We start from the raw sequence: 57671 nt of genomic DNA on the forward strand, positions 1-57671 counted from the left end.
GCATCGCAAATTGGTCAAATGTGATCTTACCTGAGTCAAAGGCAGCAACAGAAGGCGAACGAAGCCACTTTAGCCAAACGTCAGATTCTTCACCTTCTGTGTTTAGCATCTCATGCATTTTGTCTACATCACCAAGATCAACCAACACATTGCCTAAATCAAACATCACAACACTGATCTCTGTGTTTTCCATGGACAATCACCTCTCACTTCGCTATACATTTAAAGAATGTGTAAAAATAAATCAAAAACTATCGGTAATTTTGATTTATAAATGAATTATTCTTACGACCTACTGTCTAGAAAGACAATATTGCTATTTTAATTATGAGCCGCTGAGCTAATGATTGTTAGCCATTATTAATAACCAAATACACAAACGGAACAATACCCTGTTCGACTTAATAACAATAAACAATGATGTTCTCACCAAGGAGAAAAATATAATGAAACTGGGATTTTTCACTAAAACAATTCTTACAACAGCGACTGCCGCTACTATTGCGTTAACAGCAACCAGCAGTATCGCTGCCGATAATAGAAACTACATCCTTGCTACGGCGTCCACCGGCGGTACTTACTACCCAGTGGGCGTTGCTATCGCCACCTTAAGTAAAGTGAAGCTCGAACCTAAGTTTGGTATGTCACTTTCAGCAATCAGCTCTGCAGGGTCTGGCGAAAACATCAAACTGCTTAAAGAAAATCAAGCTCAATTTGCCATATTACAAGGCTTATACGGTGCTTGGGCATGGAATGGCGAAGGCCCATTAACACAATCAGGTAAACAAACTGAACTGCGTTCAGTATCTATGTTGTGGCAAAATGTTGAGCACTTCTCTCTTCGAAGCAACCTGGTTAAAACAGGTACTATCTCCGACCTTAAAAACATCGAAGGTACCGACCACAAGTTTTCCATTGGACCAAAGAATTCTGGAACCGAAGGTTCTGGTCGTCAGATTTTCAAAGGCTTAGGAATTCAACCTGATAATTTCAGCCTTGCTTACTTGGGTTACGGCTCCAGTGCCGATGCGATGCAAAACGGTAATATCGATGGCATGAACACACCAGCAGGTGTGCCAGTCAGTGCTGTCACTCGTTTATATGCTTCGCTAGGCGGTGACAATGTAGCTGTGCTTGATTTCACTGACAAGCAGATGAAAGAAGCAAATGGAAGCTACAACCTTTGGACTCGCTATGTAATCCCTGCGAACACTTATCCTGGCCAAACTAAACCAATTAACACCATTGCTCAGCCTAATTTCTTAGCAACCCGTGCTGATGTATCTGATGAAGATGTTTATCAGCTAACAAAAGCATTGTATGAAAACTTAGGCTACTTGAGCGCGATTCACAAAGCGACTGCCGTAATGAAACTTGAAAAAGCCATTGCTGGCTTGCCAGTGCCGCTTCACCCAGGTGCTGCTCGCTATTACCGTGAGCAAGGAATCAAAATTCCTGCTGACCTAATCGCAGACTAATCAAAACGTTTGTAAGTACCGCCTCATAAGAGGCGGTACTATTTTTACATTATCCTGTTTGTACAAAGGTAACTGCCCTATGACTGCTTCAACTGAGTCGATCAAATCGCCTGAAAAAGAAATCAGTTTGGAAGATTTTGAAACCAAACACAGAGAAGGAAGATGGATCACTCGAGTGGTCTTTGCATTGTCGATTTTCCTTGCTGTTGCACATATTTACATCAACACCATAGGCACTCTGCCAGAACTCAGAATATCTGCGTTCCACTTTGCAGGTTTCGGCGCACTTTGCGCGCTATTAATACCCGCAAATCCAAAATGGCGTGATAGTAAGATAGCCCTATTTTTTGACATTCTGATCGTGCTTGCACTCATTGGAATGGTACTTTATATCGTCTTTTTTGAAGACGCCTTATACGCTCGAGGTGTCACCTTTGATACCGGTGACTGGATTGTTTCCAGTATTGCCGTGCTGTTATCCTTAGAGTTAATCCGTCGCACAAGTGGCTGGTTTATTCCTTTTCTAATTCTTGTTGCGCTTACCTATGTTGTTTTGTGGGGAAAATGGATTAGCGGCCCTTTCTCGTTCCCAGGATTAAGCGTTGAAACACTTCTCTACCGAAGCTTTTTCAGTACCGATGGCATGTTTGGATCCATTTCTCGAATTTCATGGAGCTTTGTCTTCATGTTTATTTTGTTTGGGGCATTTTTAGTCAAATCTGGTGCTGGCGATTTTATTATTTCTTTAGCCCGCTCTCTTGCCAGTAAAATGATTGGTGGTCCGGGTTTTGTTGCCGTCTTAGGCTCTGGCTTGATGGGATCAGTCTCTGGCTCTTCCGTTGCCAATACGGTTTCAACTGGGGTTATTACTATTCCTTTAATGCGTAAAGCAGGATTCCCAGCTCGATTTGCCGCAGGCATTGAAGCCGCAGCGTCTACAGGTGGCCAATTAATGCCTCCTATTATGGGTGCTGGCGCATTCATCATGGCGTCATACACTCAAGTGTCTTATGTAACCATCATTGGTGTTGCCACTATTCCTGCTATTTTATACTTTTTATCTGTAGGCTTTTTTGTTCGGGTAGAAGCAAAGCGCACGAGAGTAACGGCAGTCGATGAAGACGATGGCATTCCTATGTCACAAGTATTAAAAGAAGGTTGGCATAATATTCTGCCGTTGGCGGTGCTTGTGACACTTTTAGTAAAAGGCTTCACACCGACTTACGCTGCAGGCTTGGGTATTATTGCAGTAATTGTGTCTTCTTGGTTATCTAAAAACCATAAGATGGGACCAATAGCGATTCTAGACGCGATGGCACAGGGTGCCAAAAATATGTCTACGACCGCCGTTCTACTGATCGGAATTGGCTTAGTTGTTAACGTCATCAGCACCACTGGCGTTGGTAATACCTTCTCTATTATGATTTCAGATTGGGCTGGCGGCAGTTTATTCTTAACTATTGTTCTGGTGGCTATCGCATCATTAGTCTTAGGTATGGGGCTCCCTGTAACGGCGTCTTACATTGTATTAGGTACACTTTCTGCTCCCGCCATTTTTAATCTAATGGCTGAAAGTCAATTATTAGAAATGATGAGTAACGGTAGTCTACCGCAAGCAGCAACCGCGGTATTTATGCTAGTTGATCCTGGATCCATTGCTAAACTTGCCCAAGGCATGCCGATGGATCAAGCCACTGCGTTATTGGCGCAAGTCCCTGCAGACTTCAAAAGTATGTTGATGGACCAAGCGCTTGGTGCAAACAGTGTTGCTATGATTTTAGTAACAGCGCATATGATCATCTTCTGGCTCTCACAAGACAGTAACGTCACACCGCCGGTTTGTTTAACGGCCTTTGCTGCGGCTGCAATTGCGAAAACACCACCGATGCGAACAGGCCTAACTGCGTGGAAATTGGCAAAAGGGCTCTACATAGTCCCATTATTAATGGCTTACACGCCATTGATTGGTGGTGATACAGAAACACTGATTCGCCTTACTATCTTTGCTGTCTTTGGCATGTACGCTTTGGTTGCCGCGATGGAAGGTTATTTGGAAGATAAATTGTCCATTCCATCAAGAATATTAGTACTCGCGTCCTCTATATTCATGCTTTGGCCACACTTTGATATCTGGTTACAACTGATTGGTTTAGCTATTTTCTTAGTCTTATTCATCACGGGCAACAGAAAATATTCGAGAGAAAGCGCTCTAACCTAACAATATAAAACAGCACAACAGAAACCGATATTGGCTTCAGCCAATATCGGTTTTTTTTATTTTTAAGCATCTAGCTAAAACTCATATTGGACCGTAAAATAATGAGAAAATTGACTTTATCATCGATTTAAATTATTCATATCGTCATATGAATAATTTAAAGTACGGTTTACTGGTTATGATAATAAACCTTACGCTGCCTAAGGCAGGCTTTCCCATTCAGTAAAAGGACGCTAGATATGATCAAGACAAGCAATATAACAAGACTGAAATACACCTGTATTTTCCTCATGAGTTTAATAGGATTTTCCACTGGTGCCTCAGCAAAAAGCCTTAGTATGGATGTTTTCGCGATTCCTTCTCAACCCATCAGCGACTTGGTAAAACACACAAGTGATTCTCTTAAAAAAGAAGGCATCAACACCTTTTATGAGAAAGGTTTTCCAGTTCACGCAACTCTGTATCTAACAGATTTTCCTGAAGGGTCAGAAGCAGCAATCAAGCAAGCAGTAGAGAAAATAGCCCAGAACTTTAAAGCCTTCCCGATTGACGCAAAAGGTCTCACCGTTACCCAAAGTAACTGGGCTTTCATCAACTTAGAGCCATCTAATTCCTTACAAAGACTCGCAGACGAAGTCACTTTAGCCATTGAACCACTCCGTGATCGCAATGCAGTGTTACCAGGGTGGGTAAAAAGCTATCCGAATAAACTAGCCGCCTTCCAGCGCTACGGAAGCCCAAATGTTTTCCAAAACTTTCAACCTCATTTGACGTTATTGGCAAACGAAAAAAGCTCAAAGCTTGCTAGCTTCAACGTAAAGATGAAAGCAAATCCACCTCAAGCGAAAGGGAAAATCATTGGCATTGGTATTGGCATTGCTGATGAATGGGGACAACAAAAAGAAGTTATCGCCCGCTATCTATTTAAATGACAGCCACTGATTTAAGTGTTGGCAAAGTATAGAAACGAACTAGATACCGATTTGTTAATCGGTATCTAGTAAAGTCTGGGGGACTCAGACCTGTTAATTAACTATTCTAAATAATTAAACTTGAAATATGATTTCACACGCTATACTGAACACACACCCTTCTGCTTTGAAAAACGCTTAAAAAAACATCCATATCATATTGTTTTATCAAAACAAACGCTCTTTTTACCAAGAACGGCTGATTTTCTTTTTCATTTTCTTTTTTCGTGCTAGATTCCTGTCGCCCTCGTTTTTAGTAAGCCAATTAACTACTGTTAGTTCCTCTCTGTTGGTTTATCAATAACAGGGGTTAGGATTATTAGCACCTAATAATCTCAAAAAAAATATAACAATGCTTACAAAGCAATCACTTTGGAGACTTACATATGCAAGCATTCATTGACTTTCTAAACGGAGTCATTTGGAGCCCAGTATTAATCTATTTGTGTCTAGGCGCAGGATTATTCTATTCCGTACTCACTCGTTTTGCTCAGGTTAGACATTTCAAAGAAATGTGCAATTTATTGCTCAGCTCTAACGAATCAGACAAAGGCATTTCGTCTTTTCAGGCCCTAGCGGTTTCTTTATCTGGTCGTGTTGGTGTTGGTAATATCGCAGGTGTTGCTGCTGCCATTGGTTTTGGTGGCCCTGGCGCCGTATTCTGGATGTGGGTAGTGGCTTTCTTAGGCGCAAGTACCGCTTATGCAGAATCCACACTTGGACAGCTATATAAAGTAAGTGAAGATGGTCAATACCGTGGTGGACCCGCTTACTACTTTGACCGCTGTCTTGGATGGCGTTGGTTAGGCGTTTTATTCGCACTCGCTTCTATTATCGCTTGTGGCATTTTTCTACCAGGCATTCAAGCCAATGCTGTTGGTAATGCCGTAGTAGAAATATTTGGACCGGGTTCTATTGTATCCAGTTCATTTGGTGATGTTAGCTCAACTAAATTGGTGGCTTTGGCGGTCATCTTGTTGGTCTTAGCCTTCATTATCTTCGGTGGCATCAAGCGAATTGCGAACTTCACTCAAATCATCGTCCCTTTCATGGCATTGGGTTACATTGTCATGGCGTTGATCGTTGTTTTTCTAAATATTCACCAAGTACCTGACATTTTCAAATTGATTTTCTCTGATGCCTTTACTGCTCAAGCAGGCTTTGGCGCAGCGATTGGTTGGGGTGTAAAACGTGGTATTTATTCTAACGAAGCAGGTCAAGGTACTGGTCCTCATGCGGCCGCTGCTGCAGAAGTAGAACATCCAGCACAGCAAGGACTTGTTCAAGCATTTTCTGTTTATGTTGATACATTATTCATTTGTACTGCGACAGCTCTGATGATTTTGATCACGCAACAGTACAATGTGCAAGGTAGCCTACCTGATGGCCAGTTCATCGTTCAACACGTTGATCCAGCAACTATCATCGCCTCTCCTGCGTTCACTCAAATGGCGCTGGCAAATGTCTTTGGTGGTGTAGGACCTATATTTGTTGGTATCGCACTGTTCTTTTTCGCCTTCACTACGATCTTGGCGTATTACTACATTGCAGAAACCAACGTGGCGTATCTACGTCGTGCTTTGAAGTTCAATATTCCACTAACCTTGGTTAAATTATTGATTATGTTCATGGTCGCTTACGGTACGGTCAACACCGCAGGTTACATCTGGAACCTAGGTGATGTTGGCGTTGGCTTAATGGCATGGATAAACATTGTTGGCATCTTGGTTATCTTCTTCCTAGCGAAGCCAACGATAAAAACCCTTCGCGACTACGAACGTCAAAAAGCCGAAGGCGTCAAAAAATACACGTTTAACCCAAAAGCCCTTGGTATTAAAGGCGCCGACTTCTGGGAAGAGCGTTATGAAAAACAACAAGCAGAAGAAGCAGCAGCAGCAGAAGCAAAAAACAAATAACGTTTGTTGCTAATACTGTTTATTGATCTTCTATCTTGGTAATAAAAAAGGGGGCCATCATTATTGATAGCCCCCTTTTTTTACCTCTTATTATTTATAAGGTAATTTATTTAGCTAGCCACTCAGCCACTTGTTTCGCGTAGTAAGTCACAATCAAAGAAGCCCCTGCTCGTTTAAATCCTACTAACGTTTCGAACACGACTTGTTGCTCATCGAGCGCGCCAGCCAATGCTGCAAACTTAATTCCAGCGTATTCACCACCTACTTGGTAAGACGCCAGTGGAAGATGAGTCTCTTTGCGTAAATTGGCCAATACATCCAAATATGGGGTGCCAGGCTTAACCATCAAAATATCAGCGCCTTCTTGCTCATCTAGCAAGGCTTCTTGCATCGCCTGACGACCATTAGCACAATCCAGCTGATAGGATTTTCTGTCTCCATCTAACTCACTTTCAACCGCTTCACGAAACGGTCCATAGAAAGAAGAAGCAAACTTCGCAGAATGCGCCAGAATACCGACCTGTTTAAAACCCGCCTTATCAAGCCCCTGACGAATAGCTAATACTTGTCCATCCATCATCGCTGATGGCGCCAACATATCAGCCCCAGCCTTGGCTGCCGTAATACATTGCTTCACTAGATTGTTAACACTTTCATCGTTTTCAACATCGCCGTTATGAACCACACCACAATGACCATGATCGGTATATTCACAGAAACAAATATCAGGAATCACTACCATCTCAGGGCATGCTTCTTTAATGGTCATAATCATTCGTGCTAATAAACCATCATCTTTCCAAGTGTCGCTACCAAGGGCATCTTTGTGATGACTAATGCCAAACGGCATCACATAACGAATCCCCAAGGCAAACAAATCTCTTGTCTCTTGTGCTAGATCGTTTTCTGGCAAACGAAAGATGCCCGGCAACTTGGTTAGAGGGATCGCCTTATCAATACCTTCTTCAATAAAAAGTGGGTAAATTAAATCGTTCAGAGAAAAATCATTTTCTCGAACTAAATCACGCATGGCTGGCGTGCCACGAAGACGACGTAAACGTTTGAGAGGACCAACAGAAGCTGACATGTGTATTCCTTACGAGTAACCGCGTTAATACGCGAATTCAACAATTTGTTGAAACGAAGGGTACACCTGAGCGAAGGTAGTAAGCTATGGCAAGCAAAAAGGATTCATAGAATAAACACATTTCTATGGTATACATCAGAAAAACGCAAAACAACGAGCTTAACATTTCCTCGTTTCAGAAGTGTATTCGCTGTTTCGCTTCAATATCCAACTCAAATTAAAGTACTGTTACACCAGCGACTTCCGTCACACTTTTTGCATCGGCTCTTTCAATAATTTTAACGAGCACCGATTGAATGGTTTCATCTTCACGCACATCTGTTTCAGCGGAGAACCTCTGCTCTTGTGGCTCATCGCCCTCTTCCATCGTGAAGCTAATCGCGACTTCTGTTGCTAGCTCTTTTGATGCACCAAAGTACTCTAGTGAAATCGCAGGGTATCCTTTGAAGCCCTTTTTTACTTGTTTAGCGATACGTTTTTTCGCTTTATCCACGTGCATGTTGAACCCTTATGGTGAAAATTTAAAATAACTTTTGGCAAGTTAACATTTTGTCTGCCCTAAACAACAAACACTTTTCTCAAATACTTCTCTTGAACCATCAAGACAGTTTAATCTTCTCGATTCAATCACTGAATAGCAACAAAATTTAGGATGAATTGCGTATTAAATAAAACGCACTGCCTTTAATATAAAAAAAAGAGTATTTTCATTTGAATCTAACCTATTAGGGAACGCCAATGTTTGATCAGATAACCCACTGGTGGGAAGACAAGAAAATTGAAAAAATCGACATAACTCCTGCGCAATGGGAGGCCGCTATAGACGGCTGGCACGTAATGGAACGCTATCAAGGAAAAGAGCGCGACGCCTTACGGCAATTAACCATGCGTTTTCTAGTCCATAAATCCATCTCTCCCGGAGGGGATGCTGAAATAACCGATGAGATGTGTTTGCGCCTTGCAACAATGGCGTGCGTGCCTATCCTAAATTTAGGGCTAAACTGGTACGATCATTGGAGTACGATTATTCTTTATAAGGGTGATTTTGTCCCTAATAGACCCTATCAAAGCGAAGATGGTGTCGTACATAGCCAAGCACCAGGATTAAGCGGTGAAGCATGGTTACGCGGGCCCCTAATACTGTCATGGGAATCGATTTGTGAAACAGGCGCACACGCCAGACATGGCCACGCAAGTAACGTGGTTATCCATGAATTTGCCCATAAACTGGACATGCTACGCGATGGTGCTAACGGAGCACCACCAATGCATCCAGACATGCGCCCTGGAGAATGGCATGATGCTTTCACGAATGCTTGGGAACGCCTATCAATTGATTGGCAACACCATCGGCCATTACCACTAGACGAATATGCTCTTACCAATCCCGCAGAGTTTTTCGCAGTGTGCAGCGAAACTTTCTTCGAAGCACCTCATAGAATGAAAAAACATATGCCTGAAGTCTACCGACTACTGTGTCAATTTTACCGACAGACCCCAGACCTAAAAGAGTCAAAAGAAAATACTTAACCTAGCGAATACCATTACAATAAAGCAGCCAGTAGCTGGATAAAATGATTAGAGATAGTTACTGGCCTAATACTGGCTAAGCTTGCGTTGCTCTCAACATCCACGCAGTTTTCTCATGTATACGCATACGATCAGAGACCAATGACGCAGAAGATTCATCCTCTGCTTCTTGGGCAATTTTCAACACACTCCGAGCCGTTCTAATGACTTGCTCATGACCTTTCGTTAAAATTTTCACCATATCAGAAGACGCTGGTACACCGTCTACTTCTTTAATAGAAGCAAGCTTTGCAAATTCTTTGTAGGTACCTGGTGCAGGAACATCTAAGGTACGAATACGCTCGGCGATATCATCCACCGCAGTCGCCAATTCTTGATATTGCTCTTCAAACATTAAGTGCAACTCACGGAACTGAAGACCCGTCACGTTCCAATGAAAATTATGAGTCTGTAAATACAAGGTATAGGAATCTGCCAAAAGGCGTTTTAATCCCTCTGAAATTTCAGATCGGTTTTCTTTATTAATACCAATATTAATATCTGTCATGTTATTACCTCATTGTTAACATTGTGAGATAGCGTTTATTCAATACGTGAATTAAAAACAATCTTCCGTTTTTAGAAACAACGCATTCCACGATAAAATATATTTGTTAAAATGACGCATGAACCCTATCTCTCTTTTGATTCAATTGGCGATTACAAGATCAAAACCTACTCCATTTTTGCTCAGTCTATCAACAAAAAGACCAAACACAATTTGAACCGCCCTAAGGCTTCATACGCGATACGACACAGTCAATCCGTGTGGCATGTCTATATTATTACAGGAACAAAGGGGGCTTCGAAATGGGTTAACTTGTAGCAAATGAGGAGATAACAGCAAATAAACTGACAGCATGACTTAAGACAATTACCAAGCATAACTACGTCATAACCAAGCCATGAAAGCACTAAAGTCATCTGGCATCACTGGTCTGATACAACAATTCAAAACCCCGCCGAAATACGAAGCAAGCAATATCTTAAAAAAACATTCGCTTCTAGCTCTTATACAATTGATACTTTACCGCTAGAATGAGCGAAAATTGATATCATTGCTATTTATTAAGAGGGCAAACAAGCAACCCATATGAAAATACTTATTAGTCTAATTCGTAACCTGCTAGGTGCCATCATCGCGACCATTGACCTGATAACGCGTGGAACAAAGCTAAAACGCACACCTGAAAAGCAACAGCAAGTTAACGAAGAAGTGCAGCACCTAACCCTTTACCAGTTTTTTGCCTGTCCTTTCTGCATCAAAACTCGCCGAGCTATGTACAAGCTAAACTTACCAATCAAAACTCGCAGCGCGTCAGAAGGCTCTCCTTACCGTAAAGAGCTTCAAGAAGGCGGCGGCACAATAAAAGTACCTTGTTTGCGCATTGAGAAAGAAGGGCAAGTAGAATGGATGTACGAATCTTCAGAGATCATTCGCTACTTAGAAAAACGTTTCGCCTAGCACTAGCTTAAAAGGCATAACACGAAAGACTCCGAACAATGATCAAATAAAAATGGCCTGTAAACCTCTGGCTTCCAGTAGACATAGGCCATTTTTTTCTCTCGTAGATCTAACAAATCAAGAAATGATTCGCGCGAAATTGCAGCAACTCATCGCAAAGCATTCATCATCTATTACATTCATTTTTTAGAGCGCTCAACGTAAACATGGCAACGCTTTCTTAGCGCTATGATTTAACGATGTTCAAACAATGAGAAAGTCGCGTTTTTTATCATATTCGAGCAACGGTCGATGGCTTTTACGTTATACTGCGCGCTACTCTCCTTATGACAATCTGTCCGAGCCTCTATGCCATTTTCAAAACTAGGGTTATCCAGCCCTCTTGTAAAAGCCACCAAAGCACTGGGTTACCGCACCCCTACCGAAATTCAGCGACAAGCCATTCCGGTTATCCTTGCCGGTAAAGATCTGGTCGCTACGTCTCAAACCGGTACCGGTAAAACAGCGGCGTTTGTTCTACCGATTCTAGAAAAGCTGAATAAAGAACGCACCCTACGCGGCAAACGCGTACACGCACTTATCCTGACACCAACACGCGAATTATCCGTGCAGGTAGAAGCCAATATTGCGCTGTACAGCAAAAATTTAAAACTCACCTCCATGGCCGTTTATGGTGGTGTGGATATCGAGCCACAAAAGCAACGCCTGATTGAAGGCGTTGATATTCTGGTCGCGACACCTGGTCGATTACTTGATTTGGCGCATCAACGCGCTATTCACTTTGATGAACTTGAAGTATTAGTGTTGGATGAAGCCGATCGAATGATCGATATGGGCTTCTCAGATGACCTGTATAAAATACTAGATCGCCTACCTCAACATCGTCAAAACCTATTCTTCTCTGCGACAATAACAGACAGTGTGCGCTCACTTTCTTATGATTTTGCTGACAGCAAAGTCAGTGAAGCTGCGACAGAAATAAAGATTTCGCCACGAACAAAGACAGCACCAACGATCAAACAATGGTTAATCACGGTTGATAAAGACACTAAATCAGCATTGCTTAGCCATTTGATCAAAGAATACGAATGGGATCAGGCGCTGATTTTCATCGAGAAAAAACACGGTGCTGCCAAACTAGTGGCCCAACTTGCCAAGCGTGGCATAGTAGCAGACTCCATTCATGGTGATAGAAGCCAAGCAATGCGTGAAAAAATTCTGGCTGACTTCAAATCTGGTAAATTAAAATACTTAGTCGCAACTGGCGTTGCCGCTCGTGGTATCGACATTGGCGATCTAAGCCGTGTGGTTAACTACGATTTGCCGTTTAAACCAGAAGAGTACGTTCACCGTATTGGACGAACGGGCCGTGCTGGCGCCGAAGGTGAAGCAATTTCTTTTGTTGCTATGGGTGACTTTAAAAATCTATGCGCAATCGAAAGCCGTTTGAAACACATTATTGAACGTGAAGAAATTGACGAATTCCCTGTCCGCAAAACAGTGCCTGTTTCTGTATTGAATTTTGTTCGTAAGAGCAAAGCACCTGAACGTAAAGGTCCATCAAAACCAAGAAACAATACCAAACCGAAAGACGCATCAAAAATCAAACACGAAGCGCCTCGAAAATCATCAGTTAAGAAAAATACTGACAAGTAATACATAAAAGAAGAGGCGGAGTTTAAGAAAGCAAATTTCTTAAACTCCAAATCAGACTGCGCAATGAAAAGATGTACTATCCTCTTATTGAATATAAAATACTCTCTTTCACATAACGTCTAAATCAGCATAAGGTGTGGTTTATGCAAATAGTTGGATCATTAGTTGAATGGGTTTGTATCCATTGGGTTACCATCGTTGTTTTTTTGCATATCAGTTTCTCTTTCATCACATCGATACATGTTCTTTTATTCAAAGAAAATGAACGTACATCCCTAGCTTGGATCGGTCTTGTAATCTTCTCCCCTTTCGTGGGTAGCCTATTTTATTGGCTATTTGGAATAAATCGAATCAAGCGCTTAGCGCAAAAAAAGCACCCTCAAACGCTTAAACAAGATTTTTTTCACCAAAAAAAATGCATTAAATTTCATCAGATACCAAAATACTGGCATTCGTCCATCATCGCAGGACATGCCATCCACCCTGTCAATTTTGTTGAAGGTAACAATGTTGAGCCGCTCATCAATGGTGATATAGCCTACCCTGCGATGATCGAATCCATTCATTCTGCAAAACATTACGTTGTTCTATCGAGTTATATATTTGATTACGATTCCCTTGGCCAACAATTTGTTGATGCGTTAGCAAAAGCGCATCAACGAGGTGTCATTGTGAAGGTATTACTAGATGGTATTGGTGTTGGGTATAGCTGGCACAAATCAGACAGAGCCTTAAAAAAACGCGGCGTCACAACGGCCCGTTTTTTACCCGCCATTTCACTTACTGGCTTTCGTTTTATCAATTTAAGGAACCACAGAAAAATACTCTGTATTGATGGTGAAGAAGCTTATATTGGTGGAATGAATGTCAGTAAAGACAATGTAGTTAAATCTTCTGCACACCCTATTGATGACGTTCAATTTAAAGTCACTGGCCCCGCGATTGACCAAATTAGTCAGGTCTTTATAGAAGATTGGTTCTTTGCTACCGGTGAACTGATTAAATTCCCTCACTTTGACCCAAAGACATCAAAACAAATAAACGGTCATAACGTGGTTGCTCGTGTCGTTCAAGATGGCCCTGATGAACACCATAATAGAATACGCTGGACACTAATTAACGCCTTAGTTTGCGCCCAACATAGCGTAAAAATAATGACGCCTTATTTTATTCCTGATCAAACATTGATGACCTCTCTGCATGCGGCGGCATTGCGTGGCGTATCCGTCGAAATCATTGTTCCTGAGCACAGCAATATTCCCTTTGTAGACTGGGTGATGGAAGCAAATTTCCCAAGAATAGCAGAGCACGGTATAAAAATTTACAAAAACAAAAGACCGTTTGATCACAGTAAAATTGTCATTATTGATGATGTTTGGTCATTCATAGGTTCTACCAACTGGGATGCCAGAAGCCTAGAATTCAATTTTGAAATCAATCTAGAATGCTTTGATACCAAGCTCAATGCGCAGCTAACAGAAATGTTTACCTCAAAAAAACACAATGCTGATTTAGTTATTAGGGATGAAATGAATAATTTACCAACCTACAAAAAAATTCGTAATAACTTGTTTCGTTTATTTTCGCCCTATCTGTAATATAAGGGATAGCATCATGCCGTCAAACGCTTTATTAAAGACTGATATTTAATGATAAAAAAACGTTATAGCAAAGTTGAATCGCTAAAGTTTATGGGCAGTGCCTCAAAACAGGTGCTCGGACCCAATATCGAAATATTGTTGTGGAATGTATTCAAATGCAAAAAAAAGGGATGGTTGAAAGATTTTACCTCTCTCATTCAAGATAAAGATTTGATTCTTTTACAAGAAGCCATTTTAAACTCGCCCTTTGATAACCTTTTCCACAAATCGTCACAACATCAGTGGATTATGGCGAGTAGTTTTAGAAACGTAAAAACCAACATCGAGACCGGAGTCAAAACGGGATCAACCGTGGCTGCAAAACAGCAGTACTTTTCAGTATCAACCCATGGCGAACCTATTACACAAACCAAAAAAATGCTGCTGGCGGCCGAGTATCCACTGTTTAGTTTTGAAACACTGACTCCAGGACAAACCTTGCTCGTGGTCAATGCTCATGTTATCAACTTTGTTTCTATCGAGAAGTTCAGAGCGCATCTCGACCAAGTATTTCAGACACTGAAGCATCATGCTGGGCCGGTATTATTGGCAGGAGATTTTAATACATGGAATGGTAAAAGATTAAAATATTTTAATAAGCTCGCCGTATCATTTTCATTAGAAAAAGTAGACATGATTCGCCAGCCAAGACTCAATCATTTATTTCGACACCTTGACCATATTTACTATCGTGGATTAGAAGTAACTGATTCGTTCGTACATACAGAGATTCACTCTTCAGACCACTATCCAATCAGTTTATCAATACGCACATTAGCACCGCCACTTATGACATAAACCTGTTTTTCCTGTGCATGAAAAACAAACAATCAACTCATAGCAGCATCAAAAGCAAAGCCTACTAAGGCTGTTACTGACATCGCCAATGCCCCCCAAAAACTCACTCTAGCGATTCCAATCACCATTTTTGCACCACTCAAATACGTTGATATAGCGCCTAAGATGGCGAGGTGTGGAGTTTGCTGCCGCGCGGCCCTACTAATAAGACTTGAGGTGGAGACTATTCCATCATTAGCCCCAAGTACTGCGGCCCTTAACCAACCAACGCGATTTTGTCGATGGGGCTGCAAATGAGGCATTTGATTAGATTCCTTTTTATCGTTCTAGCGTTACATCGCCACCAAGCATCGTATATCGTAAAATACTTGGTGGCATTACCTCCATGAATCAATGCTCCCACACAATATGATTCACTTCTAAAGGTGTCGAAAAACCCTCTCGATGAGGAATTATTCGCAAAGTGTATTCAGATAATGTTTGCCGTTCAGGCACTGTGAGTCGATACAAATGAGCCCCCATTTTGTCATCAGGCACATCCATACATTCCATTAATTCTCGTATTTCATCACCGCCGTCAATACCATTGGCATAAAGTTCAACGCTCACATCGTGCGGTGCTAAACCATTGAGCAGTACAGTGGCGGCAAATATAAACTGTTCGCCCTCCTGTCTTGCAGTAATTCCGTCCACACGTAACCCAGCCCACTGCTGTTCAATAGTTTGCTGCCAGTCTGCAATCTGTTCTGCCACTTTGCCATTATCAGCTGAGCGGGTTTTAAAAGCCTCAGCGGCCGGAAGGTAGCGTTGTTCGGTATATTCACGTACGACACGGTTAGTTGAAAACTGTGGCGTTAGACGGGCCATACTTTCACGCATTCGTGTTGTCCATTCAACGGGGACTCCATTGCTATCTCGCTGGTAAAATTCCGGTATGACTTCCTGCTCAAGCAAGTCATAAAGTGCTTCTGCCTCCTGCGCATCCCAGGCAGGATCATTACCGTGCTCTTGACCATCCCCCAATGCCCAGCCGATATCTGGACTGTAGGCTTCAGCCCACCAGCCATCGAGCTCAGACAAATTAATAGCGCCGTTTACTAACACTTTCATACCGCTCGTTCCACTTGCTTCCCAAGGACGCTGCGGGGTGTTTAACCATACATCAACCCCTGCCACCAAATGTCCACTTAATAGCATGTCGTAGTCACTAAGAAAGATGACATGCTGACGAACTTGAGGCTGGCGAATGAATTGCACCCACTGCTTGATTAACGCCTGACCTGCCAGATCTGCTGGGTGAGCTTTCCCAGCCATAATAAGCTGCACAGGACGCTCTGGATTAGTCAATATTTTCAGTAACCGAGCAGGATCGTGTAACAATAAGTTAGGACGTTTATAAGTGGCAAAACGCCTAGCAAAGCCTAACGTTAGAACCTTGGGATCAAACAGATGTTGCGCCTCTTCTATTTCTGTCTGCGGTGCCCCTGATGCTGCCATCTGACGAACTAGATGTTCTCGTACATAAGTAACAAACGTCTGACTAGCAGCGGTTCGGAAGTTCCATAGTTCTGTATTTGAGATCGCTCTAATGGATTTTTCAAGATGATCCGTGGCGCCAAGCCATCGATCTTTACCACAAAATTTAGTCCAGAGTTCATCCGCGCTAGCAGAATCCCAACTCGGTGTATGTACACCGTTAGTGACATGGCCAATAGGAATTTCGTTTAACGGCCAACGCGGAAATAATGGTGCAAATAATCGTCGACTAACCTCGCCATGGAGTGCACTCACGCCATTCACGGCCCCACTACCTCGAACCGCCAGATAGGCCATATTGAAATCGTCGGTCAAATGGTTTGGCGCTTCCTGCCCTAGCGCTAACAAATCATTCGTTGATATACCTAACTCTACGTTGGCGTATTTGCCTAACCACTGTTCGATTAGAGCAGGTGGAAAACGGTCGAAACCGGCCTCTACCGCAGTATGAGTTGTAAAAACATTTCCGGCTCGGGTTGCTATAAGCGCTGCCGCAAAAGGTAACCCTGTTTTATGCATAAAACAGCGAGCTCGTTCTAAGATGGCAAATGCCGCATGCCCTTCATTCAAATGGCAAACTTCTGGCTCAATTCCAAGCGCTTCAAGCAAGCGCCAACCACCAATCCCCAACACTAACTCTTGCATTAATCGTAAATCTGCACTGCCGCCATAAAGCTCACTGGTGATAGCACGAAACGGTGCATAGTTTGCGGTGTCATTACTGTCTAGCAAGTACAGTTTTGTTCTGCCCACCTGAACTTGCCAGGCTCGCAGCCAAATCGGATGCCCAGGTAGATCAAGCTTTATGCGTAACCATTCTCCATTAGCGTGACGCAAAGGTGACACAGGTAATTGTCCCGGATCATTGTAAGGATACACCGCCTTTTGACTGCCATCGTTATCAATGAGTTGACGAAAATACCCTTGCTGATAAAGCAAACCGACACCAACGACTGGTACACCTAAATCATTGGCGGCTTTCAGCTGATCTCCCGCTACATTACCTAAACCGCCTGAGTAGATTGGCAGAGCATCGCTCAGCATAAACTCCATACTGAAGTAAGCCACCGTGTTAAGAGCTGATTTCGGATGATTTTTCTGAAACCAACCCGGTGTCTTTGCAGATTCTCGCTTCTTTTTAATCAATTCATCAAGTTGTGTACGATAAGCAGAGTCAGCCAACAGAGTACTAATTTGGTCACGCGATACGGTTTGCAATAACCCCCACGGATTATGCGTTAATTCCCAAAGTTCAGGATCAAGCTGTCTCCAGATATCATCGGTAGCATGATTCCATGAACAACGTAAATCGAGCGCCAGCTCTGCCAACAAATCAAATCCTTCAAGATCTCTTGGAAAAAGGGCCGTAAGGGGCGAGCTGCTAGGGGTTTGTTTGTCCATATTATTTCCTATTAAAATCTGTTGAAGACATTGTCTATCTAGGCTCGCACCTAAAGGGATGACGTTTTTTCAAGTTCAACGACTTGTCGAATCGTTTTAAGTACCGTATCCGGACTGAGACTGATTGAATCGATATCAATTTTCACCAAGTACTTTGCGATATGCCTCAGCTGTAACAGCAAATCCATTGGGTACTCGTACACCTTGTGCAGTAAGTTGTTGATACATTTCACCAAGTGAAGCGTTTTTTCCGCCCACCTGAGCCACATCGTCTATACCAATTTCTTCGAACCAGCGAATGTATTTATTTGACATGTAATCACCTATTAATGAATTGAATTAGCGATTTTTTTGCAAGCATTACCATAAAAATATTCACTGAGCATAAACTCAGAAATTGAAGTTTTCAGTGCTCTAACGAACAGATAAAAACAAAACATTTATTTTTACAAAAACCTGTGTCATAGACCAAACAGCCTCATCTCTTTTCTTTAGCAATGATGACCAAGGAGATAAAAGAGTCTGAGTCGACAATGAAAATAGAATCGTCGATAACTGTGTCAAATATGATAAGAGCGTTATTAGGCGAGACAGCAATTTTTGGGTAAATAAGGAAGTGTGGTTATTGAACTATTAGGAGAGAAACGTCGAAAAAGACAATCATGGCGTTGTAAAATGCCCTGTTATAATCAGGCGGGAGATTGAAATAATGCATGGGATACTATTATAGCGGTGGATCAAAACAAACACTCAGTTTCTTAGTCCACCGCTATTACTTACGTTGGCGTGAAAGCCTTTAATAACTCAGCATTAGTAGGATATTCTTCTAATAGATCAACTAATTTCTGAGCACCATCCACAGGTTGAAGGTGTGTAAGTGATCGACGTAAAGCTATGACTTTTCCTATTTCTTTTGAGTCAATAAGAAGCTCTTCACGACGCGTACTGCTTTTGGCAATGTCTATTGCAGGGAATATACGATGGCTTGCAACTTCCCTTGATAATACAATTTCCATATTACCAGTGCCTTTGAATTCCTCAAAAATCACCTGATCCATACGACTGCCAGTATCTACAAGAATAGTTGCTAAAATCGTCAAGGATCCACCATTCTCGATTTTTCTAGCCGCACCAAACAGTTTTCGTGGTATTTCTAATGCCCTTGCATCCACGCCACCCGACATCGTTCGACCACTACTCTTTCTCTCTGCATTATGCACTCGTGACAGCCTAGTCAAAGAGTCAATCACTATCATCACATCGTGACCTTCGCCGGCTTGTGCACGAGCAATATCAAGAAGATTATCGGCCACACGAACATGCTGAGTATAACTGTCATCCGAAGAAGACGCGTGTACCTCTGCAGGCACACTACGCTTAAAATCTGTTACCTCTTCTGGACGCTCATCAATCAGTAAGGCATAGAGTTTTATCTCTGGATAAGCTTTTCCCACTGCCTGACAAATATGTTTTAGTATCGTCGTTTTACCTGACCCCGGTGGTGCGACAATCAAGCCACGCTGCCCCATCCCGATGGGAGCAATTAAATCCATCGCACGAACAGAACGCTCATTAGAGCCGGACTCCAAACAAATTCTTGGAGAAGGATGAATAACAACACCGTTTAAAAATCGCTTCTGTGGGTCATTAGGAAACAAGTCCTCAACCACCTCTTCTACAGGATTGAGATCTTTGGCTCGCTTTCCTTTCAAACTTAGTATTTTTCTCGTCATAATATTATTTAAGGCTCTATAAAATTAAATATCTTATTTATTTATGATCGTTTGATGAGCACTGAAGAATAACCCCTCTTCCGTTAAACATAGGAAATGAATTAAAAGATTTACTGCTCTTTAAAAAAATATAGTCTCTTTATTGCTCCTTCAATTTCTAACAATAAAGAAAGTTACTGACTAAAAGACTGCACTTCATCATTGGTCAAATAGCGCCATTGACCCACTTCAACATCAAGTGAAATGCTTCCGATCTGCTCTCGATGAAGTGACATCACGCGATTCCCTACGGCGGCGAACATGCGCTTTACCTGATGAAACCTACCTTCTGTGATGGTCAATAACACTTCTGTTGGTGTAATCACCTCCAATATCGCAGGTAGCGTTAATTGCGATTCACCTTGCAGCTGAACCCCTTGCTTAAAGCGATATGTAATCTCTTCGACTCGCTCTGTAGATAACGCTTGAGAAAGCGTCACTCGATACAGCTTACGGCACTCTTTAGCAGGTAAGGTGAGATTAAAAGACCAACGACCATCATCGGTAACCAAAACCAACCCAGTAGTATCAGCGTCTAAACGCCCTGCTATATGTAACTCTGAAACGTTATCAAGCTCTAAATAATTGAATAGAGACGGATAGACTTCATCAATATTCGAACAGACAGTACCGGCTGGTTTATGCATCATAATATAGCAAAAATCACGAGTTTTCAGCTTAACACCGTTTAATATTATCGCATTATTCTCATGCACCTGGGTCGCTTCATTCGTTCTAACCTTACTATTAACACTCACTTGACCGAGCTGAATGCGTTGGATTGCTTCACTTTTTGTTAACTCAGTACTTTTACAAACGAACTTATCAAGGCGCATGATGAATAATATTCAGAATATGAGGAAATATGACAGGCATTATTCTAACCGATAACGATGAGTGATTTGATGATAATAGCCTTAACATTGCTTATGTCGCTTTAAGATACTGAACAGCCTGCCCTTGCTCTTCAAGAGTAAAGCATTTCATTTGAATGCTACTGAAAATCTTGCCTTCAAAATTCACAATCTGCTCTATCCACTTTTTATCCGTTAAAATTGCCACTTTTAGTATATTAGACATACCAACGTCAAAAATGTATTTGAACTCATCCATCATCGCTGCGATTTCAACGCCCTCGAAAGAGTTAATTTTTTCATAAATAACAATTTGTCCATGGCGTTCAATTTTGTCTTTCGCTTCACTAAGGACGATATTCATATCACTTTCTGTTATTTTTCCTGACATTTGAAATGCAAGGGCGTTATCAATTCCGATCTCTATTATTTCTAGCATCATTTCCCCTACTACTCGTTATGAAAAGGCCCTTATAAGTAAGGCTAAAATTCTGCGTTTACGTCTCTACACGAGTACTTGTCGTGTGGTCGCGATGTAGTGATGAACCTGATCTTCTATCTTTGGATCCACCATTTCTTCTGGACGACGGTCATTTGGGCAAGCCATACGAGGTGTTGTGCCAAATAATCGACAAATCAACGGACGCTCATCATACACAGTACAGCCATTAGGCCCTAAGTGTACGCAAGTCAGCTCTTCTAATGCAGCATCGTGTTCAGCGTCCGTTTTTACTGGTAGACAAGACATTTCTTCCGAAGACGTTGTTACTGGACCACAGCAATCATGACAGCCATCTACACATTTAAACGATGGAATATTCTCTCGCAGTCGTACAATGATGTCTCGGTTACTATTCATTCATATCTACCTTTTCCACAATTCATTAGCCTTACTTTATACCTAATTGACGATAAATTAATCACCTTTACACACTCTCGGATTACGATGCAGTCAACATTCGATACTCTATGTTTATTTTTCTCATAATTGTTGGCTTACTTCTCAAACAAATCTTTACTCATTATTAGTACCTATTTTTTGAATTATTTACCAAGAATAGAGTCTCTTCTTTAGCAGATATGTGTATCTATGCCATAAAGCAAGTCTATTCTATCATGCTATAATAAAACCTATATTTCATTGGATGAAACCGATTGTCAGCATATTCACTGGCATTATTAGTCAGATTAGACTTAGCTTTTTAGTTTAGCCATTTGGCTATTAAGGAATGTAAATGAGTGCAAAAGTAAAAATTGTATCCTCAATAGGTGCGATGTTTTTGATGGTCATTTTAATAGTGACATTAACCAGCTTTTTTAACTTCAAATCCGCATCTACGAATAATTATAAAGCATCGTTGAATGATAATTCATTCTTAATTGGCAACGCCATCGAACAGAAAATGAGTCGGTATTTTGATTCTCTTAATATCGTTTCTGATAAAATATCTATCAATGCTGATGGTAGTGTTAACCTAGAAAGTTTAAAAAACGAATTAGGAGATATTGAAAATAAATTAGGTGTTCTAGCCGTCTATGTTGGTCTAAAAAGTGGTGTCACCTATTTGCCAAGTGGTGAGATTTCAAATTTTAATGCAAAATCATTAGATAGAGAATGGTACAAAAGAATCTTTTCTGGTGAGAAAAATATCATTACAAAGCCCTATACCAGTAGTGCCGGAAACCTAGTAATGGCCTTGGCGATTCCAGTCATAAGAAATAATGAAATCGTCGCGGTATTGGCTGCGAACCTAGCCGTTGATGATCTAACCAAATACATTGCAACGCTTTCTGATAACAATCAGCTATGGGTAACAAGAGAAGATGGCTTTATTTTAGCGGGTAAAGATCCTAAATACATAGGAAAGAACCTTTTTGAATTAAGACCTAGCTACTCTCAATACAAAGACGAAATATCTACCCATCACACCTATGATCTTGAAGGTGAACAATATTTTGTAGCCCACTCTAAAATCCCATCGAACAACTGGTCAGTATGGTCTTGGGATAGCATGGCGAATATTAATCAAGCTTCTAATGACAATTTAGTAGAAAGCTTAATTACTGCAATTGTACTAATACTCATTTCTCTTTATGTCTCGTATTTTCTGATTATGAAATTAATTTATCGTCCAATTGGGGGAGAACCAACAGAAATTGAAGATATTGTAAAACGCATTTCTGATGGTGATTTATCCATTCAACGATCATCAGATGGAACGGAAACTGGCATCTATTCCTCTGTGCTCACAATGGTTGATAATCTCAAAGCCAGCATGTTAAATATTAATGAAGCGGCAGAACAGCTACATTCATCTTCTAGAGAAATAAGTACTGCCGCTCAATCTATTAGTGCTAGCTCTAGTGAACAGATGAATCAGCTAGAAAATTCAAGTACCAGCATGGAAGAAATGACAACAACGGTTGAAGATGTTGCTCGTAATGCTTTAGACGCATCAGTGGCGGCTCGTGAAGCTCATGATTCATCTGGGTTGGGATTAACCATTGTTACTGAAATGAATAACAATATTCAGGTTCTTGTTCAAGGCATCCAAGACGTTGTTGTCGTTACCAATAAACTCGAGGCTGAGACTCAAAGTATTGGCAGCATTTTAGAGGTTATTAATAGTATTTCTGAACAGACTAATTTACTTGCTTTAAACGCAGCAATAGAAGCAGCAAGAGCAGGCGAACATGGCCGTGGTTTTGCCGTTGTCGCAGATGAAGTTCGAAACTTAGCAAACAGAACGAAAGAAAGTACCGGCGAGATTCAAAACATGATTCATCGCCTTCAGGAAGAAGCGAAGAGATCAGTTTCCATGATGGAGCAGAATGTTATTGATGCTCAAAATACATCAGAGAAATCATCGAGTGCCGCCAACGCTTTAGATTCGATACAAACTTCTATTGTTTCGATACAAAACCAAAATGATCAGATCGCGACAGCAGCAGAAGAACAAACTCACGTATCCACTGACATCAGTCAAAGTGTGTTTGAAATCTACAATAAAGCAAAAGAAAACTTTAATAATTCAAAAGAGAATGATGGAAGATCTAAAAGGTTAGCTGAAATAGCCGCTAGCTTGAAAAAAACGGTAGAGTTTTTCAAGCTATAACTACGTTAAGATAAACGATTTAGGCTCAGGTAAAGATGAAACAAGATATTTCATCCTGAGCCTAAATTTATACTTGAGAACTACTTCCAATAATACAAAGCATCTTCCCCAAGCTCTTGTTCAATTTCTAATAAACGATTGTATTTTGCGATTCGTTCACTGCGGCTTGCAGAACCACTTTTTAAATGTCCGCCATCCATAGCAACAGCAAAGTCTGCCAAGAAAGTGTCCTCTGTTTCACCAGAACGATGGGAGATAAAATAGCGCCACCCAGCATCTCGGCACATGCGCACCGCTTCAATAGATTCTGTCACTGTGCCTATTTGATTCAATTTGATTAACGCTGAATTTGCTTCTCGCTGCTCTATCCCACGACGAATGTACTTAGTATTAGTAACAAATAGATCATCACCAACCACTTCTATCTTATCTCCAAGGCGGGCAGTGAAGCGTTTAAACCCTTCAAAGTCACGTTCAGCTAGAGGGTCTTCCCACAATATAATGGGATACTTTTTCACCCACTCTTCCGCCATTGCAATAAGGCCTTCACTATTCATTTGGCCTTTGCCAGACCACTTAAGGTCATAGGAGCCACTCATATCGGTAGAAAACGAATTAGCCGCACTGTCTACCGCAATAGCGATATCAACTCCAGGCTTGTAACCCGCCTTCTCAATCGCTTGAATTATGGTCTCGATTGCATCTTCATTACTATCTAGATCTGGTGCAAAACCCCCTTCATCACCCACACTAGTTGCCAAACCACGGTCTTTTAGAATGCCCTTAAGAACATGAAAGGTCTCTGCCACATAACGCATACCTTCTCGAAAATTAGGCGCGCCAATGGGAACCGCCATAAATTCTTGAATATCAACATTGTTGTCAGAATGCTCTCCGCCATTAATAATATTCATACAAGGAACAACTAAACGCCTCGCCCCCGTGCCACCTAAATATTGATAAAGAGGAATGTTAGATGATAGAGCCGCCGCCCGAGCGACCGCCATAGAAATGCCCAAAATCGCATTAGCACCAAGATTAGACTTATTAGGCGTACCGTCCAGTGCGATCATTGTACGATCCACTAAAGCTTGTTTAAACGGATCCATACCGAGTAAAGCAGGGGCAAGTTTATCATTTACATTCGCAACAGCTTGCAAAACACCTTTACCTGCGTAACGTGCTTTATCGCCATCGCGTAGTTCGATGGCTTCATTTTCGCCCGTACTTGCACCAGAGGGAACGGATGCGACCGACGTTGTACCATCACTCAGCTCAACAAATACACGAACGGTTGGATTGCCGCGTGAATCTAGTATTTCCATGGCTTGTATATTAGATATGGTAACTGACTTCATTTCTTACCCCTATTGTAGCTTTAAGCTACCGGTATAACGCCTTGTTGAGCGCCATAAAATAGTTGGCAAAATGTACAAAAAACGAAGCGCAGCCAACTGTTATGCCCCCGTTTAGGTAACTTACTATGTGTTATTTTCAATGTTTCTTTTTGATAGTCGAAATGACAAAAGGATTGCTTAACGCTGATTACTGGCTGACAGGCTATGACATAATTGATAGCCATACGTGCGAAGAGGTAAGTTTTTCATAGAAATGCGGTTGTCTATATACGCGTTAAAATAACCACTGGTCACCTCTTAACCACCAACACTTTATAATAGTGCCATGGTTTAAAAAGTGACTTATATCAACGCTAGACTTTAAAACTGTTTATTTACACTTTTCTTTCGATGATTTTATCAACAATATCACCCATCGTTGTCGCCATGATATCTGGCTGTCTATATAACGGGTGATAAATAGCCTGTGATCGAGCGATATAGGCCGCTTTCATGCCAACAGACAGTGCTCCATGAGTGTCCCAATCGTGAGTAGCGACTAACCGCAATGATTCAAGCGGTTGGTTTAATTGCTGTGCAGCAAACTGATAGGTAGCAGGATCTGGCTTAAAACTGCCAGTTTTCTCGACAGATATAATCTCGTCGAAATACTCAGACAAGCCTGAATTTTTCATTTGAGTCGAAATCAGACCGAGTGAAGAATTTGAAAAGGCGACCGTACGATAACCAGCAGAACGTAATCGACTAAGAGCTGGCTTGATATCATCATGAGCAGGAAGACTAGCAAAGCCACTCAGAATATCTTCACGGACCGCCCTAGATAATGCGATCCCCCTACGAGCAGCAATGGATTCAAGCATAATTCCAGCCAATGCTGCAAAGTCCGTTTTGACACCAGTCACAACACAGACCGTTGAAGAATGTAAAAGCATAGAAAACCACACAGCCATCGCACTTTGATCACCAAAGGCTGCTATAAACTTAGACTTTAACGTACTGAGATCCAGTACTGTTTCATTGATATCGAATAGTATTGTCTGTTTGTTCATTGTCTTTTTATTCATCGTTATTTCTCGTCGCATTATTTAGTAAACGATACATTTATTGGCTATACCAACGATTGTGGACTCTTTCCTAAAAAATACACCCTCGCTATATGAATCTTCGCCATATGAATCAAAGTCAGACTCATTAATACTGTAATATTGGTTGTCTTTACCCTCTACAAAACCATGTCGCCGCTAACTTAAAAAGTGGGCAATTGGACGTTAAAGCCCTTCAATGAAGAACCTTCTAAATAACGTGAGAAATAGTGAACAAACTCTTGATCTACAACTTTTCCCATTATTAAGCTCGCGTTTCGAATATACAGGCGACCATGCTTACGAATTGCGATGGCTTGATGCGTAATGTTCATATTGGTTCCTATCCATCGTTTCACATTGTAATTCGGCCTTACCATGCTAATAACGCTGCCTGTTGGAATACGGTTCAATAAGGCTTGATTGATCATTGAATGGGTTAGACCCTGCTGTAATACAGAAGAACGAGCAACTTGGCCTTGCAGAAAGATAGCCGACAATGGAATATACGGTGTGCTCACCGACTCAGGTTTAAGGCTTCTGCCTTCTTTTTTTAAGGCGATAAGCAGCGTTTTTTTAGATTCTGGCGCCGCTGTTATATTCTGTATCCGATTCAGCGCCATACGCTGATACCAAGCCTTTTTATCGATAATGGTGTTTGCTAAGGCTGTCTGTGTGCCGCCTATTTGCTGGGTAATGTCTTTCAACATCCAATGATTATTCGGAATCCAGTCGACACTGGGGAAGTGATTACGAGTAACAAAAGACACCTGACCATGGTCATAACGAATTTTTAGCAGGTTAGGAACAAAATCATTGGCTGATTGAGACATTGCACCAGCCAGCACCGTCTCTACGTAAGTTGTACAATCAAATTCATTAAAACGCCATAAAGGGTCTTTATCATATTTACCATTAATACCTTCCCCTAGATTACCATCCACATAGGGGGCGCCTAGCAAGGTAGCACTAAGGCGTTCGATCTTTTGTGCCGTGCTTATTGAATGCGCTTGGTTGGCTTCTATCACCCTATCAAAACTTGCTTGACGATTTTCTGAAGGCACTGTCATGTTCGCTTGAGACGGTGCCGACATCGTCGTAAGCAAGCAGTAACACCCTATGAGATTGATCTTTTTAAACATACGTCCACTACGATAGGATTGGAGTTCCAAGCCTATCGTAAAAAGTCTTTCATGGGAGCCAGCTTTACAGTTTTTTCTAAACCTGAACGTTCTAAACCTGAACGTTCTAAACCTGAACGTTCTAAACCTGAATGATACTAATACTCGACACCTTCTCTGTATTTATGATTCTTTACGCGAGTTTATTTACATCAAATTAAACATTGCAGCACAACAAAAAAAGACCGATCAAAGATCGGCCTTTCTATGCATTTTTAAGAAGTGTTATGGGATTATTTTTTTGGTTGCCAAGCATGAAGATGAGCTTTACGCATAGCATCTTTTTCCGCAGCAGACGCACCCCAGTTATTATTATAAACTTTTCCTTCCCAATCACCGTAGGCTGGGTTTGGTAACAGGATAAATTTAGTACCAAATAATGCCTTATCTTTTTCGACTGCAGCATAACTTTCTTTTAGACTCTTAGTTTTAAAGTCTTTAGAAAAATCATTCAGGTTGTCGCCCATGAATAATGCAATATCATAATGCTCTGCTACTTTTAGGCGACGAGGTTCTTTATCGCTCGTCGTTGTTTTCAGCATCAAATGCGCATCATCAACATCAGGAAAACCAAGTTCTTTTAGGTTTTTGCGCGTACCTTCCAAACCACTCATTTTACGGTTAGTAATATAGAATACTTCCGCACCATGTTTCACCGCATAATTTAAGAAATCAACAGCACCCGGCAAAGCGGTTGCTTCTGCAGAAGCCATCCACTCTCCCCATGTTTTACTGGAGTAGCTTTCATTTCTGCCCACTAACCAAGATTCATAAGCGCTGTTGCTAATGATTGTTTCATCAGCATCGACCACGATTGCAATTTTTTTATCGCCTTTATGAGTGCTTGCATAACTATCAAAACGCATTTTCGCTAAATTAAATGCTTGATAAGACATTCCTCTAAATTCAGCGGAAGCTTGCATCCATAAGTTGGACATGACCAACTGTTCATTCAAATTTTTCGTAGTGTACGAAGCGTCATCTGCCCATGCTGGTAAAGAAACACTTCCCACCAATATAGCGGTAGAGACAAGTAGTGTACGTAATCTAGTCGGAACCATTTCCAAACTCCTTTAAGTGAATAAGCTAAAACAAGGACTTACTAAGCAACCTAATCCCATTTCTTAATTGTCCATGTGTCATTATCATTACAAGATTTTAACCACTAGGTCAAAAATTTTACGATAACTTTAAACTTCAATATGACATTCATCCCTACTACGAGAAAGTTACTCGATTGCGGCCCGAGCTTTTAGAAAGATAAAGCGCACTGTCGGCCAATCTTAATGCATGATCAACGCCCTCTTTGTCGCTTGTGTGAGCGCAACCAATAGAGGTCGTAATATGACCATGTTTTTCTGTATAGTTTGGTACTACGATTTCTTCAACTGCTCTACGAATACTGTCCGCAACTATTGAGGCTTCTTCTTTGGTCATTTCACTTAAATAAAGTGAAAACTCTTCACCCCCTAAGCGACAGATCAAATCCTCTTCACGGACAAATTTATTCAATATTCGAGCAAATTCGATTAATATCTTGTCACCCATTTCGTGACCAGCTGTGTCATTCACTTTCTTAAAATGATCAATGTCTATCATTAGCAGCCAAGACGTCAAAGGCGCGACTAACTCACGGTCTTCTTCCAGTTTCTGAGCCGCCACCTCCATAAAGAAGCGCCTATTAGGTAACTGAGTCAATTCATCCGTCATTGCAGAATGATGCAACATTTGTTCCATTTCGCGGCGCTTACTGTCTACTTTTTCTTGCATAATGGCACTCACCACCACAAGCAGAGCAATAAACCAGCAAATTGATACAACGTAAATACCAAAGATACTGTTTTGACTAGAGTTCACTAACGAACGGATCACCATATAACCGATCAACAAAGGCACAAAATACCCAAGTAATATTTGGATACGGGCAATCTTACCGCCTATATAAGGTGACAATAATGCCCTCAATCCGCCTTTATCGGCTGTTACCGCCAATGTACCAATACAAAGCAAAACACCGAGAGTAGTAGAAAGGAGTGACATGGAGCCATAAAACGCGGTTAAACCATAAGCATACCCAGTTATGGATATTAGCGGGAAACATAACGCGGTAAAGGAAAGCAACTGGGAAATAAGAGGAAACTTAAAAATATAAGACAAATGAGACAGTGCTAAAAGCAGCAACATAAACGCAGTATTAACGCCAACTGAATTGCTTTTACCAAGTAATAAGTCGCGGTCTACTATTGATTGGAATGGCACTAGGGTCGTGGTGAATGGAATGCCACTGGCACCCTCTACAATATATAAAGTGCAGAGAACAGTCGCAACTAGACCCAATAGTACAGGCATTTTTTTGCTGATGACTCGGTTACTCATTTCAATACTTAACGCCACCAGCACAACTATCGTGGCAGTCAATGGATTGGTAGCAGGTCCGTTAACAATAGGCCGATATAAATACTCAAGGTTAAAGGCATAACCAACCAGAACTAACAGTCCTAATAACATAGTAATTAGCCCAATCGGTTGGCCTATTCCTATAATAAAACGACTCAAATTTGAATGCTTGATTTGCTCGCCATTCAGGTAATCATTGGCATCTGAAAGTGGCATTACAATGGCCTCTTTATACTATTTGACGTTAATTTTATTTTACGAATTTCTTTTTTATAGCCTGTGAAATTGATGATGTTCACCTTAATTATAGAAGCATTAATTCAACTTCTTTATTAAATTTAAAATAGAATTTCATGAGTCCCACGCAGGAATTCATTATTCTCTTAAAATATCTATACCTTAATGAAGCTCAAGCCGTTTAAAACGCCTATTCCAGTTTCCTTCATCGCTTCTTTCGCACGCTTCTTGCGTATCAAAAAACACATACTGGTGACTATTTTTAATAGAAACATTGGCACGAACTAACTCATCCTGAATGAGGCAACAAAAAAGCTCATCTTGTTTCGTTTCCAATACCCTTTTTAGCTCTTCATCTTGTCGAAATACGCACACAATTCTGAGCGATTTAGGATATGAATTAAAATCAACCAAGTGCGTTAACCAAATAAATCCTTCAATATCGTATAACATTCGATCACAGACTTTTGTTAACGCTTTTCTTAATTCATTTTCGAGTTTTTTGTCTGACTTTTTCATTCGTCAACTTAAGTGAACATTCAGGTTAGTTTGTAGAAGAAAGGCTATCATATCAACCTATTACATCCGCTGGTAAATATTTTATTCTATTAGAGCAATGTCCAGTTCGATCGACAACAAAGAAGCTGTAATAAATTTAAAAACGCTTAGCATTAATCACTGTTGACACTTCGCAATCACAACCCAAAAATTCAAATCAGCTGCGACGACCAGTAAGCAATATCGATAATTTTTGAAGCATTCAGACCAGATTTTTATCTTAAAATGGCTTATTATTCCCTTCCCGGCTCGTTAATAGCCTCACTATTTCAAGATCAATTTTTTTTCTATGATTAGACTTACGAATATACAGCTACCTTTGGATCATAATGACACCGCATTAGAGCAAGTTATTTTGTCCACTTTGGGCATTAAAGCAGATCAACTTGTTCGATTTTCAGTTTTTCGACGCGGCTATGACGCAAGAAAGAAAGCTTCTATTCTTCTGACCTATACTTTGGATGTTGAAACCTTAAACAACCAAGCTTTGTTGAATAAATTTTCCGATAGCCAGCAAATTAAAGCAACGCCAGACCTCAACTACCACCCAGTTGCACAAGCGCCAGCGACATTAGCAGAACGCCCGATTATTATTGGCTTTGGCCCTTGTGGCTTATTAGCAGGCCTAGTGCTTGCTCAAATGGGTTACAAGCCTATTATTCTAGAACGTGGCAAAGAAGTACGAGAACGCACCAAGGACACATTTGGTTTTTGGCGCAAAAAAATACTCAATACAGAATCCAATGTACAATTTGGTGAAGGCGGCGCGGGGACCTTCTCAGACGGCAAACTGTACAGCCAAGTCAAAGACCCAAAACAATACAGCCGAAAAGTACTCAATGAATTTGTTGCCGCCGGCGCACCTGAAGAAATTCTTTTTGTCAGCAAGCCACATATCGGCACATTCAAATTGGTGGCTATGGTCGAGAAAATGCGTGCTCAAATTATTGAGCTCGGTGGTGAAATTCGCTTTAGCGCACGTGTTGATGACATCCATATCGAAGACAACCAAATCACTGGTGTCACGCTTTCAGATGGAGAGCGACTTGAGTCCAAACATATTGCTCTCGCTATTGGACACAGTGCCCGAGACACTTTCGAAATGCTTCATGACAAAGGGGTTTATATCGAAGCTAAACCTTTTTCTGTTGGTTTTAGAATCGAACATGAACAATCCGCTATTGATAAAGCCCGCTTTGGTCCAAATGCTGGTAATGACATTCTGGGGGCCGCGGATTATAAGCTGGTTCATCACTGTAAAAATGGGCGTTCTGTATACAGCTTTTGTATGTGCCCAGGCGGTACTGTTGTCGCTGCGACTTCCGAAGAAAACCGCGTTGTTACTAACGGCATGAGCCAATATTCTCGTAACGAGCGCAACGCAAACAGCGCCGTAGTGGTTGGAATAAACCCATCAGATTACCCGGGTGGACCTTTAGCAGGTATCGAGTTCCAACGTCAGTTAGAAAGCCATGCATTTGTTATGGGAGGCAGCAATTACGACGCTCCTGCGCAAACAGTCGGCTCTTTCTTACGCAATGAAACACCCGAAGAAGTGGGCTCTGTAATTCCTTCATTCAAACCCGGTATCAAACTAACCAACCTTGCTGACGCCTTGCCAGATTTTTGCATTGACGCAATCCGCGAAGCCATTCCTGCATTCAATAGGAAAATTAATGGCTTCTCCTTTGAAGACGCTCTCTTAACGGGTGTTGAAACACGCACATCAGCGCCGATCAATATTAAACGTGATGAGAGCTTCCAGAGCATAAACACGAAAGGTTTGTATCCGGCAGGAGAAGGCGCCGGTTACGCTGGCGGTATTATGTCTGCCGCTATTGATGGTATAAAAATCGCTGAAGCAATGGCGCTAAGTATCAATCAAACCGTTAAAAGCTAAGCATTCTTGCTCATACCAGAGGCCTTTGCCTCTGGTATTTCCTGCTCGTACTACCTTCTAAAGAACATTAAAACTAATCAGTGTCTCATCGTGATTCGTCAGTGAATTAAACCCAATAGAATCCGCCACTGAGACAAGCCCATTTAGTGTTCCCGTAATAAAAAAATAGTCTTTTCCTGCATATCCACGGCGAATACACTCAAGAACCCCCTGTTTCAGTATGCTTCTTTTTCGCTCAGCGGCCTGTTCAATTGAAAAAGCAAACTCATACCCTTGATGCTCACCATTAAAAACCAAATCACCAGAAAGCGTTTTTTGTGAAATCAAAACGCCGTAGTTAAAAAAGAAATCACAGGCTGGATGATTCAATGTATTTATAGCTGGACGGATTAGCTCAACGGCAGCATAAGTATCCAGACTGGCCACCAATTCACTGATTGATTCATTGGACGTAGGAACGTTTAACTGAAAGCAAACTTCCATTTCTGTGCCACGCAGTACTTCGCGGGACACAGTTTCACCCGTTGTAGGCACAACCTGAAAATCAAAGATCGGTGAAATAATAACACCGTCATTTCTATCGACAATTTTCCAGCCAGCAATCACAGCACCTTGCTCAAGCAAGGATGCAATCAAATGGGCTTGATCATCCAACAACGCATCCAACTCGGGCAAGGTTATATTGGCAAGATCCAAATCAGAAAAGCCTTGATCGCGAAAAGCTTGTAACGTCGTTTTATACGCTTCAAAATGCATACGTTTTGCCTATAAATTGTTGGGGAGTCATCGTTAAACTAAATTGTTTTAGAGCAAGAAATATTAAGGGATTGAATAGCCTTTCAGCGTCTACCACAGCTTGCTCTAACTCAAGCAACTTGGGTAAATCTGTTAAATTTTCACACCTAACGATCAAAACAAATGCCCTCTTTAATAATCAGGAATAGTGGTCAAAAACACGATAAAAAAACGCGCCAATTGGCGCGTTTTCTACACAGAGAATAGTGTCTATAGATACAATTGCCGTTATAGAGGCTTTCCATCGTATTTATTAACCAAACAATCTTGGCCTTTTTGTTTCAACATATTACAAAAATCTGCGCCGTAAGCTCGGTCCAAAAATGGCCCAACTTTCAATTGATACATAGTACGTCCGTTTATTTGTTTTTCATTCACATGAGGAACAAGATTTACATACGTATCTGGCGACGCATTACTAAGAACTTGCCAACCACGTACTGCTTCATTGTGAGAACCGTAAGCGGCTAGCTGAACACCATAGCTATTGTCTTTTTCTTTGTATTTAGTCGGGGCAGCTACCGGTGTAATCACCGTCGCCTGAGCCGCTTTAGGCTTCATCTTAGTAGACTGACTTTCAACGATTGGTGCAACCGTAATGGCTGGAACCACATCAGACGCAGCCATTGCCTTACCGTCCGCAAGATTATTTTCATCAGAAGCCACAGTAGAAATCATTGGCTGGCTTGAATCTGTCACACCTTTGGATTTTTTGAGTTCAGCAACTTCGGTTTGCAACTCATCAATTCGATTCAATTTTGCTTTCATATCTTGCAATTCAGTATCGTGTGTTTTGACTTTATCTTGCAGATCTTGATACGTCATGAAAGTATTTTTACCTTCAAACATAGAACAAGCACTTAGCGACAACGCCACAGACACTAACAAGAGTTTTTTTAGTATACCCATATCTATTCAATCCTCCGTGTATAGCTATAATACAGAGCTTGGTTAACCATTAAGTAACCAGCTTTGTCCCCATAAAAGTAATGCATATCTTGCCGCCTTACCGATAAAAACGAAAGGTAAAAAATACCTTATTGGCGTATGAAATACACCAGCAACCAATGAAATAGCATCGCCAATGATAGGAAGCCAAGTAAACAGTAATGTCCAGATCCCATATCGATTAAAAAAGTGTTCCGCTTTCTGCCGACTTTTTATACTAACAGGAAACCACTTACTGTGTTCGTATTGAGCCAAATATCGCCCCAAATACCAATTTGTTAACGCCCCAAGCGTGTTACCTATACTAGCCCAAAACCATAACCAAACAATCGCTGAATTTGCTTCACTCACATAATAAAGCAACACCCCTTCTGAACCCAAAGGTAAAACTGTCGCCGATAAGAATGAAACAGCAAAAACAATAAGATAATTCAATAAAGTCTCTAAGTTAGATAATAAAATAGGCCATTAAGTTTACCTCGTTTCACATTTAGAAAGGTAGTTCTAAAGAGCCCAATTGCTTTCTCTTCGCTTCATCTTGGTGCATAGGATGAAATAACGCCTATTGATGTCTTATTCTGTGATATAGATCAACGTTTTACATTCGAGTTCCGAACATCACAGCCGTAGAATGAGTGTGATGTATTCTAGGGGAAGTCTATGTTAAATCGTATTAACAATATAAAAATACGCTATAAGTTGTGGGCTATTATTGGGCTCATGTCGATGGGAACCGCTGCGTTAATTCTGGTATCACTCACAACACTTTTTCAAAGTAGTATTCACGACAGAGAAGATCACACTCAAGATATTCTTAATATCGCTAACTCAATTATTGCCCCTATTTATCAATCACAAAAAGACGGTCAAATAACCGAACAACAAGCCAAACAACACGCAGTACAAGCATTATCAACGATTCGTTACGGCGATCGACAAGGATTATGGATTTTAGACCAATCCAACAAACTGCTCGCTTCCTCCCATGATTATACTGGTCACATAGCACCAGCTTCGCTGCTTTCCGCGCTGCCACCTCGTAATGGCCTAGCTGGAACTCGCCCTGACATTCACTCATTACGTTTTGAGTATCAAGGAGACCAGCAAAGAACACATAGAATGATTGCGAGCGTCTCCTCTTTTCAACCTTGGCAGCTCACTTTTATTGCGACTGATTCTATGGATACAGTGTGGAATGTTTTCCTAGACGCCGTTATTAATTACGCCATTTTAGTTGGTGTGTTAACAATACTCGTAGGCGGGACTGCGCTGTATATTATCCACTTAGTAACAGCGCGCGTGACTAGTCTATGTAACACAATGACATCAGTGAAAGAGTCTGGGGATTTGACTCGTCGAGTAGATTTCAATGGTAATGACGAAATGGGGGAAATGGCCGATGCGTTCAATACCATGATGGGGGATTTTCAATCTATTGTTCGAGAAGTCAGTCATTCCAGTGAAATGCTAGACAATATTGTTGATCAAACCAATCAATCGACTCAAAAAACAGCCACCAGCGTAGCAACGCAACTCAATGACACTGAGCAAGCTACATCGCTAATGCAAAGTGTATTGATCTCCGTCGATGAAACGCTTGGTATTGCAGAGCGTGCTAGCAATACAGCACAAACACTCGGCCTGCATTCTAAGCAAGGCCTTGGTGTCATGGACAAAGCGAAGAAAGAAATCCAACAGCTCTCTATCGAGGTAGGAAATGCCACCAAAAACATTCATCAACTAAGAGAGGATGTCACTAATATTAACGACCGCTTAAGTATTATTTCTGAGGTAGCGAACCAAACAAACTTACTAGCATTAAATGCTGCTATTGAAGCCGCCAGAGCAGGTGAGCAAGGTCGTGGTTTTGCTGTTGTCGCAGACGAAGTAAGACAATTAGCACAGCGCTCTCAATTAGCGGCAACAGAAATTGGCAAACTGATTGATGGACTCACTCAACAAACGCTGGTCTCTGTGAATGTCATGGAGACGGTACAGCATACTGCTAATGAAGGCGTACAAAAAACAGAAGAAGCGGGTCAAGCCTTTAACGACATAGCCAATGGGGTATTATCCATTTCTGAATTAAACGGTAATATAACGCAAGCAGCGAATCGTCAACATGACGCATCCAATACGGTAAATTCGACTTTGGAAAGCATTGCTCATATCTGCGAAACAACAACGCGAAACTCAAGTGATATTCAGACCTCTGTCGAGCGTCTGCAACACTGCGCCACACAACTTCGCGGATTAATTAAACAATTCAGTGTTTGAAATACAGTTACGTATTAGATGGTTTCGCAATGCTTTGCTTAAGCACACTCGCCCTACTTTTGTTCAAAAAGGTCAAGTGAGTGTGTCTTTAGCCATGCGCTTCGGCATTATTCTTGCTTTACTTCATAGGTTGTTCAGGGTGAGGCCGCTTTCGTCCCTAATTGCCAGCGACAGTAAAAACCTTGAAAGAAAAGAAGAAGTTATTTTACTACTTTATCTTCACGGCCAGTCACCATATGCTTACAAGAGAAAAATATGGTTGCTTCTTTTCAATTTATTACTCGCTGTTAACGTCACCATTCAATCAGGGTGACTGTTTTAAAGCGTTTTCGCTTCAGAGGAATCGAATATGGCGTTTGATATACAAGAAAAGCTAGATTCTCTTTATCAACACATCCAGTCCGTCATTTTAGTTCGCCAGCATCCTGTTACTGGTCTCTTTCCAGCCAGTACTAGCATTAACAATCACGGTAATTATACCGATGCTTGGGTACGAGATAATGTTTATAGCATTCAGGCCGTTTGGGCCTTGCACCTTGCTTATAAACGAGCGTCTAACCCTGACAAACGGACCCACGAATTAGAGTACGCCTGCATCAAAATGATGCGTGGCTTATTGTTTGCAATGATGCGTCAGTCACATAAAGTCGAAGCCTTTAAACATAGCCTCGATCCAAAAGATGCTCTGCACGCTAAATACGATACAAAAACAGGACTAGAAGCGGTTGCTGATGATGCTTGGGGGCATTTGCAAATAGATGCCACTAGCTTTTATTTATTGATGCTGGCTCAAATGTCCAAGGCAGGCAGCAAAGTCATTTTTGCTCGCGCCGAAGTTAACTTCATACAAAATTTAATTTATTACATATCTCGAACCTATCGCACCCCAGATTACGGCATTTGGGAGCGAGGCAATAAAGTTAATAACGGTAAAGCTGAAATTAATGCCAGCTCCGTTGGTATGGCAAAAGCCGCCATGGAAGCGCTAGATGGTTTGAATTTATTTGGTGAAGATGGGCCTGAGTGGTCGGTTATTCACTCGTTCGCCGATGCCGTGGCCCGAGCAGGTTCCGTCCTGCAATCATTGCTTCCTAAAGAATCGCGCTCCAAAGAAGTAGATAGCGCGTTGCTGAGCATTATCAGCTTTCCTGCTTTTGCAGTGAACGATGAAAAACTGGCTCGCCGAACGCGTAAAGAAATTATCAATAAATTAGGCGGCGAATATGGCTGTAAACGTTTTCTACTAGATGGGCATCAGTCCTTATTAGAAGATCAAAGCCGAATTTATTATGAATACGATGAATTGATTAACTTCGAACACATCGAGTCAGAATGGCCTCTTTTCTTTACCTATCTATATATTGATCGGCTCTTTGCTCGTGACTGGGAAAGCGCAAACTTTTATCGCTATAAATTAGAAACCTTAATGGTTGAAAAAGACGGTCACATGCTGCTTCCTGAGCTCTATTATGTGCCACAAGAAAACATTCTGGCAGAGAAAGAAAATCCAGGATCACAAAAGCGTGTACCAAACGACAACCTACCTCTTGTTTGGGCTCAAAGCCTCTATCTTGTGGGTAAAATGCTTGATGACGAGTTGATTAAAACGGATGATTTAGACCCGCTAGGCCTCCATAAAATCCAGTACCGTCCTAACAAAGCCACCACATCAATGGTGATATTGGCGCAGAATGCAGAGGTTAAAAAGAAATTACTAGACGCAGGTTGTTTGTGCCAAACCATCGAAGAAATAGCCCCACTAAAAGCAATCAGCGCAAAACAACTGGTTGAAACCTATCAATACTTAGGGGCCTCTGAGAGTCTGGGATTAACAGGCAGACCTAATCGGGCATTAAACAGTTTAGCGACATCTCAACCATTTTATATCAATGAAGATAACTACCTTTGTTTGTCATGGATTCAAAACGAAGACAAAGACTATCGGAAAATCGACCCTGCACTGCTTCAAACTCATATTCGGAATGAATTAAGCATTATTGCGCAACACTGGTATTATCCAGCCAATGCCGTTTTTACCATTCTGATTGATGAAGGAATGAGTGAGATGAATAATGTGGATGAGTTATTTGAATTCATACGCATGCTACAGAATCATGAAGTAGAAGAGTTTCGTGTTACAGCACAATCCGCAAAAAATGCGTTCAAATCTGGCAACAGAAGAACCATCACAATCACCTCACCAGAAGAGCAAAATTTATGCACTACCTTACCAGTGCATCAAACACCATGGCCGATCGCCACCGAATCACAAGATTACAACAATAGCCAAATTCATACGGTCGACACAGACACCCTACTCGCTCGTTTAAATGAAACACCTTCTCTTGAAGAGGCTATTGATAGTTTAATCGAGCTCGGTGCAAGACGCTCGCTGATGAATACAATACCGGGTTCAACACCAGCAGTGACGGCCTACAAAGTATTAAATTCGGTGTACACACAAGCTCTATTAAACAGTAACTGGCATGCTGCTCGCTTATTGTTTTCATTGATGCTTAAACCCTCTTCTGATCTAGCCACTTATATTGCAGATATTACCGTTCGTCAGCGTTTTTTAGTGCTTGGCGAAACCCCAGAAGACGAAATAGACATTTCTCTGCCTTTGCATCAGGATGAAATTTTAGAGCTGTTACGATCCACATCGTCTTCAGCACTTGATATGGTTCTCAGTCATGAACTAATCGCGATTGCCGGCACCCTAATCAAAATCCACCCTGAGTACTTTTCTGGGGTTCGAACGTTACGAATCCACAGTTTGGCGATGCTATGTGCACGACGTTTTGAACCAGAAGAAAATGCGCCTGTTTTTGAAACCTTGTCCTATGTTTCACCGAGTGAGTTATATGACGCACTTAGTGAAGTGCTTCAACAAAAACACGTTGAATTCACTCAGGTTGCTAATACGGTTCACTACCACCACAATGTCGATGCGAATGACATAAAAATGAAGGATGTAGATTGGTTTGATTGGCGTGTAGAACAAGGCATTATTACAAAACTGCCTGACTCTATGTTATTGCAACTCTGGGAAAGTTTAAGTCATGTAGACTCTATTATTTTTGGTGACCTGAAAAGTAATACGACTCTAGACTGTAAGCGCACACTCAGTTCAATGACACCAGGCGAGGATACCTTTGCCGTACTGATCGAGTCGTTAACGTCAGACATTCATCCAAGTTGGTATAAGAGTTTGATTTTTGAAGGTTTATACGCCTATATTCAATTTTGTCAGCAACATAAAAACTGTCGTTTCGAACAAGAAATCAACTTACCCGTTCTCGTATCACACGCGGCAGTAGATCATGTAAAACAATACCGCGTAGACCACCCTGAAAACGATTTAGCGGAAGCGGCATTGGATGAGTTCGCACAATTAACACCTAATAAAGTAAATCAATACTTACGTTGGGCGGTCAGTAAACTTCATAGCCGCCAACGTCAATTATTATTAGATAACAAAACCAACCCCTAGTTGGAGAAGTAAATGGATCTGCTTGAAAATGCTTTAATAAATGATGTTCTTAATGCCTGCTGCGCCGACCCTTTTGGCTGCTTAGGCCTACATCAAGAAGGTAAGAAGAAAGGACTTTCTCTCACAGTATGGCGTCCCGGAGCGACGGCAATCAGTGTACTAGACATCACCAAGAACGAAGTATTGGGTGAGATGAAACAAATTGCCAAAGACGGTTTGTTTTATCTGAATTTCCCTAAACAAAAGCAACATTTCCACTATCGTATTCGAGTTGCTTATGGCGATAATGTTTTCACGATTGTCGATCCTTATCAATTCGCCGAAACTACATTTTCGGACCCTGAACACCATCAAGCCAGCCTTTATAAAAGCCAAGGGGCGATTAAAGTTGGTGCAAAAATAGGTAACAATCTCACCATAAATGGCACTCGCTTTGCGGTCTATGCCCCTGCGGCCAGATCAATGTCGGTCGTCGGTGATTTTAATGGTTGGGATGGTCGTGCTCACCCTATGTCGAGTAATGGCGATGGCATCTGGCGTTTATTTGTTCCCGATGTAAACCATGGTACCCGTTACAAATATGAGATTCGCGCTCATAACGGCGATTTACTTCCTCATCGTACAGACCCTTATGCACAACGCATTGAGCAATTCCCCTCTTTTGCAAGTGTGACCTGTTTCGATAATAAACATCAGTGGAAAGACACTAAGTGGACGGGGCGCCCTGTCGAAGACTTGTACGAAAAACCCATGAGTATCTATGAATTACATGTGGGTTCATGGCGCCGCAAAGAAGACAATCAACCACTGACATACCTAGAGCTAATTGATGAATTAGTACCTTATATCGTCAAAATGGGCTATACCCACGTAGAGCTACTTCCTATTACTGAGTACCCATTTGATGGATCTTGGGGTTATCAACCCGTTGGCTTATATGCTGTAACGTCGCGTTTTGGCACACCAGAGGAGTTTAAAGCTTTAGTAGATGCTCTTCATCAAGCCGACATCAGCGTTATTATGGATTGGGTACCAGCGCACTTTCCTGCCGATAGCCATGGCCTAGCGAACTTTGATGGCTCTAAACAGTATGAATATCCAGACCCTAAAAAAGGCTGGCATCCTGAATGGAACTCTCTAATTTACGATTTCGGCAAAGAACATGTTGTCAATTATTTGATCAGCAACGCGGTTTATTGGTTACAAGAATTTCATATCGACGGCTTACGTGTTGATGCGGTTGCCTCCATGTTATATCTGGATTATTCACGCAAAGAAGGTGAATGGGTACCGAACAAAGATGGCGGAAATCACAACTACGAGGCGATTAATTTTATACGTCGTTTAAACGAGACCGTTTATCTTAATCACCCACGCTGCTTCACCGTAGCCGAAGAATCCACCGCTTTTCCGGGAGTATCAAAACCAACCTATATGGATGGCCTTGGCTTTGGCTTCAAATGGAATATGGGCTGGATGAATGATTCTCTTGATTACATAGAAAAAGACTCAGTGCATCGTAAGTATCATCAGGGTGAACTTACTTTTAGCATGGTCTATGCCTATGACGAACAGTTTGTTCTGCCACTTTCTCATGATGAAGTCGTCCATGGCAAAGGCTCCATGATCGAGAAAATGCCAGGAGATCCATGGCAGAAATTTGCGAACCTACGTGTATTCACCGCCTATATGTACTTTCATCCGGGTAAAAAACTGAATTTCATGGGCAATGAGTTTGCTCAAGGTCGAGAGTGGAGCCATGAACGCTCATTGGATTGGCATTTACTCGACATTGATTACCACCAAGGCCAACAAAACCTTAGCAAAGATCTAAACCATTTATACAAAGATGAGTCTGCACTGCATCTCGATCACTCAGGATTAGGTTTTGAATGGATCAGTTATGACGACAGTGCTAACAGTATCTTAGTGTTTGTTCGTAAAGCGAAAAACTATGACACTCACGGTATTGCTATTACTAACTTCACACCCGTACCACAAGGTAACTATCGGATCGGAGTGCCAGAACCAGGTCATTATCAAGTGGTTCTAAATACCGATGAAGGTAAATATAAAGGCAGTGATTACCTACTTCACGAAGGCTTGGAAACGGGCCATATTTACTCAACCGAAGCAATTCCTAGTCACGGAAAGGCACACAGCATTATTGTTAAAATCCCTCCTCTATCAGGGATCTTTCTTAAATGGCTAGAGCATTAATTGAGATCGCTTCAATTTATCGTTCTTTGATTCAGACACGACGGCCGTTTCACACGGTCGTTGGCTTTTTTAACTCATTGAGGAGTCATAATGAGCACTTATACCGTTAACAATGGACAACCTTTCCCGTTAGGTTCAAGTGTTACAGAGAATGGCGTTAACTTTGCGGTCGTTTCAGAGGATGCCCACGCCTTAATACTGTGTTTATTTGATGAAGAAGATAATGAACTTCAGCGCCTACCCTTTATTGCTAAGCAACGTGGTATTTGGCATATGGAAGTGTTGGGGCTAAAAGAAAATCAGCGCTATGGTTTACGTGCAGAAGGGCCATTTGAGCCCGAGAAACAATGGTTGTTCAATAAAAACAAACTTCTGATTGACCCTTACGCCCGAGCCTTAACAGAAAAGCTTGTATGGCATGCAGACCAAGCGGCCATGACAGAGGAAGGCGAACTTCATCTCGTAGACTCTGCCTACTGCGTTCCTAAATCCATTGTTAAAACAGTTTTGCCCGCAGAAAATAGACCAAAACGAGTGAACGTTCTGCCGTCACATAGGGCGCTTTATGAGCTCCATGTAAAAGGTTTTAGCCAACAGCTTCCCATTGATGATGCGCTAAAAGGCACATACTTAGGCGTTATTTCAAAAGAAGGCTTAGCACACCTTACCTCACTGGGTGTTACGACTATCCAGCTAATGCCTTGCTTTAGTTTTGCGAATGAAAGGCACTTAGAAGAACTCAATTTGAAAAATTATTGGGGCTACAATCCTATTAGTTTTTTTGCGGCAGAGCCCTCTTATGCTCAACAAGATGCCACTGTAGAATTTCAAAAAATGGTCGATGGACTACGCGAGGCAGGCTTTGAAGTTATTTTAGATGTCGTCTACAACCACACCGCTGAGAGTGATATGGATCAATCTAGCGTATGCTATCGTGGCTTAGACAATGCTCATTACTACCGCAGTGCTGATGGTCACTATCTTAACTTCACAGGTTGCGGCAATTGTGTTGACACTTACCACTCAGCGTCCATTCGACTCATTTGTGACAGTATGCGTTACTGGGTAGAGGTCATGGGGGTTGATGGCTTCCGTTTTGATTTGGGTGTTGATATGGGCCGAACTGATCATGATTTTTCCCCTAAAGCCCCTTTGTTACAAGCCATTTTACAAGATCCCACTTTGAGCCATACTTGCTTAGTCATGGAGCCTTGGGATATTGGTCCTGGTGGCTATCAAGTTGGTCAATTTCCACGTGGTTTTTTAGAATGCAATGATCAATATCGCGACACTATTAGACGCTTCTGGCGTGGCGATGAGGGTATCATTCCACTGTTCGCGACTCGCATTATGGGCTCAAGAGACTACTTCCATAAAGGCCAACGCAGTGCGCTTCATTCAGTCAACTGCATTACCTATCACGATGGCTATACCCTAAACGATTTAGTGTCTTATCACCGACGTCATAATTTAGCCAACATGGAAAATAATCGTGATGGTCATGGTGACAACATCAGCCAGAATTTCGGCATAGAGGGCGAAACAGACAACACAGAGATTCAAAGTAAACGTCTTAATCAGCAACTGTGTTTTATTGCGACCTTATTACTAAGCCAAGGTACACCCCACTTTTTAGGTGGTGATGAGCTTTCTCATAGCCAAAAAGGCAACAACAACGCGTATTGCCAAGACAATGAAACAACATGGTTATCATGGCAAGAAAACGACGCTAGGAAAGCGCTCCAAACGGCACTATCAAGCCTAATGACAATTCGCAAAGCCTACCCTATTTTGGCAGAAATCTACCTAGAAGATGATCCGCTTTATCAGCACATGGACGCGGACCATATTGAATGGCTGAATCAGTTCAGTCAGCCAATGTCAGAAGGCGAGTGGTCTGAAAGCGAACGCGATTATCTGGCGTTAACACTAACGTCTGCGGACATATCTAATCGCCTATGGATCGTATTCTATCGAGAAGATCACCCTCTTAACGTACCGTTGCCGAAAAACTCAGAGAATATCGAAGTGCTATTCCAAACGCCCGGCATGAGCATCAAGAACGATACACTACAGTGTGATTATCGTGGTGTGCTCTTAGCTAAACTGGCCTAATAACACTAACCGTTCAAACCAGCCTATAAGGCTGGTTTGAACCCCATACGAAAACCGCCCCAATGCTGTCCATTCACAAAAATGGGCACAGATAGGTCATGTAAGACTTCTCCGGTATCTCGCTTGTACGTTTGCAATAAAAAGCTTTCGTTATGGGCTCCACAACGGCGCCCTGTTGGATCGTCAAAAATACGACGACTACGATTGTTCGCTAAATCAGTATCATAGTCACCCGTCAACGGTTGACTGAATTTCTTATTATGGGTTGGAAAATACCCATTCACATCCACCGCACCAGCGAAAATAACCTCGCCGTGCTGCTCTAGAATCGCTTCTTGAAATTGAGGAAATGTACGATCAGTAAACGCATTATATGGTGTGCAGAATTTTTGTGGATTCGTGTTCTCAATGGGTTGGTATTGTTTAGAAAAAACATCCTCCTGTGAAAGTTTTCCTTCCGCGATGGCACTTTCAAAAAGTTGTCCAATTCCTTTAGCGGCCTGTTTTGCCGCGGCGACTAACTCAGAGAAAAAGAGCGATTGGTCGACTTTATCCAACTCTCTAAAAACCACCTCAGCGCCATCACTGAGCCCTGACGCCTCTTTTGATAAGTGCTCACTACGTTGATAAATATTTCTTAAAGCGTTACTAATACGCGAAATTGACTCATTAATTTGCAAGCTGGTTGATCCCAATATCTCCCCTGTATTTTCTACTTCTGACAATATTAAAGAGGCACTCTGCACTTCTTCCGTTACTGAAATAAAACGTTCAGTTTCTCCTAACAAGGTTTCAGATAACGACTCCGATAACACCTTCAAAGAGGTCATTTCAGTGTTGGTTAACTCACTATTGTGTCGTACTTCAATTAGCAGCGCTGAAATTTGCTCAGTGGCATCCGCCGTTTTGCCAGCCAAGGCTCGCACTTCATCGGCCACTACCGCAAAACCTCGCCCTTGCTCGCCTGCTCTAGCGGCTTCAATAGCTGCATTTAAAGCCAACAGATTGGTTTGATCGGATACCCCTTTAATCACATTAGTAATGCCATCAATAGCGTCCGCACTTTGTGTTAATTGACTAAGCTGCTCGCTGGCTGCTTGAACCTTTTGAGTCAGCTCACCTATTTGTTCTGAGCTCTGTTTCAAGGCAGTTTGGGCAACTTGGCTGGAGCTAGCCGTGTCACTCATGGTGTGCGCAACCTGGGTCAAGTTTTTTGACAAGGTAACGCTGGTTTCAGAAAGGATTGTCGCGGCTTCAGAAATTTGTGAACTATCATCGCTCGTGAAACGAATGTCTTTATTAAGGATATCGACAAAATGAGAGACTTCCGCGGCTCCCATCGCCATCTTAGAAGTGGCACTGGTCACACTTTTGCTAATTTTCCCATATTCAGCGCTAAGTGCAGTCTCTTCTTGATTTTCGATACCATTAGATGAGGGTAACTTTATTCGAGATAACAGCACTAAAACACAAATAATCCCTCCGACAATACTGTAGGCAAGTGGTATGGAGTTTTGTACATAGCCAATAATAAATAAAATAAAAAGAGAACATACGCCACCAAACTGCACATAAACCATGAATATTTCCTACTGCTTTTTATTAGAATGTTGCTTTATCCTAACGCTAGATCATCGTGAAATTCAAAGACTAATACTAAAGTAGTAATAGATTCGGCTTATAGTCTTTATATGCCATAAAAAGTCTGCCAAACCTGTGACTATTCTTTACTCTTTTCTGTCTTTCTCCTCTTCCCTCTCACTATCTAAGACATGCCTTCTAATGATTTTTTAAGAGTCTCCAATATTTAAATACTTAATACAGGATTTGGCATGATTAGATGTTAAATCTAAATAATACTAATTATATGAATAATATATTTCGTAAAGTATTAAATCAGTGCATAAAAAGCAAAATAACTTTCCTTGTTAATCGCTACACTAGATGCCAGCCAACAAGGCCGCCAATTCATTAAAATAACAACAAACGTCATTGTGCATGAGATGCCAATGCGCTGACGGAGGATTCCATTATGATTACTAATAAATCAACTCAAGACGACTTCTATCTTGAACTAGGTCAACTCACTGCAAACAGCGTTAATCATTTAGTTTCTTCATTTAATGATTTACCAGCGAGTCCTTATGCCGATGGCGCCTATCGTTTACGTCGCTATTCTCGCTTTACCATGAATAACCACAGCCTGTCTCGCTTGGCCTCCCAAGCATTCGTACAAGATGAAAGCATCAACCACTTTCAAGGTAATGTTGTCCGTGTTTACCCTGAAATCGAAGATCAAACATTTGAAGATCCTGCCTTTATTGAGCTGTTTAATCACTTCCAAAGAATGGCCAATGTACAAGATGACACACCAATAGAAGTGCATCAAATGCGTATTTTAGCCAATAATAAAAGAGCCGAAGTCGCACCAGAAGGGGTCCATCAAGATGGCTTTGACCGTGTCGGTATTTATGTCATCCAACGCCATAATATCCAAGGCGGCAATATCAACATTCACTCTAGCAAAAACAGCCCAGCAATCATTAGCCACGATTTTGATCAGGGTGAATTTGTTGTCTTAAACGATCGTAAGTTCTTCCATAGCGCGTACCCTATCAAGCCTGTTGATGGTGAGTTCGGCTACATGGATACTTTTATTCTTACTGCCAATTTAATACGCCAATAAAACAATTCATTTACCAAGCCGACTTACAATGGAGAAAAACATGCGTAACCTAGAACAATGCCGACACCTTTTTCCGGCTTTAAATAGAACTCATAACAATCAATTACCTATTTTTCTAGATGGGCCTGGTGGTTCACAAGTGAGCCGCGGTGTGTTGGATGCAATGCAAGACTATCTTGGTCATTTCAATGCCAATTTAGGAGGCGCTTACTTTTCTAGTAAAGAAACAGAAAACGTTATGCATCAAGCTCGCTTGGCAGCCAAAGATTTATACAACGCACCCAGCGAGCAACAAATCATTTTTGGCGCCAATGCCACCAGCATTAATTTTCATGTCAGCCGAGCGATTGCTAGAGATTGGCAGTCAGGTGATGAAATCATTGTGACCAACTTAGACCATTATTCCAATGTGTCTCCTTGGGTTTTATTGGCGGAAGAAAAAGGCGTCATTGTTCATTATGTGAGAGTCAACGAAATCGATTGCACGTTGGATATGAACCACCTAAAAAGCCTATTGAACGAAAAGACACGACTCGTCGCATTTACTTGTGCATCCAATGTCACGGGCTCCATCGCCCCATTGTCAGAGATCATGAGTTTGGTTAAACAACAAACCAACGCCATCACCTATTTAGATGCAGTGCACTATGCGCCACACCATGCCATTGACGTACAAGCATTGGATTGTGATTTCTTAGTATCTTCTGCTTATAAGTATTTTGGACCACATTTAGGCGTTTTATACGCCAAAGAAAGTACGCTAGCCAAACTGACTCCATACAAGGTCGCACCTGCTAAAGATATTGACCCAAACCGCTGGGAAACAGGCACCCAAAATTACGAAGCCATGGCGGGTTACATCGCTTGTGTGAATTATCTTGCCTCCTTAGGCGGACAAGATGGAGATAGAAGAGCACGATTACTCATGGCGTTTGATAATATCAAAGCCCACGAAGAAGCCTTGAGTCAGACACTTATTAGCGAACTACTGAAAGTAAATGGCCTAACTTTCTATGGTATTACAGATTTGGAGCGCGTGTCAGAACGTACGCCAACGATTGCTTTTCGAATTAAAGGCTTCAAACCGCGTGCTATTTCTGAGTATTTTGGGGATCAAGCCATTTGCCTATGGGATGGTAATTTCTATGCGCAAGGCCTTTACGATCAACTCGATTTATCAGACAAAGGCGGCGTCGTTCGCGTGGGTTGCTTGCACTACAATACCAAAGAAGAAGTGATGACTTTTTGTCAAAAGTTACAAGAATTGATCGCATAATTTATATCACTGCAACCCGTATCGCCAATCCCTGCCGATTTTTCTAGACAGAGACTGGCGATGCGTTATGTACTGAGAAAAGTGCTTCGAGCACGTTATTCGCTATGCTCTAGTTTTAATTGCCAATAACCAACAGAGACCCATTGTTCAAACTTAAATCCTACGTCAGAAAACTCACCCACTTTTTCAAAACCGTGTGCTTCATGCATCGCCACGCTCGCCTCATTAGGCAAAGCAATAACACCCAATACATTCCTAATTTCACTTTGACGTAGTAGCAGTAATAACGCATCGAATAATATCGTGCCATATCCTTGGCCTTTGACTTCAGGTAACAAGTAGACAGATGGTTCTACAGTAAATCGATAAGAACGACGTGTATGCCATGAGTCCGCATAGGCATACCCTAAAATATCGCCTTCCTCATTCTCTATAACCAGCCATGGCAAGTGTTGCTGTATGACTTTTTCTACACGAGAATGCATCTCTTCTGCGGTGATCGCCTCTTCTTCAAAAGTGACCAATGTATGCTCTATATAGAAATTATAAATCGCTGTCATTTGCTCAACATCAGAGAACTTTACTTTACGAATTTCCATCATGCCTCCTACAAACCATTCAGAAATAAAGCCAAGTTAAACATAGTACTACTTTGTAGATAAATTTAGCTTAGCATTTATGTCATTGGTATTTTCCGAAAAATTGACATATATCTTCAAGAACCGACGCCTTGCCCCTTAAAAACCAAGTAAAGCTCGATACCATTCCAACATGATCAACATTGGGATAAATTTTGGTTTCTACGACCCCCTGTTGCTGGCGAATTTTATCTGCCAATAAATCCATATTACTTCTGCCAACTAAGGTATCCTTCTCTCCCCAAAGCAATAGCATTGGCGGCTCACGACCATCTATAAAGGTGGTTACCTGCATTTGTGGGTAATTTTCTGGTGGACCGAAAATGGCTTTATAGGTCTCTTCTTTAGGCACAAAATCATAAGGACCAGACATACCCGCAAACGCCTTAATAACTGATGTATTCAGTCCTTCTTTCTGCAAATACCTATGATCAGCAGCAATCAACGCGGCAATATGCGCGCCAGCGGAATGACCTGAAAGAAATAAATCATTTGGATTTCCAGAATACTTTTCAATATTTCGATACACCCAGGCAACGGCCTTAGCGCCATCGTTAACAAACTGAGGAAAGACCACTTGAGGGTATTTACTGTAATCTACAATGACGGCAATGTATTTTTTCTGAGCAAATGCATCACCAACAAAAGCGTACATGTCTTTTGAGCCATCTTGCCAGCTACCACCGTAAAAAAAGACAACAACAGGTAAGGTTTCACCTTTGGCATGTTTAGGAATATAAATATCAAGCTTTTGCCAAGCATCGTGCCCATACGCAACATTTCTTATAATGTCTGTATCACTAAACTTTGACGGTAAATTAGCAAGTTCCAACCCAGTCCGAGCACAACCTAATAGAAGCAGAGAGCTAAGCGCTACAAGCAATTTTTTCATTGAGGAAAGTTACCTTTTTTGACCCTTTTCAATCGATGTCAATTACGATCATCAATACTGCGAATTAAATAGTACGAAAGAGGATCAATTACAGATCAAAAAAAACATACTTTCAGCTCCTTTTCATCCTCCAATGGCATAGAAATATAGTGATGGATAAAATTGAACTTAACCACTACTATTTGCCCAAGAAATACGATTTTTTAGAAAAAGAAAGTAAAGCAAGTTCTTATTATATAGGCAAAAAAAAGCAGTTTTGCTATAGTTATTAGTTAAGATAAAACAAAGGTAGCCCTCTGGTATCATGCCCATTAGACCCCAATTTGATTCATTGCCCACTTTCTCTGTTCAGGCTGATCAATTTCAAATATTGCATTCTGCCCATTGTTTTAGTGATTTTTTACTTGATGCGATTAAAAATGCCAAACAACGCATCTATTTAACCTCCCTTTATCTAGAAAACGATGAAGCAGGTCAGGAAGTTCTTACGGCAGTTTATCAAGCTAAGCAGCGTAATCCGCAGCTCGATGTAGCGATTTGTGTCGATTGGCATCGAGCACAACGTGGCCTCATTGGTGCGAATAAAAGCAAAGGCAATGCTGCTTTTTATCAAGAGTTTGCACAACAACATGAACACAAAATCCCTGTTTATGGGATACCGGTGCGTAACCGTGAAGTGTTTGGCGTGCTGCATCTTAAAGGCTTTATCATTGATGATACGGTTCTTTACAGCGGTGCGAGCATTAACAACATCTATCTTCACCATAAAGATCGCTACCGATTTGATCGCTATCATGTCATTAATAATCGATCTCTTGCCAACAGCATGGTTGATTTCATTTGTCAGAACATGATCAACAACCCAGCAGTACATGACCTATCTAAAGTGGATTTACCAACCACAAAAGAACTCAAGTCGGCCATTAAACGATTCCGTATTTCATTATCAAAAGCCACTTACCACGTTACCAACGAAGAGATAAAAAAAGACCAAGTCGCCATCACGCCATTGGTCGGTGTTGGTAAACGAAACAATAAACTTAACCAACAAATTGTCTCCTTACTTGCTTCTGCGAAAAACGAGATATTCCTTTGTACTCCTTACTTCAACCCGCCTAACATCGTTATTCGAGAAATTAAACGCGCGATGAAACGCAATATAAGAGTGCATATCATTGTTGGAGATAAAACGGCAAATGACTTTTATATTCCACCAGAGCAACCTTTTCGAGCCATTGGCGGCCTTCCCTACCTTTATGAAATGACATTACGACGCTTTGCTCGAGCTAACGAAAATCATATTGAATCTGGCCTTTTATCCATTCATTTATGGAAACACGACAGCAACAGCTACCACTTAAAAGGCATCTGGGTGGATCGTCATTACATGCTACTCACAGGCAATAACATAAACCCAAGAGCTTGGGCACTAGACCTAGAAAATGGCCTGTTGATTCAAGATTCTAACGGTCAACTTGAAGAAAAATTCTCTGCTGAATTCGATAATATCTTCGCACACACTCAACGTGTTGCAAGCTACCGCCAACTTGAGTCCATTAGAGACTATCCATATAAAATAAAGCGGCTATTAAAAAAGATCATTCGAACCAGAGCCGATCGATTGCTCAAGCGAATTCTTTAAATCATTAAAATATAGATATAAAAAGGGACCAAAATTTGGTCCCTTTTTATATCTATCCATCACAACAACCAAATTCTCTAACAAAATTTAAAAAAATAGACAATGTGCTAAACGTAATTTAAATACCAAATAAATAGTGCATTTGCACAGAAATAAATCAAATAAAGCAATATATATAGACATCAATATTATTTTTATATATTTATAACACAAGATTTTTAATTAAAATCATAAATACCGCATGTTGAGTTTTACCTTGGTTGTACATTCGACGTAAATTGACTTTTAAATGGTAGGTAAAAAATATGCTGAATTTTCAGCTGAGCTTTAAATCCAAACTTCGTGTTGCTATCACGTTAGCGTTATTAGGCTTCATTATTTTATCTTTCATATCCTTTAATGCGCTGACAACTTTAAAAAACACCTCTCAAAAAGTGGACTTAATCAGCCAACAATCTCTTTTTCTAAAAAATCTTCAGATTGATGTCCTTCAACTAAATAAAAGTACTGATTTAGGCTTATTAAACCAACTTTCATCGAAGCACAACAACCAATTAAACGCAGTAAAACAGCAGCTTCCAGAAAATAAATCAGTGTTAACAGAGAACGTTAAAAACGAATTGACCAACTGGGCTAATAGCCGAGTAAAAGAATTGAAAATACTGAAAATCATCGGTCGTAATAATAGAGAAGGCCTTCGAAATACGCTAAGCCTCTCACTTGCCGACATTGAGAAAAAACTCTTTCCTATGTTCAACGACCCTTTTGCTAAAATAGAAAAAAGCGTTGCTGTCTATGAGGATAATCAAACTCTAGATCGTTTTAACTTAGTCTTAGCGTCTCTTGATGCATTTCAGAAGAAGTCCGATGAGATTAATTTCGGAAAAATCTACGACGCAAGAATTCAAAAAATAAGAAGTGACTTCTCGTTATTAGAGCAAAATTTTTCTGCTATGAAAATTGAGAATGACAAAGCCGAAAAAGCGTATATTCAATTGACCAGCTTTGTAACAAGCCTACAAGAATCTTTAAACCAACAACTGATCATTGCAAAAGAACAAGCCGTAGAGAGCAGCGAAAGAGCACAATTAATGATCATAAGTGTGTCTATTTTAATCATTCTGTTGGTTGTTGGCCTATTAATACGCACTAGCAATGAAGTGGTTAATACTCTATCTCGCATGTCTACAACGTTATATAAGCTTGCAGAAGGCGATTTGACACAAAAACTAGAAGTTAATACTCAGCGTAATGATGAGTTGGATAAAGTGGGCCAAGCTGTTAATAAAATGACCCAATCTTTAAGCGCCGTATTAACGCAAGTCACTAAAACAAGTGAACAGCTAGATCATGGTGCAACAAACTTATCGCACAGCTTAGATTCAATGATCACCATCAATACAACCACCAACACTCAAGCGGAATCGGTAGCCGCTGCAGCAGAAGAAATCAGTGTCACTATTTTAGACATGGCCAGTGCCACCGAAGTCGCTCATGATCAATCCCAACAGGCGCAAGACTCAGCTAACCAAGGTGGAGAAGTTATTACCAGCGCCATCGACAGCCTGAGCAAATTGGCGGTTATTTTTGATGGTCTAAATACTCAAGTTGTCGGCCTAGAAAGCTCATCAGGAAAAGTTGACGGGGTAACAGACATCATTAACGGTTTAGCCGAGCAAACCAATCTATTAGCTCTTAATGCAGCAATTGAAGCCGCTAGAGCAGGCGAAGCCGGTCGAGGTTTCTCTGTTGTTGCGGATGAAGTTCGTGGCCTAGCAGAAAAGACCGTAAACGCAACTCAGAGCATTAACACTATCATTAACGAAATGCATCGAGGCATTCAAGAACTCCTTAAAGCCATGTCTGAAGGACGAGATTACGTTAACAGCGGTCGTCAGCTAGGCGACAAAGCCGCCGACGCAGTAGAGCAAATAAAGTCATTGGTTGAAAACGTTACCAATCGAAATCAAGAGCTTAAAGTAAATATAGATGAAGTCGCTAAATCGACACAAATGATTGCAGAGAACATGGTTCAAGTTGCAGATAATGTCTCTCACGTAAACGAGAAAAGCAAAGAAGTTCAAGAGTACGTTAGTGAATCGAGCAAGCAAGCCGCCAGCCTACTGGATATGACACAAAAGTTTCGTTGCTAACTCTCCCACCAATAGATCCTTACACGGCCTAATAGACCGTTCTTGGAAACAGAACGGTTAAGCCACTTAACCAAAGCCCCTTCTCTACCGGAAAGGTGGTCTCATAGATACAGCTACACACTCATGGACAGCACGTCTTGCCATCAGTATGTCACAGCAGAGTGTTTAGAACCCTTGTTTAGAATGAGCTGAACTGAAGAGCGCACTACCAACCACCACGGGACGCCTGAACCCTACTTTTCTGTCGCCGAGGGTAGTGACTTTGCAGATAGTACAGCTGCCTTTCATTTTTGAGCCCTTCAAAACGCTCACTCTGCTAACTTAAAAACATTGTCTTCTTAAGATGTGCGTTCAATAAGTGGATAGCCAAAACAGAAATTAGCTCAGAAACAGAATCAACCAACTTAGTCATCGTGCAACTCCGCAAACGGTTCTTTAAAAGAATCCGTATCATTCATAGTGACTACAGAAACCTTTATTAAGTAATTAAGGTCAAAGTTAAATTAAACCACCTCACTACACCGATACCCAGCTTTGCTGTCGCCTCTTGCGGTGACTTTGTCGATGGACCAATTACCTTTCATTTCGGGTGGGGAGGTGTCGTTTAGAGCGGCTTTGACAAGAAATAATGAAGGCAGCAACCTACAACGGATTGCTGCCTTAATGATTATTCTCGATCTTTGAAGAATTTTACAATGGATTCGATCGACATCCAAAGTTTGGAGGTGTGCTCTTCCTTCAGAAGGAAGATGAAACCACGATTTTGATAGAATTTAACGAGGTCATCGTCTTTGGCGTCTACAAATAATCCAACAACTCCCATGTTCTCGTTTATCAGCAATGTTCGCCTCATTGCATCGATTACCATAATTTTGGCGATGCCCTGCCTTTGGTAATCTTCATCCACTCCCATTCTGGCTAAGGTCACCCCGGGTAATGGGTTAGGGTATTTCTTGTACATTCTATGAGGAACAGGAACTTTGACCTCAATATTGCTGAGCGAGTAGAAGCCCGCAATGTCTGTTTCATCGCTTCCTTCCAGAACAAATGTCCTAGACAGATTACGCTTTGCTGCACTGTTCGCAGACTCTTTTAAAAACTTATTAATTCGTTCATTGCCACAATCGAATCGTTTACGATTGTGGCTTTCTTTTAAAGGTGACACTGCCATTTTCATAACCCTTTAGTGCTTCATAAGCGTCATCAAGATGTTGAATCTCTGGCGGATTATCTAATGCTTCAAAAAATCGGTTAGCCCCTTCCATAGACAGCATTAGTAGTCTACTTCGTTCTACCACTTCCTTTGCCTTATCTAAGGCTGCATCAATCATAAACTGAGACATTGAAGCACCGGACAATTCCGCCGCATTTGTAATGATCTCTTGAACATCTTTTGGCGCTCGAGCAACAAGACGCACATTTTCTTGGACATGAGATATAGACATAACACTCCCCGTTAGCTTTAGTTGACCAGCCAACTACTTACATGTTGATATATTAAATACCTTATACAGTGAGATCTAAGCTCACTTGGTGCCATTATGGCACCAAAAAAACATATAGTAAACAAGGTGCCACTCTGGCACCACAATTACCTCAAACAACCTCACTATCGACCACAGCACACCTGCACCCTGCTTTGCCATCGCCTCGAGCGGTAACTTTGTCGATGGACCAGCTGCCTTTCATTTCGGGTGGGAAGGTGTCGTTTAGGGTGAGGATACCTTCGGCGACGAGGTTTGGGTTTGTAAAACTTAGTCATCAAACGGCTCTTTAAAAGAATCCGTATCATTCATAGTGACTACAGAAACAAGAAAGCCCCGCGTTAGCGAGGCTTCAATGGATTGTGTTGCGGTCAGTCATAAAGCTAACAGCTTGAGCAAACTTTTACGGCTAACTCCCAGACTCGCAAACCTTACCGCGCGATTAGTGAATGTTGTTCTCTTCTTATGAAAGCGACATTTTAAGGCTAAACCCTTATGAGTATTGGGCTAAAACGAAGCGCCTCATCAACTCAATGGCGGCCTGTTAGCGGTAAATCACAGATGTTTTTTGATGAATATGTTTAGTTTGGGCATAAAAAACCACCCGAAGGTGGTATTTTTTAAAGCAATACAGGATATCTAAGTCATGAATCTCTTACCAAGTGAGTAAAGCTTGGCACTGAACGCTCAAGCTTTATTAGCAAGTCTTCGACTGTAAGCTTCGGATCTTTATGTACACGAGCAAAATTATCTAAAGCTTTTATGACACTACCTTTCTCATTGGTGAACAAGAAACACATCAACTCATCTCTTGTCATCGTTCTAATGCCATACTCAGCCAATAATTCTGCTGGAAAATCTTTAATGTTATCTGTCGCAATAATGTTACAACCCGTCTTTATAGCGGCTGCGAGAACATGACGGTCATCTGGATCAGGAAGCTCAAGCTGATCCATTAATGGTTCGTAATCTAAAACGTAACGATCAAAAAAGGACGCCTTAATAGACTGAACTTGCCTGATAACACTGTCTCTGCCTTCAGGATGCTTACGATTTAAAGCATCAGACCATTCGGCATCTATCTTCTCTGTCCAAAACATTTGAGTTGAACACTCATCTAAATTAACCAAATTGAGAAGCATCATTCTCAATGGCTGCGAATACAAGACATTTGCATCCAGTAAAACTTTATCACTCATGGTATTACCTTACATAGAATCTGACTCCTGTTCAAAGTTAGCAATTAAACTAAGGGTTTCATCACGCGACATCTTCGCGCTAGAAAGCTGTTCTTTGAATAACACCACATCTGCCATTTTGACACGGTGATGAGTGCCTACCTTCATAGATGGAATTTGCCCAGCCAAAATATAACCTGTTACTTTTGGCCGTGACATTCCAAGGTATTTAGCAGCAATAGCCGGACTAACCATTTTATTTGGATCCATCTGTTGCACTTCAAAGTGTTCACTGTTCCCATTTTTAGCTAATTGACTTAACGCTTGAACAAGAATATCAAGGGTTAGTGTTGGCACTTCAAACTCGGCTTTTTGGCCATTCTTTAGAAGCACATCAATTTTTAACTTGTCTAGATCCGCTTGGTGCTGTGTTAGATACTGTTGCGCTTTCATTATTGCGCTAACATCCGGTTCAACATGTAAACGTGTCTTAATCATTCATAACTCCTTCCTCTTAGCACTGTCGAATGCTAGCCGAAGCTAGGAATTCTAAAACGTCTTAGAGGGTTATAATTTTTACTAAACCTTTGATATCAAATAACAAAGATTTACCATTTTGACCCATATTGCTTTTAGTAGATTACATCCACATAGTTTTTAGCAGGTTAAGTTTCGCTCTTAGCTAGATTTAATTACCAATCATCTTGGTTCTAGAGGCACCCAACGATGCTGCAAATTGTGTTACTGACGTTATCCAGTAAGAATAATATTAAGTGAAATAACTGAAATCAACAAGATTAAATTCAGTTATTTCACTTATACCACTCCAAATCGTCAATTTCCGATTTTTCGACCAAAAATGAGGCGAGATCAAAGAGGAGTCAGAATGAATTTTTCACCTGACCCCAATATCTATTTCACCTGACCCCAATATCTAGGAAATCCTCAACAAAAGGGGTGACAAAGGGGTGACAAAGCCTGACAGGTCACATAGTATCGAATAAATCTTAATACAAATAACCAAGGAAGGTGGTTTGATGTTCATCAAAGCCCCCTTCTATAGAAAGGGGTAATCATGGAAAATCTCATATATCAGCACTTCTCAGATATTAACTTAAACGATCCCTTCTTTGATGGCCTCAAGGCCGATTATATCGAGTTTTCAGACTGGTTTACGAAAAAAGCAAACGCTCAAGACTCAGCCTATGTCTTATACAATACTAACCGTTGTATAGAAGGTTTTATGTATCTAAAGATAGAGGACGGAGAAGTGAACGACGTTTCCCCCTCTCTACCACATGGCAGACATTTAAAAATTGGTACATTTAAATTTGAGTCAGCGGGTACAAGACGCGGCGAGCGGTTTATTAAAAAAATGTTTGATCTCGCATTTGAACATAACTCAGACAATATATATGTCACTGTATTTTCAAAACACGATTATTTAATGAATCTATTTCAGAGATATGGTTTTGCTATATACGGATCAAAGAATACACCGAATGGAATAGAAAATGTCTTAACAAAAGACATGTATAGCACTAAAACTGATATGTTAGAAAACTATCCAATGGTTAGCTCTAACTCTAGAAAGTATTTACTTTCAATATACCCAACCTATCACACTAGAATGTTACCAGATTCAATTTTAAATAATGAAACACACAATATAATCCAAGATGTA

At 41.2% G+C, this 57671-nt stretch carries 47 protein-coding genes (2 of these 47 running past the window's edge); 20 read left to right on the top strand and 27 right to left on the bottom strand.

The window, feature by feature from the left end; translation table 11 throughout:
• Positions 1-193: the 5' end (the start) of an HAD family hydrolase gene (locus V6259_RS10185; RefSeq protein ID WP_341584439.1), read on the bottom strand. The gene continues 419 nt to the left of window position 1, outside the view; the window shows 193 of its 612 coding nt (coding positions 1-193); its start codon is at positions 191-193; its stop codon lies beyond the left edge, outside the window.
• Between the two features lie 253 nt (positions 194-446).
• On the opposite strand from V6259_RS10185, the gene V6259_RS10190 reads away from it, so the two are divergent.
• From V6259_RS10190 to V6259_RS10205, 4 genes are all read left to right on the top strand, one after another.
• Positions 447-1478 carry a TAXI family TRAP transporter solute-binding subunit gene (locus tag V6259_RS10190; protein ID WP_133011557.1) on the top strand — a complete coding sequence of 344 codons (1032 nt, stop codon included), beginning with the start codon at positions 447-449 and terminating at the stop codon, positions 1476-1478.
• A gap of 79 nt (positions 1479-1557) precedes the next feature.
• Positions 1558-3696 carry a TRAP transporter permease gene (locus tag V6259_RS10195; protein WP_133011556.1) on the top strand — a complete coding sequence of 713 codons (2139 nt, stop codon included), beginning with the start codon at positions 1558-1560 and terminating at the stop codon, positions 3694-3696.
• 239 nt (positions 3697-3935) lie between these two features.
• On the top strand, positions 3936-4628 hold the full coding sequence (locus tag V6259_RS10200) for a 2'-5' RNA ligase family protein (protein WP_341584440.1): 693 nt from the start codon (positions 3936-3938) through the stop codon (positions 4626-4628).
• A 425-nt stretch (positions 4629-5053) separates the two neighbouring features.
• Positions 5054-6583 carry an alanine/glycine:cation symporter family protein gene (locus tag V6259_RS10205; RefSeq protein ID WP_341584441.1) on the top strand — a complete coding sequence of 510 codons (1530 nt, stop codon included), beginning with the start codon at positions 5054-5056 and terminating at the stop codon, positions 6581-6583.
• Positions 6584-6689: 106 nt separating this feature from the next.
• On the opposite strand, the gene hemB is transcribed toward V6259_RS10205, so the two are convergent.
• Both hemB and V6259_RS10215 read right to left on the bottom strand, forming a co-directional pair.
• On the bottom strand, positions 6690-7670 hold the full coding sequence (hemB, locus tag V6259_RS10210) for a porphobilinogen synthase (RefSeq protein ID WP_133011553.1): 981 nt from the start codon (positions 7668-7670) through the stop codon (positions 6690-6692).
• 217 nt (positions 7671-7887) lie between these two features.
• On the bottom strand, positions 7888-8169 hold the full coding sequence (locus tag V6259_RS10215) for a hypothetical protein (RefSeq protein WP_133011552.1): 282 nt from the start codon (positions 8167-8169) through the stop codon (positions 7888-7890).
• 239 nt (positions 8170-8408) lie between these two features.
• Between V6259_RS10215 and V6259_RS10220 the strand changes: the two genes are divergently transcribed.
• Entirely contained in the window at positions 8409-9200 is a 792-nt protein-coding gene (locus tag V6259_RS10220) for a M90 family metallopeptidase (protein ID WP_341584442.1), read from the top strand.
• A 76-nt stretch (positions 9201-9276) separates the two neighbouring features.
• On the opposite strand, the gene V6259_RS10225 is transcribed toward V6259_RS10220, so the two are convergent.
• A complete protein-coding gene (locus V6259_RS10225) occupies positions 9277-9747 on the bottom strand; it encodes a Dps family protein (RefSeq protein WP_341584443.1) in 471 nt (156 codons plus the stop codon).
• Positions 9748-10332: 585 nt separating this feature from the next.
• On the opposite strand from V6259_RS10225, the gene V6259_RS10230 reads away from it, so the two are divergent.
• The 4 genes from V6259_RS10230 to V6259_RS10245 all read left to right on the top strand — a co-directional run bounded on the left by V6259_RS10230 (position 10333) and on the right by V6259_RS10245 (position 14798).
• Positions 10333-10704 (top strand): glutathione S-transferase N-terminal domain-containing protein, encoded by a 372-nt coding sequence (locus V6259_RS10230; protein ID WP_341584444.1) that lies wholly within the window; start codon positions 10333-10335, stop codon positions 10702-10704.
• 348 nt (positions 10705-11052) lie between these two features.
• Positions 11053-12360, top strand: a complete 1308-nt coding sequence (locus V6259_RS10235; RefSeq protein ID WP_341584445.1) for a DEAD/DEAH box helicase — start codon at positions 11053-11055, stop codon at positions 12358-12360.
• A gap of 143 nt (positions 12361-12503) precedes the next feature.
• Entirely contained in the window at positions 12504-13958 is a 1455-nt protein-coding gene (locus V6259_RS10240) for a phospholipase D-like domain-containing protein (RefSeq protein WP_341584446.1), read from the top strand.
• Between the two features lie 51 nt (positions 13959-14009).
• Positions 14010-14798, top strand: a complete 789-nt coding sequence (locus V6259_RS10245) for an endonuclease/exonuclease/phosphatase family protein (RefSeq protein WP_341584447.1) — start codon at positions 14010-14012, stop codon at positions 14796-14798.
• A 32-nt stretch (positions 14799-14830) separates the two neighbouring features.
• Here the strand turns inward: V6259_RS10245 and V6259_RS20045 are convergent, their stop codons facing one another.
• From V6259_RS20045 to V6259_RS10280, 7 genes are all read right to left on the bottom strand, one after another.
• The gene (locus V6259_RS20045) at positions 14831-15100 is read right to left on the bottom strand and encodes a hypothetical protein (RefSeq protein ID WP_445928508.1); all 270 of its coding nucleotides are present in this window, start codon (positions 15098-15100) and stop codon (positions 14831-14833) included.
• A gap of 88 nt (positions 15101-15188) precedes the next feature.
• Positions 15189-17735: an alpha-glucan family phosphorylase gene (gene glgP, locus V6259_RS10255; protein ID WP_341584448.1), complete on the bottom strand. Its 2547-nt coding sequence runs from the start codon at positions 17733-17735 to the stop codon at positions 15189-15191.
• Between the two features lie 135 nt (positions 17736-17870).
• Positions 17871-18050, bottom strand: a complete 180-nt coding sequence (locus tag V6259_RS10260; protein WP_445928509.1) for a PEP/pyruvate-binding domain-containing protein — start codon at positions 18048-18050, stop codon at positions 17871-17873.
• A 461-nt stretch (positions 18051-18511) separates the two neighbouring features.
• Positions 18512-19468, bottom strand: a complete 957-nt coding sequence (gene rho / locus V6259_RS10265) for a transcription termination factor Rho (RefSeq protein ID WP_341584449.1) — start codon at positions 19466-19468, stop codon at positions 18512-18514.
• Positions 19469-19641: 173 nt separating this feature from the next.
• Positions 19642-20343: a pseudouridine synthase gene (locus tag V6259_RS10270; protein ID WP_341584450.1), complete on the bottom strand. Its 702-nt coding sequence runs from the start codon at positions 20341-20343 to the stop codon at positions 19642-19644.
• Positions 20344-20434: 91 nt separating this feature from the next.
• Positions 20435-20803, bottom strand: coding sequence for an STAS/SEC14 domain-containing protein (locus V6259_RS10275; protein ID WP_341584451.1), 369 nt, complete (start codon positions 20801-20803; stop codon positions 20435-20437).
• Between the two features lie 63 nt (positions 20804-20866).
• Positions 20867-21220: a YkgJ family cysteine cluster protein gene (locus tag V6259_RS10280; protein WP_341584452.1), complete on the bottom strand. Its 354-nt coding sequence runs from the start codon at positions 21218-21220 to the stop codon at positions 20867-20869.
• 376 nt (positions 21221-21596) lie between these two features.
• Between V6259_RS10280 and V6259_RS10285 the strand changes: the two genes are divergently transcribed.
• Entirely contained in the window at positions 21597-23477 is a 1881-nt protein-coding gene (locus V6259_RS10285) for a methyl-accepting chemotaxis protein (protein ID WP_341584453.1), read from the top strand.
• Between the two features lie 80 nt (positions 23478-23557).
• On the opposite strand, the gene eno is transcribed toward V6259_RS10285, so the two are convergent.
• From eno to V6259_RS10315, 6 genes are all read right to left on the bottom strand, one after another.
• Positions 23558-24835, bottom strand: a complete 1278-nt coding sequence (gene eno, locus V6259_RS10290; RefSeq protein ID WP_341584454.1) for a phosphopyruvate hydratase — start codon at positions 24833-24835, stop codon at positions 23558-23560.
• A 374-nt stretch (positions 24836-25209) separates the two neighbouring features.
• On the bottom strand, positions 25210-25899 hold the full coding sequence (locus V6259_RS10295; protein ID WP_341584455.1) for a haloacid dehalogenase type II: 690 nt from the start codon (positions 25897-25899) through the stop codon (positions 25210-25212).
• A 182-nt stretch (positions 25900-26081) separates the two neighbouring features.
• Positions 26082-27023: an N-acetylmuramoyl-L-alanine amidase-like domain-containing protein gene (locus V6259_RS10300; protein WP_341584456.1), complete on the bottom strand. Its 942-nt coding sequence runs from the start codon at positions 27021-27023 to the stop codon at positions 26082-26084.
• Between the two features lie 308 nt (positions 27024-27331).
• A complete protein-coding gene (locus tag V6259_RS10305; protein ID WP_133011534.1) occupies positions 27332-28159 on the bottom strand; it encodes a 5'-nucleotidase, lipoprotein e(P4) family in 828 nt (275 codons plus the stop codon).
• Between the two features lie 157 nt (positions 28160-28316).
• Positions 28317-29711 carry a GGDEF domain-containing protein gene (locus V6259_RS10310; RefSeq protein WP_341584457.1) on the bottom strand — a complete coding sequence of 465 codons (1395 nt, stop codon included), beginning with the start codon at positions 29709-29711 and terminating at the stop codon, positions 28317-28319.
• 183 nt (positions 29712-29894) lie between these two features.
• On the bottom strand, positions 29895-30251 hold the full coding sequence (locus tag V6259_RS10315) for a Fis family transcriptional regulator (protein WP_341584458.1): 357 nt from the start codon (positions 30249-30251) through the stop codon (positions 29895-29897).
• Positions 30252-30579: 328 nt separating this feature from the next.
• Between V6259_RS10315 and V6259_RS10320 the strand changes: the two genes are divergently transcribed.
• Positions 30580-32190 (top strand): NAD(P)/FAD-dependent oxidoreductase, encoded by a 1611-nt coding sequence (locus V6259_RS10320; RefSeq protein ID WP_341584459.1) that lies wholly within the window; start codon positions 30580-30582, stop codon positions 32188-32190.
• Positions 32191-32247: 57 nt separating this feature from the next.
• On the opposite strand, the gene V6259_RS10325 is transcribed toward V6259_RS10320, so the two are convergent.
• The 3 genes from V6259_RS10325 to V6259_RS10335 form a co-directional block, all read right to left on the bottom strand.
• Positions 32248-32946 carry a hypothetical protein gene (locus V6259_RS10325; RefSeq protein WP_341584460.1) on the bottom strand — a complete coding sequence of 233 codons (699 nt, stop codon included), beginning with the start codon at positions 32944-32946 and terminating at the stop codon, positions 32248-32250.
• A gap of 267 nt (positions 32947-33213) precedes the next feature.
• Positions 33214-33894, bottom strand: a complete 681-nt coding sequence (locus V6259_RS10330; protein WP_133011529.1) for an SPOR domain-containing protein — start codon at positions 33892-33894, stop codon at positions 33214-33216.
• 42 nt (positions 33895-33936) lie between these two features.
• On the bottom strand, positions 33937-34368 hold the full coding sequence (locus tag V6259_RS10335) for a YqaA family protein (RefSeq protein ID WP_133011528.1): 432 nt from the start codon (positions 34366-34368) through the stop codon (positions 33937-33939).
• A 225-nt stretch (positions 34369-34593) separates the two neighbouring features.
• Here V6259_RS10335 and V6259_RS10340 point away from each other — a divergent pair, with 225 nt between their 5' ends.
• The 4 genes from V6259_RS10340 to glgX all read left to right on the top strand — a co-directional run bounded on the left by V6259_RS10340 (position 34594) and on the right by glgX (position 44038).
• Entirely contained in the window at positions 34594-36210 is a 1617-nt protein-coding gene (locus V6259_RS10340; protein WP_341584461.1) for a methyl-accepting chemotaxis protein, read from the top strand.
• Positions 36211-36559: 349 nt separating this feature from the next.
• On the top strand, positions 36560-39703 hold the full coding sequence (locus V6259_RS10345; protein WP_341584462.1) for a glycoside hydrolase family 15 protein: 3144 nt from the start codon (positions 36560-36562) through the stop codon (positions 39701-39703).
• A 12-nt stretch (positions 39704-39715) separates the two neighbouring features.
• Positions 39716-41923, top strand: coding sequence for a 1,4-alpha-glucan branching protein GlgB (glgB, locus tag V6259_RS10350; protein ID WP_341584463.1), 2208 nt, complete (start codon positions 39716-39718; stop codon positions 41921-41923).
• Positions 41924-42013: 90 nt separating this feature from the next.
• A complete protein-coding gene (gene glgX, locus V6259_RS10355) occupies positions 42014-44038 on the top strand; it encodes a glycogen debranching protein GlgX (protein ID WP_341584464.1) in 2025 nt (674 codons plus the stop codon).
• A 23-nt stretch (positions 44039-44061) separates the two neighbouring features.
• Here glgX and V6259_RS10360 read toward each other — a convergent pair whose 3' ends face one another.
• On the bottom strand, positions 44062-45618 hold the full coding sequence (locus V6259_RS10360) for a methyl-accepting chemotaxis protein (RefSeq protein ID WP_341584465.1): 1557 nt from the start codon (positions 45616-45618) through the stop codon (positions 44062-44064).
• A gap of 452 nt (positions 45619-46070) precedes the next feature.
• Here V6259_RS10360 and V6259_RS10365 point away from each other — a divergent pair, with 452 nt between their 5' ends.
• Positions 46071-46724, top strand: a complete 654-nt coding sequence (locus V6259_RS10365) for a 2OG-Fe dioxygenase family protein (RefSeq protein ID WP_133011522.1) — start codon at positions 46071-46073, stop codon at positions 46722-46724.
• 40 nt (positions 46725-46764) lie between these two features.
• Positions 46765-48000 carry a cysteine desulfurase-like protein gene (locus V6259_RS10370; protein WP_341584466.1) on the top strand — a complete coding sequence of 412 codons (1236 nt, stop codon included), beginning with the start codon at positions 46765-46767 and terminating at the stop codon, positions 47998-48000.
• 95 nt (positions 48001-48095) lie between these two features.
• Here the strand turns inward: V6259_RS10370 and V6259_RS10375 are convergent, their stop codons facing one another.
• On the bottom strand, positions 48096-48599 hold the full coding sequence (locus V6259_RS10375; protein ID WP_341584467.1) for a GNAT family N-acetyltransferase: 504 nt from the start codon (positions 48597-48599) through the stop codon (positions 48096-48098).
• A gap of 82 nt (positions 48600-48681) precedes the next feature.
• The gene (locus V6259_RS10380) at positions 48682-49530 is read right to left on the bottom strand and encodes an alpha/beta hydrolase (protein WP_341584468.1); all 849 of its coding nucleotides are present in this window, start codon (positions 49528-49530) and stop codon (positions 48682-48684) included.
• A 304-nt stretch (positions 49531-49834) separates the two neighbouring features.
• On the opposite strand from V6259_RS10380, the gene pssA reads away from it, so the two are divergent.
• Both pssA and V6259_RS10390 read left to right on the top strand, forming a co-directional pair.
• Positions 49835-51172, top strand: a complete 1338-nt coding sequence (pssA, locus tag V6259_RS10385) for a CDP-diacylglycerol--serine O-phosphatidyltransferase (RefSeq protein ID WP_341584469.1) — start codon at positions 49835-49837, stop codon at positions 51170-51172.
• Between the two features lie 305 nt (positions 51173-51477).
• A complete protein-coding gene (locus V6259_RS10390) occupies positions 51478-53325 on the top strand; it encodes a methyl-accepting chemotaxis protein (RefSeq protein WP_341584470.1) in 1848 nt (615 codons plus the stop codon).
• Between the two features lie 667 nt (positions 53326-53992).
• Here V6259_RS10390 and V6259_RS10395 read toward each other — a convergent pair.
• The 4 genes from V6259_RS10395 to V6259_RS10410 all read right to left on the bottom strand — a co-directional run bounded on the left by V6259_RS10395 (position 53993) and on the right by V6259_RS10410 (position 56485).
• Positions 53993-54496: a GNAT family N-acetyltransferase gene (locus V6259_RS10395; RefSeq protein WP_341584471.1), complete on the bottom strand. Its 504-nt coding sequence runs from the start codon at positions 54494-54496 to the stop codon at positions 53993-53995.
• The gene (locus V6259_RS10400) at positions 54459-54770 is read right to left on the bottom strand and encodes a type II toxin-antitoxin system TacA family antitoxin (RefSeq protein WP_133011515.1); all 312 of its coding nucleotides are present in this window, start codon (positions 54768-54770) and stop codon (positions 54459-54461) included. Before V6259_RS10400 ends, V6259_RS10395 begins: the two co-directional genes overlap by 38 nt.
• Positions 54771-55453: 683 nt before the next feature.
• Positions 55454-56008 carry a PIN domain-containing protein gene (locus V6259_RS10405; RefSeq protein ID WP_341584472.1) on the bottom strand — a complete coding sequence of 185 codons (555 nt, stop codon included), beginning with the start codon at positions 56006-56008 and terminating at the stop codon, positions 55454-55456.
• 9 nt (positions 56009-56017) lie between these two features.
• Positions 56018-56485, bottom strand: a complete 468-nt coding sequence (locus tag V6259_RS10410) for a helix-turn-helix domain-containing protein (RefSeq protein ID WP_341584473.1) — start codon at positions 56483-56485, stop codon at positions 56018-56020.
• A gap of 577 nt (positions 56486-57062) precedes the next feature.
• Between V6259_RS10410 and V6259_RS10415 the strand changes: the two genes are divergently transcribed.
• Positions 57063-57671, top strand: the 5' portion of a protein-coding gene (locus V6259_RS10415; RefSeq protein ID WP_341584474.1) for a hypothetical protein. It continues 444 nt past the right edge of the window; the window shows 609 of its 1053 coding nt (coding positions 1-609); the start codon lies at positions 57063-57065; the stop codon falls past the right edge of the window.

Source organism: Marinomonas sp. TI.3.20 (assembly GCF_038155025.1).
GTDB lineage: Bacteria > Pseudomonadota > Gammaproteobacteria > Pseudomonadales > Marinomonadaceae > Marinomonas > Marinomonas flavescens.

Excerpts from the sequence above, each read along its gene's own strand:
- V6259_RS10405 (WP_341584472.1), bottom strand. The coding sequence starts at position 56,008 with ATGAGTGATAAAGTTTTACTGGATGCAAATGTCTTGTATTCGCAGCCA.
- V6259_RS10220 (WP_341584442.1), top strand. The coding sequence starts at position 8,409 with ATGTTTGATCAGATAACCCACTGGTGGGAAGACAAGAAAATTGAAAAA.
- V6259_RS10360 (WP_341584465.1), bottom strand. The coding sequence starts at position 45,618 with ATGGTTTATGTGCAGTTTGGTGGCGTATGTTCTCTTTTTATTTTATTT.
- V6259_RS10410 (WP_341584473.1), bottom strand. The coding sequence starts at position 56,485 with ATGATTAAGACACGTTTACATGTTGAACCGGATGTTAGCGCAATAATG.
- V6259_RS10190 (WP_133011557.1), top strand. The coding sequence starts at position 447 with ATGAAACTGGGATTTTTCACTAAAACAATTCTTACAACAGCGACTGCC.
- V6259_RS10345 (WP_341584462.1), top strand. The coding sequence starts at position 36,560 with ATGGCGTTTGATATACAAGAAAAGCTAGATTCTCTTTATCAACACATC.
- rho (WP_341584449.1), bottom strand. The coding sequence starts at position 19,468 with ATGACGAGAAAAATACTAAGTTTGAAAGGAAAGCGAGCCAAAGATCTC.
- eno (WP_341584454.1), bottom strand. The coding sequence starts at position 24,835 with ATGAAGTCAGTTACCATATCTAATATACAAGCCATGGAAATACTAGAT.
- V6259_RS10240 (WP_341584446.1), top strand. The coding sequence starts at position 12,504 with ATGCAAATAGTTGGATCATTAGTTGAATGGGTTTGTATCCATTGGGTT.
- V6259_RS10205 (WP_341584441.1), top strand. The coding sequence starts at position 5,054 with ATGCAAGCATTCATTGACTTTCTAAACGGAGTCATTTGGAGCCCAGTA.
- V6259_RS10260 (WP_445928509.1), bottom strand. The coding sequence starts at position 18,050 with ATGTCAAATAAATACATTCGCTGGTTCGAAGAAATTGGTATAGACGAT.
- V6259_RS10330 (WP_133011529.1), bottom strand. The coding sequence starts at position 33,894 with ATGGGTATACTAAAAAAACTCTTGTTAGTGTCTGTGGCGTTGTCGCTA.
- V6259_RS10315 (WP_341584458.1), bottom strand. The coding sequence starts at position 30,251 with ATGAAAAAGTCAGACAAAAAACTCGAAAATGAATTAAGAAAAGCGTTA.
- glgP (WP_341584448.1), bottom strand. The coding sequence starts at position 17,735 with ATGGACAAACAAACCCCTAGCAGCTCGCCCCTTACGGCCCTTTTTCCA.
- V6259_RS10295 (WP_341584455.1), bottom strand. The coding sequence starts at position 25,899 with ATGAATAAAAAGACAATGAACAAACAGACAATACTATTCGATATCAAT.
- pssA (WP_341584469.1), top strand. The coding sequence starts at position 49,835 with ATGCCCATTAGACCCCAATTTGATTCATTGCCCACTTTCTCTGTTCAG.
- glgB (WP_341584463.1), top strand. The coding sequence starts at position 39,716 with ATGGATCTGCTTGAAAATGCTTTAATAAATGATGTTCTTAATGCCTGC.
- V6259_RS10340 (WP_341584461.1), top strand. The coding sequence starts at position 34,594 with ATGTTAAATCGTATTAACAATATAAAAATACGCTATAAGTTGTGGGCT.
- V6259_RS10245 (WP_341584447.1), top strand. The coding sequence starts at position 14,010 with ATGATAAAAAAACGTTATAGCAAAGTTGAATCGCTAAAGTTTATGGGC.
- V6259_RS10275 (WP_341584451.1), bottom strand. The coding sequence starts at position 20,803 with ATGATGCTAGAAATAATAGAGATCGGAATTGATAACGCCCTTGCATTT.
- V6259_RS10380 (WP_341584468.1), bottom strand. The coding sequence starts at position 49,530 with ATGAAAAAATTGCTTGTAGCGCTTAGCTCTCTGCTTCTATTAGGTTGT.
- V6259_RS10375 (WP_341584467.1), bottom strand. The coding sequence starts at position 48,599 with ATGGAAATTCGTAAAGTAAAGTTCTCTGATGTTGAGCAAATGACAGCG.
- hemB (WP_133011553.1), bottom strand. The coding sequence starts at position 7,670 with ATGTCAGCTTCTGTTGGTCCTCTCAAACGTTTACGTCGTCTTCGTGGC.
- V6259_RS10395 (WP_341584471.1), bottom strand. The coding sequence starts at position 54,496 with ATGGCAGTGTCACCTTTAAAAGAAAGCCACAATCGTAAACGATTCGAT.
- V6259_RS20045 (WP_445928508.1), bottom strand. The coding sequence starts at position 15,100 with ATGCCTCATTTGCAGCCCCATCGACAAAATCGCGTTGGTTGGTTAAGG.
- V6259_RS10325 (WP_341584460.1), bottom strand. The coding sequence starts at position 32,946 with ATGCATTTTGAAGCGTATAAAACGACGTTACAAGCTTTTCGCGATCAA.
- V6259_RS10400 (WP_133011515.1), bottom strand. The coding sequence starts at position 54,770 with ATGTCTATATCTCATGTCCAAGAAAATGTGCGTCTTGTTGCTCGAGCG.
- V6259_RS10230 (WP_341584444.1), top strand. The coding sequence starts at position 10,333 with ATGAAAATACTTATTAGTCTAATTCGTAACCTGCTAGGTGCCATCATC.
- V6259_RS10390 (WP_341584470.1), top strand. The coding sequence starts at position 51,478 with ATGCTGAATTTTCAGCTGAGCTTTAAATCCAAACTTCGTGTTGCTATC.
- V6259_RS10225 (WP_341584443.1), bottom strand. The coding sequence starts at position 9,747 with ATGACAGATATTAATATTGGTATTAATAAAGAAAACCGATCTGAAATT.
- V6259_RS10305 (WP_133011534.1), bottom strand. The coding sequence starts at position 28,159 with ATGGTTCCGACTAGATTACGTACACTACTTGTCTCTACCGCTATATTG.
- V6259_RS10200 (WP_341584440.1), top strand. The coding sequence starts at position 3,936 with ATGATCAAGACAAGCAATATAACAAGACTGAAATACACCTGTATTTTC.
- V6259_RS10365 (WP_133011522.1), top strand. The coding sequence starts at position 46,071 with ATGATTACTAATAAATCAACTCAAGACGACTTCTATCTTGAACTAGGT.
- V6259_RS10280 (WP_341584452.1), bottom strand. The coding sequence starts at position 21,220 with ATGAATAGTAACCGAGACATCATTGTACGACTGCGAGAGAATATTCCA.
- V6259_RS10270 (WP_341584450.1), bottom strand. The coding sequence starts at position 20,343 with ATGCGCCTTGATAAGTTCGTTTGTAAAAGTACTGAGTTAACAAAAAGT.
- V6259_RS10215 (WP_133011552.1), bottom strand. The coding sequence starts at position 8,169 with ATGCACGTGGATAAAGCGAAAAAACGTATCGCTAAACAAGTAAAAAAG.
- V6259_RS10370 (WP_341584466.1), top strand. The coding sequence starts at position 46,765 with ATGCGTAACCTAGAACAATGCCGACACCTTTTTCCGGCTTTAAATAGA.
- V6259_RS10310 (WP_341584457.1), bottom strand. The coding sequence starts at position 29,711 with ATGCCACTTTCAGATGCCAATGATTACCTGAATGGCGAGCAAATCAAG.
- glgX (WP_341584464.1), top strand. The coding sequence starts at position 42,014 with ATGAGCACTTATACCGTTAACAATGGACAACCTTTCCCGTTAGGTTCA.
- V6259_RS10285 (WP_341584453.1), top strand. The coding sequence starts at position 21,597 with ATGAGTGCAAAAGTAAAAATTGTATCCTCAATAGGTGCGATGTTTTTG.
- V6259_RS10235 (WP_341584445.1), top strand. The coding sequence starts at position 11,053 with ATGCCATTTTCAAAACTAGGGTTATCCAGCCCTCTTGTAAAAGCCACC.
- V6259_RS10320 (WP_341584459.1), top strand. The coding sequence starts at position 30,580 with ATGATTAGACTTACGAATATACAGCTACCTTTGGATCATAATGACACC.
- V6259_RS10195 (WP_133011556.1), top strand. The coding sequence starts at position 1,558 with ATGACTGCTTCAACTGAGTCGATCAAATCGCCTGAAAAAGAAATCAGT.